64 protein-coding genes, 1 tRNA gene and 1 pseudogene (2 of these 66 cut by a window edge) are annotated in these 57671 nt (G+C 37.4%); 17 read left to right on the plus strand and 49 right to left on the minus strand.

Going from position 1 to position 57671, the window contains the following annotated elements; all coding sequences use genetic code 11:
• Positions 1 to 1236 carry the 3' portion of a glycosyltransferase family 39 protein gene (locus tag LKF16_RS03190; RefSeq protein ID WP_291472670.1) on the plus strand. 186 nt of this gene lie to the left of the window's left edge, so 1236 of the gene's 1422 nt are visible here — the last part of the coding sequence; the start codon falls outside the window, past its left edge; the stop codon is at positions 1234 to 1236.
• Between the two features lie 630 nt (positions 1237 to 1866).
• On the opposite strand, the gene LKF16_RS03195 is transcribed toward LKF16_RS03190, so the two are convergent.
• Both LKF16_RS03195 and LKF16_RS03200 read right to left on the minus strand, forming a co-directional pair.
• Positions 1867 to 2163 (minus strand): hypothetical protein, encoded by a 297-nt coding sequence (locus tag LKF16_RS03195; RefSeq protein WP_291468574.1) that lies wholly within the window; start codon positions 2161 to 2163, stop codon positions 1867 to 1869.
• Between the two features lie 142 nt (positions 2164 to 2305).
• Positions 2306 to 3421: a serine hydrolase domain-containing protein gene (locus tag LKF16_RS03200; RefSeq protein WP_291468576.1), complete on the minus strand. Its 1116-nt coding sequence runs from the start codon at positions 3419 to 3421 to the stop codon at positions 2306 to 2308.
• A 168-nt stretch (positions 3422 to 3589) separates the two neighbouring features.
• Here LKF16_RS03200 and LKF16_RS03205 point away from each other — a divergent pair, with 168 nt between their 5' ends.
• Entirely contained in the window at positions 3590 to 4138 is a 549-nt protein-coding gene (locus tag LKF16_RS03205; RefSeq protein ID WP_291468578.1) for a LemA family protein, read from the plus strand.
• Between the two features lie 16 nt (positions 4139 to 4154).
• Positions 4155 to 5066, plus strand: a complete 912-nt coding sequence (gene htpX, locus LKF16_RS03210; protein ID WP_291468580.1) for a zinc metalloprotease HtpX — start codon at positions 4155 to 4157, stop codon at positions 5064 to 5066.
• A gap of 45 nt (positions 5067 to 5111) precedes the next feature.
• On the opposite strand, the gene LKF16_RS03215 is transcribed toward htpX, so the two are convergent.
• On the minus strand, positions 5112 to 5879 hold the full coding sequence (locus tag LKF16_RS03215; protein ID WP_291468582.1) for an NEAT domain-containing protein: 768 nt from the start codon (positions 5877 to 5879) through the stop codon (positions 5112 to 5114).
• A gap of 573 nt (positions 5880 to 6452) precedes the next feature.
• Between LKF16_RS03215 and LKF16_RS03220 the strand changes: the two genes are divergently transcribed.
• The gene (locus tag LKF16_RS03220) at positions 6453 to 7253 is read left to right on the plus strand and encodes a DNA/RNA non-specific endonuclease (RefSeq protein WP_291468583.1); all 801 of its coding nucleotides are present in this window, start codon (positions 6453 to 6455) and stop codon (positions 7251 to 7253) included.
• 11 nt (positions 7254 to 7264) lie between these two features.
• Entirely contained in the window at positions 7265 to 8494 is a 1230-nt protein-coding gene (gene glyA / locus LKF16_RS03225; protein WP_291468584.1) for a serine hydroxymethyltransferase, read from the plus strand.
• 53 nt (positions 8495 to 8547) lie between these two features.
• On the opposite strand, the gene yjeM is transcribed toward glyA, so the two are convergent.
• From yjeM to LKF16_RS03240, 3 genes are read right to left on the minus strand one after another with little or no spacing between them, the layout of a single operon-like run.
• Positions 8548 to 10062, minus strand: a complete 1515-nt coding sequence (yjeM, locus tag LKF16_RS03230) for a glutamate/gamma-aminobutyrate family transporter YjeM (RefSeq protein WP_291468585.1) — start codon at positions 10060 to 10062, stop codon at positions 8548 to 8550.
• Between the two features lie 30 nt (positions 10063 to 10092).
• The gene (locus LKF16_RS03235) at positions 10093 to 11523 is read right to left on the minus strand and encodes a C69 family dipeptidase (RefSeq protein ID WP_291468586.1); all 1431 of its coding nucleotides are present in this window, start codon (positions 11521 to 11523) and stop codon (positions 10093 to 10095) included.
• A gap of 9 nt (positions 11524 to 11532) precedes the next feature.
• Positions 11533 to 11859 (minus strand): heavy metal-binding domain-containing protein, encoded by a 327-nt coding sequence (locus LKF16_RS03240; protein WP_291468587.1) that lies wholly within the window; start codon positions 11857 to 11859, stop codon positions 11533 to 11535.
• Positions 11860 to 11995: 136 nt separating this feature from the next.
• Here LKF16_RS03240 and LKF16_RS03245 point away from each other — a divergent pair.
• Positions 11996 to 12067: transfer RNA gene (locus tag LKF16_RS03245), tRNA-Gln, on the plus strand.
• 154 nt (positions 12068 to 12221) lie between these two features.
• Here the strand turns inward: LKF16_RS03245 and LKF16_RS03250 are convergent.
• Entirely contained in the window at positions 12222 to 13109 is an 888-nt protein-coding gene (locus LKF16_RS03250; RefSeq protein WP_291468589.1) for a TM2 domain-containing protein, read from the minus strand.
• A 196-nt stretch (positions 13110 to 13305) separates the two neighbouring features.
• Here LKF16_RS03250 and LKF16_RS03255 point away from each other — a divergent pair, with 196 nt between their 5' ends.
• The 4 genes from LKF16_RS03255 (at position 13306) to LKF16_RS03270 (ending at position 16351) form a co-directional block, all read left to right on the plus strand.
• Entirely contained in the window at positions 13306 to 13611 is a 306-nt protein-coding gene (locus LKF16_RS03255; RefSeq protein WP_291468591.1) for a hypothetical protein, read from the plus strand.
• Positions 13612 to 13691: 80 nt separating this feature from the next.
• Positions 13692 to 14294: a DJ-1/PfpI family protein gene (locus tag LKF16_RS03260; RefSeq protein ID WP_291468593.1), complete on the plus strand. Its 603-nt coding sequence runs from the start codon at positions 13692 to 13694 to the stop codon at positions 14292 to 14294.
• A 76-nt stretch (positions 14295 to 14370) separates the two neighbouring features.
• The gene (locus LKF16_RS03265) at positions 14371 to 15063 is read left to right on the plus strand and encodes a hypothetical protein (RefSeq protein ID WP_291468595.1); all 693 of its coding nucleotides are present in this window, start codon (positions 14371 to 14373) and stop codon (positions 15061 to 15063) included.
• A 475-nt stretch (positions 15064 to 15538) separates the two neighbouring features.
• Positions 15539 to 16351, plus strand: coding sequence for a Cof-type HAD-IIB family hydrolase (locus LKF16_RS03270; RefSeq protein WP_291468597.1), 813 nt, complete (start codon positions 15539 to 15541; stop codon positions 16349 to 16351).
• A gap of 42 nt (positions 16352 to 16393) precedes the next feature.
• Here LKF16_RS03270 and LKF16_RS03275 read toward each other — a convergent pair whose 3' ends face one another.
• The 9 genes from LKF16_RS03275 to nfsA form a co-directional block, all read right to left on the minus strand.
• Entirely contained in the window at positions 16394 to 17497 is a 1104-nt protein-coding gene (locus LKF16_RS03275) for a low temperature requirement protein A (protein WP_291468599.1), read from the minus strand.
• An 80-nt stretch (positions 17498 to 17577) separates the two neighbouring features.
• The gene (locus tag LKF16_RS03280) at positions 17578 to 18186 is read right to left on the minus strand and encodes a sugar O-acetyltransferase (protein WP_291468601.1); all 609 of its coding nucleotides are present in this window, start codon (positions 18184 to 18186) and stop codon (positions 17578 to 17580) included.
• Positions 18187 to 18626: 440 nt separating this feature from the next.
• Entirely contained in the window at positions 18627 to 18908 is a 282-nt protein-coding gene (locus tag LKF16_RS03285) for a hypothetical protein (protein ID WP_291468603.1), read from the minus strand.
• Positions 18909 to 18996: 88 nt separating this feature from the next.
• Complete coding sequence (locus LKF16_RS03290) at positions 18997 to 19419, minus strand: nucleoside 2-deoxyribosyltransferase (protein WP_291468605.1); 423 nt, start codon at positions 19417 to 19419, stop codon at positions 18997 to 18999.
• 73 nt (positions 19420 to 19492) lie between these two features.
• A complete protein-coding gene (locus LKF16_RS03295) occupies positions 19493 to 19951 on the minus strand; it encodes a hypothetical protein (RefSeq protein WP_291468607.1) in 459 nt (152 codons plus the stop codon).
• Between the two features lie 6 nt (positions 19952 to 19957).
• Positions 19958 to 21112, minus strand: coding sequence for an ABC transporter permease (locus tag LKF16_RS03300; protein WP_291468609.1), 1155 nt, complete (start codon positions 21110 to 21112; stop codon positions 19958 to 19960).
• Entirely contained in the window at positions 21112 to 21795 is a 684-nt protein-coding gene (locus LKF16_RS03305) for an ABC transporter ATP-binding protein (protein WP_291468610.1), read from the minus strand. Before LKF16_RS03305 ends, LKF16_RS03300 begins: the two co-directional genes overlap by 1 nt.
• An 18-nt stretch (positions 21796 to 21813) precedes the next feature.
• A complete protein-coding gene (locus tag LKF16_RS03310; RefSeq protein ID WP_291468611.1) occupies positions 21814 to 22788 on the minus strand; it encodes a hypothetical protein in 975 nt (324 codons plus the stop codon).
• Positions 22789 to 22948: 160 nt separating this feature from the next.
• The gene (gene nfsA / locus LKF16_RS03315) at positions 22949 to 23686 is read right to left on the minus strand and encodes an oxygen-insensitive NADPH nitroreductase (protein WP_291468613.1); all 738 of its coding nucleotides are present in this window, start codon (positions 23684 to 23686) and stop codon (positions 22949 to 22951) included.
• A gap of 76 nt (positions 23687 to 23762) precedes the next feature.
• Between nfsA and LKF16_RS03320 the strand changes: the two genes are divergently transcribed.
• Both LKF16_RS03320 and LKF16_RS03325 read left to right on the plus strand, forming a co-directional pair.
• Positions 23763 to 24107, plus strand: a complete 345-nt coding sequence (locus tag LKF16_RS03320) for an ArsR/SmtB family transcription factor (protein WP_291468615.1) — start codon at positions 23763 to 23765, stop codon at positions 24105 to 24107.
• Entirely contained in the window at positions 24097 to 24717 is a 621-nt protein-coding gene (locus LKF16_RS03325; RefSeq protein ID WP_291468617.1) for a cation transporter, read from the plus strand. Before LKF16_RS03320 ends, LKF16_RS03325 begins: the two co-directional genes overlap by 11 nt.
• A 39-nt stretch (positions 24718 to 24756) precedes the next feature.
• Here the strand turns inward: LKF16_RS03325 and LKF16_RS03330 are convergent, their stop codons facing one another.
• Positions 24757 to 25314: a sugar O-acetyltransferase gene (locus LKF16_RS03330; protein ID WP_291468619.1), complete on the minus strand. Its 558-nt coding sequence runs from the start codon at positions 25312 to 25314 to the stop codon at positions 24757 to 24759.
• Positions 25315 to 25431: 117 nt separating this feature from the next.
• Between LKF16_RS03330 and LKF16_RS03335 the strand changes: the two genes are divergently transcribed.
• A complete protein-coding gene (locus LKF16_RS03335; RefSeq protein ID WP_291468621.1) occupies positions 25432 to 25821 on the plus strand; it encodes a MerR family transcriptional regulator in 390 nt (129 codons plus the stop codon).
• A 79-nt stretch (positions 25822 to 25900) separates the two neighbouring features.
• Here LKF16_RS03335 and LKF16_RS03340 read toward each other — a convergent pair whose 3' ends face one another.
• From LKF16_RS03340 to LKF16_RS03390, 11 genes are all read right to left on the minus strand, one after another.
• On the minus strand, positions 25901 to 26854 hold the full coding sequence (locus LKF16_RS03340) for an aldo/keto reductase (RefSeq protein ID WP_291468623.1): 954 nt from the start codon (positions 26852 to 26854) through the stop codon (positions 25901 to 25903).
• Between the two features lie 134 nt (positions 26855 to 26988).
• Positions 26989 to 28986 carry a polyphosphate kinase 1 gene (ppk1, locus tag LKF16_RS03345; protein WP_291468625.1) on the minus strand — a complete coding sequence of 666 codons (1998 nt, stop codon included), beginning with the start codon at positions 28984 to 28986 and terminating at the stop codon, positions 26989 to 26991.
• A complete protein-coding gene (locus LKF16_RS03350) occupies positions 28976 to 30349 on the minus strand; it encodes a DUF2252 domain-containing protein (protein WP_291468627.1) in 1374 nt (457 codons plus the stop codon). The genes ppk1 and LKF16_RS03350 overlap by 11 nt, the downstream gene beginning before the upstream one ends.
• A gap of 589 nt (positions 30350 to 30938) precedes the next feature.
• Positions 30939 to 31652, minus strand: coding sequence for a B3/B4 domain-containing protein (locus tag LKF16_RS03355; protein WP_291468628.1), 714 nt, complete (start codon positions 31650 to 31652; stop codon positions 30939 to 30941).
• A 9-nt stretch (positions 31653 to 31661) separates the two neighbouring features.
• On the minus strand, positions 31662 to 32159 hold the full coding sequence (locus tag LKF16_RS03360) for a GNAT family N-acetyltransferase (protein ID WP_291468629.1): 498 nt from the start codon (positions 32157 to 32159) through the stop codon (positions 31662 to 31664).
• Between the two features lie 2 nt (positions 32160 to 32161).
• Entirely contained in the window at positions 32162 to 32614 is a 453-nt protein-coding gene (locus LKF16_RS03365; protein WP_291468630.1) for a MarR family winged helix-turn-helix transcriptional regulator, read from the minus strand.
• Positions 32615 to 32736: 122 nt separating this feature from the next.
• Positions 32737 to 33408 (minus strand): type 1 glutamine amidotransferase, encoded by a 672-nt coding sequence (locus LKF16_RS03370; RefSeq protein ID WP_291468632.1) that lies wholly within the window; start codon positions 33406 to 33408, stop codon positions 32737 to 32739.
• Between the two features lie 77 nt (positions 33409 to 33485).
• Positions 33486 to 33704: a hypothetical protein gene (locus LKF16_RS03375; RefSeq protein ID WP_434735156.1), complete on the minus strand. Its 219-nt coding sequence runs from the start codon at positions 33702 to 33704 to the stop codon at positions 33486 to 33488.
• A 61-nt stretch (positions 33705 to 33765) separates the two neighbouring features.
• Complete coding sequence (locus tag LKF16_RS03380; protein WP_291468634.1) at positions 33766 to 34962, minus strand: NADH-dependent flavin oxidoreductase; 1197 nt, start codon at positions 34960 to 34962, stop codon at positions 33766 to 33768.
• 126 nt (positions 34963 to 35088) lie between these two features.
• A complete protein-coding gene (locus tag LKF16_RS03385; RefSeq protein ID WP_291468636.1) occupies positions 35089 to 35877 on the minus strand; it encodes a hypothetical protein in 789 nt (262 codons plus the stop codon).
• Positions 35878 to 35894: 17 nt separating this feature from the next.
• The gene (locus tag LKF16_RS03390; RefSeq protein ID WP_291468638.1) at positions 35895 to 36359 is read right to left on the minus strand and encodes a GyrI-like domain-containing protein; all 465 of its coding nucleotides are present in this window, start codon (positions 36357 to 36359) and stop codon (positions 35895 to 35897) included.
• Between the two features lie 155 nt (positions 36360 to 36514).
• On the opposite strand from LKF16_RS03390, the gene LKF16_RS03395 reads away from it, so the two are divergent.
• Positions 36515 to 37273, plus strand: coding sequence for a hypothetical protein (locus tag LKF16_RS03395; RefSeq protein ID WP_291468640.1), 759 nt, complete (start codon positions 36515 to 36517; stop codon positions 37271 to 37273).
• 47 nt (positions 37274 to 37320) lie between these two features.
• On the opposite strand, the gene araA is transcribed toward LKF16_RS03395, so the two are convergent.
• The 7 genes from araA to LKF16_RS03430 form a co-directional block, all read right to left on the minus strand.
• Entirely contained in the window at positions 37321 to 38745 is a 1425-nt protein-coding gene (gene araA / locus LKF16_RS03400; RefSeq protein WP_291468642.1) for an L-arabinose isomerase, read from the minus strand.
• Positions 38746 to 38768: 23 nt separating this feature from the next.
• The gene (locus LKF16_RS03405) at positions 38769 to 39503 is read right to left on the minus strand and encodes an L-ribulose-5-phosphate 4-epimerase (RefSeq protein ID WP_291468644.1); all 735 of its coding nucleotides are present in this window, start codon (positions 39501 to 39503) and stop codon (positions 38769 to 38771) included.
• A gap of 12 nt (positions 39504 to 39515) precedes the next feature.
• Entirely contained in the window at positions 39516 to 41117 is a 1602-nt protein-coding gene (locus tag LKF16_RS03410; RefSeq protein WP_291468646.1) for a xylulokinase, read from the minus strand.
• A gap of 23 nt (positions 41118 to 41140) precedes the next feature.
• Entirely contained in the window at positions 41141 to 42559 is a 1419-nt protein-coding gene (locus tag LKF16_RS03415; protein WP_291468648.1) for a sugar porter family MFS transporter, read from the minus strand.
• A gap of 466 nt (positions 42560 to 43025) precedes the next feature.
• Positions 43026 to 44108, minus strand: coding sequence for a GntR family transcriptional regulator (locus tag LKF16_RS03420; RefSeq protein ID WP_291468650.1), 1083 nt, complete (start codon positions 44106 to 44108; stop codon positions 43026 to 43028).
• A gap of 180 nt (positions 44109 to 44288) precedes the next feature.
• Positions 44289 to 45233 carry a LacI family DNA-binding transcriptional regulator gene (locus LKF16_RS03425; RefSeq protein WP_291468652.1) on the minus strand — a complete coding sequence of 315 codons (945 nt, stop codon included), beginning with the start codon at positions 45231 to 45233 and terminating at the stop codon, positions 44289 to 44291.
• A 34-nt stretch (positions 45234 to 45267) separates the two neighbouring features.
• Positions 45268 to 45738: a PTS sugar transporter subunit IIA gene (locus LKF16_RS03430; protein WP_291468654.1), complete on the minus strand. Its 471-nt coding sequence runs from the start codon at positions 45736 to 45738 to the stop codon at positions 45268 to 45270.
• A gap of 133 nt (positions 45739 to 45871) precedes the next feature.
• Here LKF16_RS03430 and LKF16_RS03435 point away from each other — a divergent pair, with 133 nt between their 5' ends.
• Entirely contained in the window at positions 45872 to 46243 is a 372-nt protein-coding gene (locus LKF16_RS03435; RefSeq protein ID WP_291468656.1) for a VOC family protein, read from the plus strand.
• Between the two features lie 23 nt (positions 46244 to 46266).
• On the opposite strand, the gene LKF16_RS03440 is transcribed toward LKF16_RS03435, so the two are convergent.
• On the minus strand, positions 46267 to 46824 hold the full coding sequence (locus tag LKF16_RS03440; RefSeq protein ID WP_291468658.1) for a hypothetical protein: 558 nt from the start codon (positions 46822 to 46824) through the stop codon (positions 46267 to 46269).
• A gap of 172 nt (positions 46825 to 46996) precedes the next feature.
• Between LKF16_RS03440 and LKF16_RS03445 the strand changes: the two genes are divergently transcribed.
• Positions 46997 to 47719 (plus strand): VIT1/CCC1 transporter family protein, encoded by a 723-nt coding sequence (locus tag LKF16_RS03445; RefSeq protein ID WP_291468660.1) that lies wholly within the window; start codon positions 46997 to 46999, stop codon positions 47717 to 47719.
• Between the two features lie 49 nt (positions 47720 to 47768).
• Here LKF16_RS03445 and LKF16_RS03450 read toward each other — a convergent pair whose 3' ends face one another.
• The 5 genes from LKF16_RS03450 to LKF16_RS03470 form a co-directional block, all read right to left on the minus strand.
• Positions 47769 to 48170, minus strand: coding sequence for a hypothetical protein (locus LKF16_RS03450; RefSeq protein ID WP_291468662.1), 402 nt, complete (start codon positions 48168 to 48170; stop codon positions 47769 to 47771).
• Between the two features lie 180 nt (positions 48171 to 48350).
• Positions 48351 to 49118 (minus strand): CAP domain-containing protein, encoded by a 768-nt coding sequence (locus LKF16_RS03455; RefSeq protein ID WP_291468664.1) that lies wholly within the window; start codon positions 49116 to 49118, stop codon positions 48351 to 48353.
• Positions 49119 to 49187: 69 nt separating this feature from the next.
• Positions 49188 to 50231 carry a DUF916 and DUF3324 domain-containing protein gene (locus tag LKF16_RS03460; protein ID WP_291468666.1) on the minus strand — a complete coding sequence of 348 codons (1044 nt, stop codon included), beginning with the start codon at positions 50229 to 50231 and terminating at the stop codon, positions 49188 to 49190.
• Between the two features lie 105 nt (positions 50232 to 50336).
• A complete protein-coding gene (locus LKF16_RS03465; RefSeq protein WP_291468668.1) occupies positions 50337 to 50996 on the minus strand; it encodes a WxL domain-containing protein in 660 nt (219 codons plus the stop codon).
• Between the two features lie 404 nt (positions 50997 to 51400).
• Positions 51401 to 51769: an iron chaperone gene (locus LKF16_RS03470; RefSeq protein WP_291468670.1), complete on the minus strand. Its 369-nt coding sequence runs from the start codon at positions 51767 to 51769 to the stop codon at positions 51401 to 51403.
• A gap of 204 nt (positions 51770 to 51973) precedes the next feature.
• Between LKF16_RS03470 and LKF16_RS03475 the strand changes: the two genes are divergently transcribed.
• Entirely contained in the window at positions 51974 to 52252 is a 279-nt protein-coding gene (locus LKF16_RS03475) for a hypothetical protein (protein WP_291468672.1), read from the plus strand.
• A 188-nt stretch (positions 52253 to 52440) separates the two neighbouring features.
• Here LKF16_RS03475 and LKF16_RS03480 read toward each other — a convergent pair whose 3' ends face one another.
• The 8 genes and pseudogenes from LKF16_RS03480 to LKF16_RS03515 form a co-directional block, all read right to left on the minus strand.
• Positions 52441 to 53064 (minus strand): hypothetical protein, encoded by a 624-nt coding sequence (locus LKF16_RS03480; RefSeq protein ID WP_291469389.1) that lies wholly within the window; start codon positions 53062 to 53064, stop codon positions 52441 to 52443.
• Between the two features lie 133 nt (positions 53065 to 53197).
• The gene (locus LKF16_RS03485) at positions 53198 to 53797 is read right to left on the minus strand and encodes a TMEM175 family protein (protein WP_291468674.1); all 600 of its coding nucleotides are present in this window, start codon (positions 53795 to 53797) and stop codon (positions 53198 to 53200) included.
• Between the two features lie 74 nt (positions 53798 to 53871).
• Complete coding sequence (locus LKF16_RS03490) at positions 53872 to 54825, minus strand: zinc-binding alcohol dehydrogenase family protein (protein ID WP_291468676.1); 954 nt, start codon at positions 54823 to 54825, stop codon at positions 53872 to 53874.
• A gap of 10 nt (positions 54826 to 54835) precedes the next feature.
• Positions 54836 to 55696 carry an NmrA family NAD(P)-binding protein gene (locus LKF16_RS03495; RefSeq protein ID WP_291468678.1) on the minus strand — a complete coding sequence of 287 codons (861 nt, stop codon included), beginning with the start codon at positions 55694 to 55696 and terminating at the stop codon, positions 54836 to 54838.
• A 19-nt stretch (positions 55697 to 55715) separates the two neighbouring features.
• Positions 55716 to 56261 carry an O-acetyl-ADP-ribose deacetylase gene (locus LKF16_RS03500; protein WP_291468680.1) on the minus strand — a complete coding sequence of 182 codons (546 nt, stop codon included), beginning with the start codon at positions 56259 to 56261 and terminating at the stop codon, positions 55716 to 55718.
• Positions 56262 to 56385: 124 nt separating this feature from the next.
• Complete coding sequence (locus LKF16_RS03505) at positions 56386 to 56985, minus strand: DUF3324 domain-containing protein (RefSeq protein ID WP_291469391.1); 600 nt, start codon at positions 56983 to 56985, stop codon at positions 56386 to 56388.
• A pseudogene (locus tag LKF16_RS03510) lies at positions 56974 to 57312 on the minus strand (DUF916 domain-containing protein); the annotation flags it as partial. The pseudogene LKF16_RS03510 and the gene LKF16_RS03505, both read right to left, overlap by 12 nt.
• Before the next feature lie 163 nt (positions 57313 to 57475).
• On the minus strand, positions 57476 to 57671 hold the final stretch of the coding sequence (locus tag LKF16_RS03515; RefSeq protein WP_291468682.1) for a WxL domain-containing protein. Its footprint extends 500 nt past the window's final position; the window shows 196 of its 696 coding nt (coding positions 501-696); its start codon lies off the right edge, out of view; the stop codon is at positions 57476 to 57478.

Raw genomic sequence — 57671 nt, forward strand, 5'->3', positions numbered from 1 at the left:
TATTTAGCATATGCTAGAGCTTCGGGAATTCCTTGGACACGTAACATGCTAGGCGTTAATTCATCATGGCCACATGTATTGAATATCGCCTTTCTATACTCGATCCCATACTCATTAATTGGGACTAACTTCATCACTTCTCAAATTCTAAATATCGTGATCACATTCTTTGACGGACTACTATTTTACAAATTATGTGCATCGATCATAAATAAACAAGCTGGAATTTTCTCAGCATTAATTTTTTCACTAATTCCATCTTACTTTTTATACAGTATTTTAAATGGCGCCGAACCGATGTTTTTAACATTTGCCTTGGGGCTATTGATCACGTTTAATACTTTCTTTAGTCGGACTGAAAATAGTTCTAATTTAAGATGGTTCACTAGTGTACTCAGTATGACTGTCTTATCGATACTCGCCTACATGGTCAGACCGACAATCACGATTTGGTTAGTCGCCGGCCTCCTTTTCTTAATGTTTAAACGCGATACGAAAAAAATTCCGGCAATATTAAGATTAAAACGCTACCTTTACTACTTTGGATTTTTCGCAGTCTTTATGGTCTTTAGTTCATTATCGGCTAATATTTATTCAGCAGTTTACGGACTTCAGCTAGGTTCAAATCAGACTTTAAACAAATATAGTTTAGCAACTGGTACATCGCCAGAAACATCAGGTGCTTACGATAAAAGTATTTACGGCATCATGAATGACAACTATAAGAAATATTCCGATCAAACTGATATGGACAAGCATATTGATTCCGAGCTTAATCGTAGGATTCACGACAATGTAAATAATTTGAACACTCATGGAAAATGGGGAATCTTCCTCGATCAAAAATATACTCGGTTCGCTGCTGAAGACTACGGTTACGACTGGCTGCTATACAACACTTATAAGAACAATCGTCATGCTGCTACCTTCTATTCTATGAAAAAACCATTGGTTTCATTATCGGTCATTTTCTTTGAGTTTATCTTAGTGTCAGCAATTATCACGATGAGTTTTATCTTATTATTTGCACCAGTACTACCGCGTGGAGTTCTGATTCAAAACAAATTATTTTATTTTTCATTGTTGCTAGATGGCTTTATTCTAGGTTCAATGATCTTTGAAGTTCAGGGTCGTTACCATTCAATTCTCTATATCCCACTGATTTTAATACTTGGTTTGGGAGTGCAAATACTTACTGAACGGTCCCATAAATGGAATTTAACTTTGACGATATAAATAAAAAGAAGTCGAGATCAATGATCTCGGCTTCTTTTTTCCCAAATGTTTAACTAAATAATATGCTGGAAACAAAATTATGACATTAGTTTGATGATGTCAATCCACTGAACAATGATGAGAACAATGAACTGAAGGCTGAACCAATACTAGAATTAAATGTGGACAATGATGACCATAGATTTGATAATAGTGTCATAATATTTGCTCCTAACTTATTAAATTTGTTGTACAACGCATTTATATTAGCACTTTGCAAAAATCATATCAAATAAATTCCGGTTTTTCGCAATTAATCGCCATAATCATAATATATTCTTAAATCGAATTAAATCATCAAAAATACGAACATGATACTTAATTAATTTTGACTATAAACAAAAATCCCCCTACTCATAAAAATGAATAGGGGAATCTTTGTGTTGGTAAAAAGGTATTACATGTACTACCGAAAAACTATGAATCTTTGATAAATGAATCTCATTTATCTAATTACATTATCGCTATTTCGGAAATATATGTCTACATTTTTAACCTAAATTTAAATAAAATAATTCAAATATAATGGTGCTGTAACACAAATTACAACTATGTTAATAAATGTAATGATATAAGCAATGATAGCGCTTTTTATTTGGAAAATTGCACGTAATTTGACATTGCTTTCCCCGATCGTTCTCGTAGATAATATCCATCAAACGGAAGTTGTTTAGATGCTTCATTTAAAATTACATTCACTGAAGTTGTATTCATTGGTGAAATTGAGTAGATCCGTTTCATTTCATCTTCAGCGGGTTTATTTTGTTTAATAAATATTGATGATTGATCTAATAAATCGTTATTTACGACTTCTAGACTATTAAACGTGTCCTTGTTATATCCCTTTTTGAATTCGCTAATAAAATCGTCCAAAATTACTTTATTCATATAAACACCCCTAGCAAATATTATACGAACATACGTTTGCTTTGGCAACAAAAAATCGGAACATTTTTAATCGCTCCGATTTTGCACTTCCACAATAAACTCCATGATACTCGAGAATTATTCAAATGAAAGTCTTGTATTTTTAATATTGGACTGCTAAGGAATAGATCTGACTGGCCATCGGTTTGTTGTCATTAGCCAGTCTTTGGTAATTGCTCATCACTACAACAGCAGTCTGTCCATCGTCAGAAATATGAACAACTGATTGAAAACCATAACCCCATCCATTAGCTGAATGACTGGCGTGATTATTGTAAAATCCACCACCGTAAGTACTGATGCTGGCAGGCACAAATAAGATCTGACGTGATTCTTTGGTCAACATATTTCCAGAAACAATGTAATTTTCCAATTTAAACAAATCATGTGGACTCATAAATACTTGACCTGTACCCAATTCATCCCTAGTTTCAAATGGCTTCGTAATGTAAGGATTATGATAATTCAAATCAGGAGACAATGGGTTTCTATTCGTATATCCTTGAGCTTTATTGACGCCATGAGAAGATCCATATGCAAAAGTAGTCTGTTTTAAATGCAGCTTGTCGATATATTCTTTCGTAAAGACTTGTTTATAAGTTTTGTGAGTTACCTTCTCGACGATTCTTGCTAACAAAACGAAATTGATTGGCGAATATTGCCACTTGTTCAGCATAACTTTACTAAAGGTAATGCTGCCGATATCCGAATCAACAATCTTGTTGTCTGGCAATACTTTTTTCGGACCGTTTCCTGGCAACACTAATCCAGACTTCATGTCTAACATTTGACGTAAAGTGATTAAATTTCCTCCGGGAATATTAGGAAAATATTTGTTCAAGTGATCATTCAAATTAATCTTCCCTTGTTCAACTAGTTTCATAATTAATCCGGCCGTTAAATTTTTTTGAATCGAATCGATCTCATAAGTCATATTGCTGTTATTTTTTATCTTTTGAGATTTATTTGCGTAACCAACACTCTTAGTGTAGAGAGGCTTTCCATCTTCCATGACTAAAACTGAACCACAAAAATTATTCTTTTTTAATAAAGCATCCACTTTGCGATTAAAATCCGGATCGCCATTTTTTACAATTGGCGTCTGCTCAGTTTGGTCATCATATTCGTCCGCCAAAGCCACGGATGGCATGGTAACTACTGGTGATAATAGTGCAACGACGGCTGTTGTCATAGCCAAAACACGTACAAATTTTTTCATAACTATTCTTCCTAAGTCATAAAATCTTTTATCAACAACATTATAAAATTAGTTTCAAAAAATCACACGTTATAGGCTCGCCAATTTTAATTTACTTGCTAGTTTAGATTTAATACCTAATCTGCCTGATATGGTAAAATGTATCCAATAAACCCAAAGGAGAAAATAATGATCGCATTAATTATCATTGTTATTTTAGTATTACTAGTTGTAGCTTATGTTGCAATGTACAACGGTTTGGTTAAATATCGTAACCGTGCTCAAGAATTTAGTTCTCAAATTGACGTGCAATTAAAACGTCGGACAGACTTGATCCCAAACTTGGTCGAAACTGTTAAGGGATATGCTACCCACGAACAAGAAACTTTGACCAAGGTTGTCCAATCACGAAATCAATTGGTCGCAGCTGACTCAGCCTCTGACAAAGCTCAAGCCGATAACGCCTTAACGGGTGCCTTGAGACAAGTATTTGCTTTGTCAGAAAGTTATCCTAATTTAAAAGCTGATACTGAGTTCCAAAAATTAATGGAAGAACTTTCAAATACAGAAAACAAAGTTTCATATGCCCGTCAAGCTTACAATAGTCAAGTTCAACAATATGACACAGCTATTGAGACGTTCCCACGTAATATTATCGCTGGGATCCACCATTTCCAAAACATCGACTTTATTTCTATTCCTGAAGCCGATAAAGAAGTACCAAAGGTTAAATTTTAAACTTTAGGAGAAAATAATGCTCTACCAGCAAATTGATAGTAATAAAAGAAAAACTTACTTAATATTTGTAATTTTCTTCTTGATCTTGGCTGCATTAGGCAGTTTTATCGGCTATTTTTTCATTGACAATATTTGGTATGGAATTGCTTTTTCACTAATAATCGCACTGGTTTATGCATTGATCACGTATTTCCAATCGACCAGTATTGTTATGTCGATGAACAATGCCAAGAAGGTCAATTCTGAACAAGAGGCTCCGGAGCTGTGGCATATTATCGAAGATATGTCGATGGTGGCACAGATACCTTTTCCTGAGATCTACATCATTGAAGACCCTAGTCCTAACGCTTTTGCCACTGGACGAGATCCACAACACGCCGCAGTTGCAGTAACTAGAGGTCTTTATGACATGATGAATCGTGAAGAACTTGAAGGTGTCATGGCCCATGAGATATCCCATGTTAAAAATTTTGATATTCGAGTTTCCACAATATCGGTCGCCTTATCTTCTGCCATCATCTTGATTTGTAGTTTGATCGGTAATGCCTATCGTTTCGTTCTTCCATTTGGAGACGATGACGACGACCGCAATGGCAGCTGGATTGCTGTCAGAGCTGTGCTATGGCTGGTCGGTCTGGTGTTTATGATCCTTGGACCAATTATTGCCAACTTAGTTCAGATGGCAATTTCTCGAAATCGAGAATATTTGGCCGACGTTTCAGGAGCTAATCTAACTCAGAATCCACAAGGTTTGATTGACGCACTCAAAAAGTTGCAGAGTTACGATCAACCAATGAAAAATGTTGACGATGCCAGTGCTGCACTATACTTTTCTGATCCTAAGAAAAAACGTAGCTTTGCTGACTGGTTCGACACGCATCCACCTTTAGATAAAAGAATTGAAAGATTACAAAAAGCATTTATGTAAACAAAAACACGAGTGAGAAAATAAATTCTCACTCGTGTTTTTTGGTTAAAAAATACTCTTTCGATAATATACGACGACTCCGATCACTCCTGCTAATAAAACTACGCCAGAAGCAATTAAAACTGGGTGATTAGTGTCTTTTTTAGTTTTCTTATCCTTATCAGGATAAATCACTGAATCACCATCGTCAGATGATTTATCTTTTTTAGGTGAATTTTTAGAATTCAATTTAACAGGCTTTTTGATCGTCACCTTTTTTTCTGACTGATCAGTATTTTGGTCACCTGGATTGGCTGAATCATTGTTAGCCGCTTGTCCATCGGAACTATTAGCTGCATCCCCGTTGCCACCATCGGCACTCGCTTGATTAGCTCCCGAATTACCGCTGTTCAATGCCGGCACATTCAAAAATTTAAGATATACGATTGTATCCATATTTACATTGGCGACCTTGACATCCAAATGCATTGTCACTGGAATCAGCTTATTTAAGTCTGTGGTAGTAAATTTAAATGAAGCCCCATGAGCATTGTTGACGATTTGGCCATCGCCATTATTGATACTAGTATACGTCACAGGATGCGAACCAATCCAAGCTGGGACTGATGACGTCATTGACACGTAGTATTTACCATCTTGAATAATCACATTGGCAGGTTTATCCATGTACTGATCAGCATGACTTGTTTCCCCATTCGGCTGCAAAACCTGATATTGCAGTGAAACTGCATCAGCCTTATTCGACCATAACAAGATGCTGACTAAGAATAACGACAGGGCTAAGCCAATCGAAATCAGTCTATTCTTTCTCATAATAATCCCTCTTCACATAACTAATACAATTATTTTACTAGACAAACATTAATTGTGAAAGTGCTTAATCGCCTATTTGACCGCAAAAAAAGAAGTTAGTTTACACTAACTTCTCTGTACTTCCTATCAGTTATAGCATTTGTCATGATGAGATTCATTTATCATTTTTACAAATAATTATTTATTTTCGTTGTCAACTGCTTTTTGTGCGGCGACAACTACGTGATTGTCAGCATTCTAGGTCAACTTGAAGTATGCCTTAGCAGTTGCATACTACATGATAGAAAATTACCTTTTTCATACCATTGGATCTCAGTATCTGGGTTTTGTTTGAGAAGTCCTTCAACCGTCTCGTACCCACCATGAGATGAACCTACTACAATAACTTTCATATAGAAACCTCCTCTCATTTATAACTCAACCATAACTTTATAAATATCATTTTTCAAGCAGTTTCAATGCGAACGTATGGTCGTGTTATGATAAAATATTCATATCGATTACCAAGAAATCAAGCATATTTGCAGATATTATAAACTGCACTTGGTAAACTATTGGAGGGAGTACTACCTAATGTATATGTTATTAGTATTAGTTTTGGGGTTGGTCGTTTTGATTGCCACACTCATGACAAAACCAAAACGTCGCTTACGCAAAAAGTTATTCACACTCGGACTGTTATTATTGGCGATTGGAGGTTCTGGAGCCTACAAATCGTTCCAAACTAGTTCCAACAGTAATGGACAGCAACAAACTTCTGAAAACGTTAAGTCTAAATCTGAATTGGCAGGCTTAAATTACAATGGAACGCAAGAGATCCAAGTCAACAACAATCAACCTACTTTTTCACAGGCTGACCTGAATGTATCTAAAGGTGCTTGGCAAGAATTCGCCGACCTGGACAATTTGAACCGAGCCGTTCAAGCTGACGCGCTGCTCAATAAAAGCTTGATGCCGACAGCCAAAAGAGAACCGCTTTACGTTAATCCTACCGGTTGGCACAATAAAAAGATTAACGGTGGGTGGCTCTACAATCGTTCTCATTTGATTGGTTACCAACTTTCTGGACAGAACAATAATCCCAAGAACTTAATGACTGGGACGCGTTCTCTCAATGCTCCAGAAATGTTGAAACACGAAGACGATATTGCTTATTATCTGAAACAAAACCCCAATAATTACATTCGTTACCGTGTTCAACCTATCTACCGAGGAAACGAGCTATTAGCCCGTGGAGTACAGATGATGGCTGAATCTTTGGATACAAATGGGACGCTTGACAAACAAATTTATTTTAATGTATACATTTTCAATGTTGAGAAAGGCGTCAATATCAATTATGCTGATGGTACAAGCGTAGTTAATAATAATTAAGGAGTGATTCAATGAAATACAGTAATGGTGATAAAGAAGTTTTTGATCTAATCCAAAAGGAAGAAGATCGTCAAAACCGTAACATCGAACTTATTGCATCAGAGAACATTGTTTCTGACAATGTTAGAAAAGCTCAAGGTTCAGTCTTAACTAACAAGTATGCTGAAGGTTATCCTGGACATCGTTATTATGGTGGTTGCGAATATATCGACCAAATCGAACAAATTGCAATCGACCGTGCCAAGAAATTATTCAACGCTGAATACGTTAACGTTCAACCTCATTCTGGCTCACAAGCTAATGCTGCTGCCTATCAAGCAGTCTTAAAGCCTGGCGATACAGTTTTAGGTATGGATCTTAATGCTGGTGGTCACTTAACTCACGGTTCCCGTGTCAACTTCTCAGGTAAAATGTACAACTTCCATTCTTATGGAGTTAACGCCGATGGTTTGATCGACTATGACGATGTACAAAGAATCGCTGAAGAAGTTAAACCTAAATTGATTGTTGCTGGTGCTTCTGCATACAGCCGTATCATCGATTTTAAGAAGTTCCGTGAAATTGCTGACTCAGTCAATGCACTTTTGATGGTTGATATGGCTCATATTGCCGGACTAGTTGCTGTTGGTTTGCACCCTACTCCAGTTGGCGTGGCTGACATTGTTACTACAACTACTCACAAAACACTTCGTGGACCTCGTGGTGGAATGATCTTAGCTAAGGCTGAACTTGGCAAGAAATTAAATTCTGCTGTCTTCCCTGGTACACAAGGTGGACCTTTGGAACATGTAATTGCTGCTAAAGCTGTTGCATTTGGCGAAGATCTTCAACCTGAATTCAAGACTTATATGGAACAAGTTAAGAAGAATGCCGCAGCCATGGCAGAAGTTATCAACGATGCTGATGACCTTTCTGTTTTAACTGGTGGTACCGACAATCACTTGTTGAACGTAGTCTTAACAGAAACTGACTTAAACGGTATGGAAGTCCAAAACTTACTTGATTCGATCCATATCACAACTAACAAAGAAGCAATTCCTAACGACCCATTGCCACCTAAGTTCACATCTGGCCTTCGTTTAGGAACACCTGCTATTACTTCACGTGGATTTGATGAAGATGACTCACGTGAGGTTGCGCACATTATCGTTGATGCAATCAAGTATCACGATGATGCTGACAAGCTTAAAGAATTAGACGCCCGTACAAAGGCATTAACAGATAAACATCCAGTAAAATAATCACTCTTAATATTGAAAAAGCATTCAGACAATTGTCCGAATGCTTTTTTGATTTAATTTAGATTTTTATTCCGTTCATGACGTGCATATGCACCGTACAAGATCAAGGCGATAGCTCCGAATAGAACTGGTCCTAGAATTGTCCAGAATGCATCCATATATGCGTGTTCGATGATTGGTTCTAACAGTGTAAAGATAATTGCAAACAATACTACTAAGAAGACCAAAATCGAAGTTGCCCACATAAATTTCTTATTTTTAAAGAAACGATATGGCTTTTCGATATCATCATTCATGCTAAAGAATGGAAAGGCTCCAACCAAGAATAAGTATGGAACACTTGTCGCAACGTTAGCCATCAAAGTTAAGACGGCATATAAGTTTTTAGCATTACGGCCACCTAAGAAATCAACCGCTAAAATAACAACACAGACGAAAATTGCTTGCATCCACATTGCATATGCTGGCATCCCTTTGTCGTTTAACTTAGTAACTTTTTTAGGCCAGAAGTCTTTTGGAGTTCCTAAGATAAATGATTTTAGTGGCGAGTAGATCAACACGAAGAATGCTCCCATGTAAAGAACGAACATATCAAGAGCCGTAAATCGTGATAACCATGCACCTAACGTTGTAGCTGCAGCGGCACTCATTCCGATATGCGTACCGAATGTATATCCTAAATTACTCATCATGACATAAGTAATATTAGCCAAGTTAACGCCGTTCTTACCAATTACGTCATGCCAATTAGTACTGATACCCCAGAAGAAGATCGTCAATGAATACAATATGGCGATGATTCCGGCTGAGATCAAGATTCCACGTGGGAAATCTTTTTTAGGATTTTTCATACTGTCGGTAACTCCACCCATGGATTCCAAACCACCATAAGCAAAAATTGCATAAACAATAAATGACAGCATTCCGATTGGCGATGCGAATTCCGGATTTGGCGAGTTGATGAATGTGCTGATTCCGTGAACTGGTTCAGCCATATGGAATCCTGATAAAAAGATCATTGCAATACTGAGTACAAAGAAGATGACGTTTAAAATGATCATCATCGTTCCACCAAATGAAGTGAACTTAGAAATCTTATCGATTCCTCGTGAAGCTGTGAATGTAACAAAAATTATCCATAAAACAGCTAACAAACCGATAGTTTGCGTCGATGACAAACCACCTAAATGCCAACTTTGTGTGGTATCATGACCGGCAAAGAAAGTTGACATTGGGATCCAAACTTTTGAAGAAGTTGAAACTAGCCAAACTTCCCAAGAAGCTAACCAGATAAATGTTCCGGTAAAGGCTAATCGAGGTCCGATTGCCCCTTCGATCCAAGAATAAATTCCACCTTTTGCTTCGTTGTATGCTGAACCGTATTCGGCAAGCATGAATCCAACTGGCAGGAAGAAGAAAACTGCCGCAAATAAGTACCAAACAATACTAGCTAATCCCATTTGCTCGTAAGCAACGGTTGTATTAGCAAAACCATATACTGACGTAAAAATCATCATGATCAAACCAAACATCGTGATGGTTTTTTTCGTCGAATTACCTTCGTCCATTTTTCAAAAATCCCCTATTCCCTCATGTAATTATAAATTCATATCTGTCTTAAAATTGAGCGGTGAAAAGTCAGTCGAGTCTGTGATCAGCTTGGCTGTCAATTCCTTGTATGCATCTAAGGCAGTTTTTGACATCTTATAAGAAGCCGCAGTCAAAAATCGTGGTAGATCTTCGTCTTCTTGTGCTAATGCCTGGATATCGTAATCACGCAACATTTTTCTTAACGTGATATTGATCTCCTTTTGTTTTTCTTCAAACATAGCGCCAAATTGTTGATAATGACCGTCTAGTAGCACACCAGCTAGTTTATAAGTCCAATAAGCTGATTTACTATCATATGGCAAACCGCCAATTTGATACTCCTCAGGCGTATCCTCGATGCCCATATAAAATGGCACATAAACGCTTTGAGCAGAAACTCCCATTGATAGCCACTGAACGCAGGCAATCTCTGGTTTTAGATCCGGTCTGATCTGTAAGACATGCGACTCTTGCGTCTTTGCCAAACTGATTGGACGATAACGATGATTATTCTCACCCTTATTTAAAGGATCAAATTCAGTCCCCTGAAAATGAGAACTCAAATAGTTTTGCACATCGTCGACACTCAACAGACGATCAGCTTTTTTGATAAAGTCGAGGTCTTGGCTTTCAGGACTCTCATCTGTCTTACCAGAAAATTCTTGCTGTCCCCACCAGACACGTGGCGTACTGTAAATTGCATCCGACATGTCGTGAGTCCCAAAGATCTTACGGAAATTGAAGCTATTGGGATAAGGATTCAAGTTGTAGTCATTTACAAAACCTTGAATATCTTTTTTATATAAAAAGTTGTCTGGGTCGTTGAAGTCAATGTCTTGAATTGCCAACTGATTTGCGACTACCGCATAGCTGTCATCTGGTATCCGTTGTGCGACCCAATTGTGACCAGAGCCGTTTTCAAAATACCAGACCTCGTTTTGGTCAGAGAACAATACACCATTGGTTTCACTCGTTCCGTGTTTTTCAATGATCTGCCCCAATCGTTCGACACCTTGCCGAGCTGTTTTAACATAAGGCAGCACAACTGTGACCATTGCCTCTTCACCGATACCATTTTCAACCAATGGATCAACGCCTAAGACGCGTTGATTTGAATATGCACTTTCGGTCGCACTCATCGCCACGCCAAACTCATTGAAACCATCCTCTTCAAACAGACCCTCTTTATCAGTCCATTCAGGAGTAGCGGTATATTTGAATCGTTTCTTCGGCAGTTTCATCTCAAAACCATTTTCTTTAGAAACGTACTTTTGAGATTCTTCAAATTCCTCATATGGATGGACTACGAAATGTTTTGGCCAGGAAGTCTTAGCGTCCTCATTACGGCCGATCATCGTTGATCCACCAATAGAAGCTTTCTTACCGACTAATATACTGGTACAAGCCGATAATGAACCTTTATTGTATTCTAATGTCATATTATCACCTTACTTAAATTTAACTGCAGTACCATATGCAGCCACAGTTTCCATATCTTGGCTGATCGAATCGGAATCAAAACGCATCATTACTACAGCATCGGCGCCCATCTTCTCAGCATTGTCACGTAAACGGCTGATGGCAATATCACGGGCATCGCTCAATAATTCTGTGTAAGCCTTGATCTCGCCACCGATGATATTTTTAAACCCAGCACCAATATTTTTGACGACGTTTTTGGATTGTGTGGTCAATCCAAAGACTTCGCCAATAATCTCATATTCCTTTCCAGGAATGTTTTCTGTTGTTGATACTAATATTTTGTTATTATCCAAAACTTCACCTCATAAAGATATATAATTCCATTAAATAAGATACCACATAAAGTGGTGATATTATCGGAAATTAAAGCAACTTTAACTTGACACAATCCAATATTTTGAATACAATTTTTTAAGTATTCAACATTTCTGGGCAATCGCCAAACGGTAAGGCAGCGGACTCTGAATCCGCAATTTGTTGGTTCGAACCCAACTTGCCCAATAAACAAAATACATTTGATCGATTCGACCACAGGCAAAATTGCTTGTGGTCTTTTTTAATATATTTAGATCTTATTTTGAAAATATAAACAGTGTTGTTTAAATCAAAAAAACCACGTACGCAGTTGTACGTGGTCTAATTTATTAAATTGTTATTACTTTTCAGTATTTGAAGCTTGATCATATTCTTGGTCGGCTTCATTTTTTTGATCAACGTAATCATTCATGTTAACAGTGTTATTAGCTACCGTCTCATCTGTACTTGTTGCTTGAGTTGAATCTACGTTGTTATCGAAGTTTGCTTGATTATCTGTATCTGTATTGTCGAAATTACCATTTTCAACAGGTGTTGGATTACTATAACTAGTGTTGTCAACTGCTGATGAGTTGTCGTAATTATTATTGTCAACTTGATTGTTATTATATTGATTTTGGTCGTAAGCTGCGTTGTTTTGAACTTGACCATTATTGTTGTAGCTATTTTGGTCATACGCTACATTTTGATTCGCATCGTTATTGACGTATCCGTTTTGATCATAATTAACTTGGCCATTATTAGCATAGCCGTTTTGATTGTAGTTCATATTGTTGTTTGGATAATTATTTTGGTTTGGCGTATTGACGTAGTTATCACCATAATTACCATTTTGGGCAGGTGCAAAATTCATGTTAGCTTGCGCTGGCATTTGTCCACCGTTTTTACTGATCAATATTTGGTTGATTGCATCTCTTTCAACTATTGTTTTATTATCATTCAACCAATTATGAATAAAGAATACATCCACGAGTCCCCAAATTCCGGTAATAATTGGACCAACGACTCCTCCAAGGAAAAATAATGGAGCACCAATCCAGAACAGTAATGTCATTATGACCGCAGAACCTGTTTTCCCCATATAATAACGATGGCCACCCATCCAGCCGAAAAACCACCAAAGTAAATAGGCAGCAACTGCGGATTTCGCATTTCTTTCCACTGTTGAACTTACCATCATCAGTTCCTGTGCTGATAATTGACTTTTTAAATAAGCATTTTGATCCATAATATCCCCCCGAAAATAACTAAAAATAGTATACACTTTAGCAATTGATAAATAAATTTATTTTTCGCGAAATATAGTTTAATTTATCAAGAAAACGCAATCATTGATATTCATGAGTATATTACTTGAATTATTCTCAAAATCATTGCAAAATAATACTTCAAAGAAATCAACTTATTACCGAGGAGATTTTTACATGTCAAAGAAATTATTTAAAGAATTACAAGCTAGAATGCAACACGCACTCAAAGAATTGGATGGATCTGATGAAATTCCACTTGAAGATTTGTTCCCTGACGAATTCATTCGCGAACATACTAAATTCAGCACCGTTGATGACTTTTTAAATCGAGTTAACTTATCTAGAACTGATTACGTTGAAAACATCCCTGAAGATGAATTAGACAATATGATCGATCAAAATACTGACTTTAACGATTGGGAACAAATGAAATCGATTGCTGAACAAGAGTACGTAGCAAATAAACTTAAATTTGAATAGATTGCCAATTACAAACCTCACATTCATTTATGTGAGGTTTTTTTGTATGATGTTATTAACAATTTTATGTGGGGGAAATTATGTCAAAAACTTTATTATTGCTGGCAGACGGTTTTGAAGCCTATGAAGCCAGCGTATTTACTGACGTTTTGGGTTGGAATTTATTTGAAGGCGACAAATCAACTGAATTAGTCTCAGTCGGAATGCAGCCAACGCTTCGTTGTACATGGGGATATTCAGTCGTCCCCGATCAACAACTGGATAACATAGATTTAAATGATTTTGATGCCTTAGCCATCCCTGGTGGATTTGCCGAAGCAAACTTTTATGATAACGCGTTCAGTCAAACATTTGGTGATGTCATTCAATATTTTGACCAAGCAAACAAACCTATTGCCTCAATTTGTGTCGCTGCACTGGCATTAGGGCACTCGGGAATATTAAAAAATCGACCAGCTACAACCTACTCTTTTCCAGGCAACATCAGACAAGATCAATTAGCGCAAATGGGTGTAAAAGTTGATCGTTCAGCAGATACAGTTATTGATAAAAACGTGATCACTTCTTCTTCACCTGCGACTGCATTGACAGTAGCTTATTGGTTACTCGAACAACTTACCGATTCTAAAAACGTCAAAAATGTTAAACAACGTATGGGTTTTCGAAATCAAGAATCTAAATAACTTTAGTCCCAAAAAAGCTCTAGTAGTATGATATATGTAAGTAATAAATTAGGTTCAATGTTGATTGGAGAAAAATATGAATGCCACTGATAATGAGTTAGTCCATGCTTTTAAAACATACTGGGACGGACATAGCAATCCTCCAACTGGGCAATTGCAAAACTATATTTCTCAGTGGAGAATGTTCCATCTTCAAAAAGCAATTTTATTTCTAATTCTGACTGTGGCCTTGATTTGGGTCAGTTGGTTCATCTGGAAAAAATATTTTATTCGACGTAAGCCATTATCATCTAAGGGAAAAGCCTTCAGTATCCTAGAAATATTTACTAGTTTAGGAGCATTTCTGACCTGGATTATTGTGGTAGCAAATATTCAGGGCTTAATTAATCCCTATTCTTCTCTGATGACTAAGATCATCCCTGCAGCCGATTCAGCGACGAAATCAATTTTTAAAACGATGAAACCACAAATTCATACTGGAGATATGAATGGTAAAACTGCTTATCTATTGCATGATTTCACCACTTACCATTTGGATATTGCGATTCTAGGTTTGATCACCCTATTCATCTTGTTATGGATCGTAATTTACCTATTCAGATTTGTTCGTAACAACACGCTGCCAACGCTGCAGCAAATCGTAACATTGACGATGTTAGCGATTTTTACACTATTACTGTTAACCGACTTACTGATAACAATTGCAAACTTTGGGACATTTTTTGAACCAGACTACGCATTGATCGATGCTCTGTCTGGTAATTTCTAATCAAATAAAGAAGCTCAAGACCAATTAAGGTCTTGAGCTTTTGTCATTTTATAACATGTCCAAAGCTTGCCCGATGCGACAAAGTCTGGTTATTAATACATATTTTCAGCTTGTAGTTCAGCAAGCACGATTTTTTGTTTAACGTCAATTTCTTTGGGAGCGGGGGCAAAAATTTGTTTAATCATTTGGATTAGTTTCATGATCTCATATCCTTTCACATTGGGTATTTGCAAACCATAAACAACTATCTGGGAACAATTAAATAATAACTTTTTACGATAACAATTATTCGTCATATTACAAAAATTATATTTACAATTGATGCACTTTCAATAGTTAGAAGTTAATTATACATCATGAATATGGTCGTTTTCAAAGCCTTTTTCATGACAATTTGGTATCAATATAGTGACTATTTTGACCAAATACAAACGCTTTCGTACAATGATTACAACTACTACTTAAGGAGATTAAGATGGCCTACAAATTAATTGCATTGGATATGGATGACACTTTATTAACCAGTCAAAAGTCTGTTTCTGAAAAAAATAAATTGATGATTCAACGTGCTCTAGAAAAAGGTATCAAAGTCGTTCTCTGTTCAGGACGTACTCACAATGCCGTAATCAATTACGCTAAAGAACTTGGAATTAATGGTTCTGATCAATACATGATCACTAACGGCGGTGCGATGATCGAGAATATGGATGAGAAAATCATGTACCAAAATACCCTTCCCAATAGTTTCTATCGCCGTTTCGTCAGCTTTGTTAAAGAAAATAACCTTCATTATAATGTCGTGGATACTCAAGCCAAGACTTACACTAGTGCTGAAACTTGGTTCGATAAATACACCATCACCCAAGCATTTGAAAATGACGGTGGCTTATACGTTCGTGAGCCTGATGACCTTCCTGATGATTTTGAGATCGTCAAAGCAATTATCAACGGAAACGAACAAGAATTAGATGAGATCTCGCCGCTTGTTCATCAAACTTTCGATAAAGACTATTTTGTCGTCCGGACTGGCGTTGGCTTTCTTGAGATTTTTCCAAAAGATGTCAATAAAGGTGAAGCAGTTAAACATCTGGCAAAAATTTTAGATATCGACTTGTCCGAAGTGATTGCGATGGGCGATCGAGATAATGATATCCCAATGATTTCGATCGTGGGGCTTGGAGTTGCCATGGAAAACGCTCAACCAGAAGTTAAGAAAGTGGCCGATTACATTACGACTGACAATAATCATGATGGCGTTGGTAATGCCATTGAAAAATTTGCTCTATAGAAAAAGCTCTCGAATGCTGAATTACTAGCAAACGAGAGCTTTTTACATTTGTTTGATCATGCTATGGGATAACGTGAACGAATTTATTACCGTAACTAATGCAGTCACGACCACAACGATTGAAAAATCTTGAGAAACAACGCTGATAATCAAACCGATGACAGTCGCTATGGGAAAAATCAGTTTAACATGCAAAAGTTTATGCATATCTTCTAAATCGTAATAGTCAGCTAAAAATAATCCTAAATAAAATAAGATAATTCCGGTATATAACAAACTAATTGAAAAAAGCTGATTGATCTCTTCTTCGTGGATAAAGGATAACGAAACTGTAATCAAACTGATCCCAAATAAAATCGGGTAATGCAGATAAATCAGCCGGTTTCCAGTTTCGTGAGTTTTATTCTCATCTATGAAATGATCAAATTGAGTGATATAAGTCATGAACAAGGCACAGACAATCACAAATATCAAAATGGATAAGTAATTAAATTCTCGAAGGTCAAAGTATGGTGCAATATCAACGATAGTTTCACCGAACAAAATAATGATTAAAGCAGTTAATCGTTCCAATAAATGTGGAAAATTGATAGCACGTGGTTTCATCACTGGAGTGAATATTCCAGGAAGGACCCAACTGGCAAATACGCCAATCAGCGCTACGGTAATCCCAATTTTCAGCGGTAAAAAAGCACCAACGAACAAAAAGATAGCTCTGATGCCAACAATGATCATGAACAAACGAGCAATTTGCTTATCTGCCGGCTGTTCTGCGTTTACATAAACCATTAAATATTGCAGGACTAAAGTCAAAGTCAGTAACGATGCCGCAATGGCAAACGGTTTAAACCAGTCACTTAACGGACCAACAAAATTATTCGACATAAACAATAAAATTGCCATATCGACCATAAAAAACAAAATATTTGGGATCGAATTTTTACCATATCGATTAGTAAAGACTGTTTCGATCATCCAAGTGTTAATGAAGATGATCATAACGACTGTGAAGATGGTAAATTGCTGCCAAAACGTCGAATTGTCCGGTATATGATGAATCAACCCAGTTGTTTGAGAAATCGCATAGACAAAGACTAAATCGTAAAACAGTTCTGTCAGTTCAACCTTTTTCGGTAAAATTTTCAACTGACATCCCCCCTGTCAATTTATTATTTATAGTATAAATCAAAAAAATCATCACAACCATAAGGTCGCGATGATAGTAGTTAATTTTGATAATAGCTGCGTTTTTCTTGTTCCCAATATTGTTGATCTTGTTCAGTGATTTTTCTGATCACCCGACAAGGATTGCCAGCAGCGACAACATTGTCAGGAATGTCCTTAGTTACCACTGAACCGGAGCCAATTACAGTATTATTGCCAATCGTTACGCCAGGATTAACCACGGCATTGCCACCGATCCAAACATTGTTTCCTATACTAATAGGTTTACCAAACTCTAGTTGTTCATTTCTGATGTCGGATACGATCGGATGACCGGCAGTATACAAACTGACCCGAGGTCCGAACATACAATTGTCGCCAATCTTAATGGGTGCAACATCAATAAAAATATTATCGTAGTTGGCGTAAAAATTTTTCCCGATAGTCGTATTTATTCCATAATCAGTTCGAAATGGTGGCTCGATGTAACTTGGCGAACCAATTTTGTTGAAGAGGTCAAACAATATACCTTGTCGCAAACTAGCATCATCCTCAGTTGTTGCATTGTATTGACGAGTCAACTTCTTAGCATGACGAGTCTCCTTATCTAATTGACTGTCAGAAGCCTTATACAATTTACCAGCTAACATTTTTTCTTTATCAGGACTCATGGCTTTCCCTCCTATAAAAAAAATCGATCCTAATAAAAACAGAATCGATTCTCGTATTTTTGTATATAAATTACTGTTTCCCTAAAATTCTAAAAATAAATGAAATCAAGACGTAAGCACATGCGAAGCCGATGACAAATAATGAAACGAAGCTTAACAACCAAGTTCCTGAAATAGCCGCATAAATTAAGATTTGGCTATTGGCAATCAAAAAAATCATTGCAACCGTAATGCTTAGAAGGATTTTAACGATATTATTGTTAATAAAATTCTGGATTTCCTTTCGAATATCAAAGCATTTTGCATTCAATGACGACACCCCTTATCTATTACTCACTTTGTTATAAGTAGTGTAGCACTCTTTTTGATATAAGATTATTGATATTTATCAATTTCTCAATTATATTTTCAACAAAAAAATCGATGCTCAGCATCGATTTTTATTTGATCGTTTCTAAGAAATTTTCCTTTAAAAATTGTGACTCTCCGTAACCACTGTCCAAGAAAATGTAATGTTTCTGATCGTAGTCAAAACTGATCCGACTGCCGAAATCTTGATTCTCAGTTAAGTGTTCAACTTCACTGATTGGAATCTTGACACGAACAGTCCGTCTTAACCCTGTCATAAATGACAATGTCAGAATCCCATCAATAAATTCAAAAGCAGCGTATCCGTTAAAAGTCTTGTTATTTTCATCAATTATTTGTATGTATGCGAACATATCAATCACTATCCTTTGTCCTTTTTTCTTTACAAATTCAGTGTATGGTATGAAACGCGTTTTATAGCAAGGGTTTTATACAAAAAAATTAATATCTTTTACCTACTAGTTTTCGATCGAGGATTTGAATAGCCTCGTGATAATCGGAATACGAATTGATATCGAGAAAATAGTCTGTCCCAGTTATCATTGCTGATAATTGGCTCTTATCTTCGTTATGCAGGATTATTACTGGCTTCTTGATCATTTCAGCATATGCTAATTCGTAGCCCACACCTAAGCTTGGAACTGTCGTGTCAGCTATTACTAAATCTGCTTCCTCCAACCAAGCAATGTCACGATCACGTATCTCTTTGTCGCTGAGGTCGATTTCACCTTGATCATCTAGTTGAGTATCTCCAACGTGTTCAGTTAATACTTGATTATCTTTTTTTAAATACTTAACGATCTTCTTGTAGGTTTTGGATTCATCTCTTCCACCTCTGATCGAGGCTGCAAAATATATCTTCAAATGTCCTTACCTCTTTTCCTGTTACATTATACAAATAAAAACATCTCACAGAAGTATCTGCGAGATGTTTTTTTTAAAAGATCGCAATTACGAAAAGGATCAATGTCCAAATACTAATATTGATCTTAGCTTGACGACTAACTTCAAGTGAAGTCCAGTTAAGCCAACCTAATAAACCGTAAGTAATAACTCCAATTAAAACATTAGCTAAAGTGTTAGTTGAGGCTGAAGTTGAAATCATGACGATCGTTTGTAAAATTGCTCCGATAGTCAAGGTTGCGGCTAGGTTAACAATTAATACTTCTTTATACTCGACATCCTCTTTACGCAATATCAATTGGTAAATGTAATAAATGATAGCTAAGAATATAGCTGCTGCGATTAAAGCGATTGCTACCACAGCGTATTTATTGAACTTTTCAAATTGCGTTGACAACATAAAGTTGCAATAAACTGAAGTGAATTCAGTGATCAAAGCAATTAAGATCACACCGATGAGTGAGCTTCTTTTAACTTTATATAAAATTCCCATAATTGGTTACTCCTCTTTTAATAATCCGACTAGTGATTCCTTGGCAGCTTTGTTTGATGGAATAAATCCAAACAACAAACCAACTGCACTTGAGACCAACAGTGAAATTAATATTGAATAGATTGTGATCACAGCCTTGAACGGCAAGAACGAGTTGATCACAAGAACTACTAAGTAACCGATGATGATCCCCAAGATTCCACCAATTACACATAAAACAATACTCTCAGTTAAAAATTGATTCCGAATATTGGCACCCGTTGCACCAAAGGCACGTCTGATACCAATTTCGTTACGACGCTCTGAAACCGTAATATACATAACATTCATAACACCAATTCCGGCAATCAACAATGAGATGCCAGCAACTAATGCCACGAAGTAAGTAACGTTGTTCAAGACCTTTTGGAAGGACTTCATATCTTTGGTTGGATCAACGATCCCGTACTTACCTTCGTTCTTGTATTCACCATTTGCTTTGATTTTCTTCAAAGCAGCCTTGCCAACTGTCTTTTTATTCTTACCGTTTTCGATTGTCAATTTAGCTAGAGTTTTAGCATTCTTGGCATTAAAGATACGATTATATGTACCCTTTGACAAATAGACGTTAGGAGAATATTCATCAGCACTGAATGTACCTTTAACAACAAACATGTTATCGCCAATTTGGACTGGTTTATTCATTGCCGATTCAGAATTAAATAGCTTCTTTTTCATGCTATTTGATATCAAAATGTCAGATGAATTCTTGTCGCTGTTCAAAAGCTGTTTATTGCTTTTAGATACATCAGCAGATTTCTTGATAGCGGCAATTTCAGTTGAAGCACTATTCTGACGATAACTTAACTTACTAGTTACTGAATTATCGTAGCTACTCAAATTAACGCTATTAACGCCAGGAACATCTTCAAGGACTGCCACGTCCCCTTGTGTAAATCCATCTGTACTGTTCATATCAGAAGACTTACTTGAATATGACAAGGTAACTTTATTCGATGCATTGTCCCTGCCTAAACTCTTGGTTACCGACTGAGTGAATCCATCACCAACAGCCAAGATACTAATAACACTAGCGATACCAATGATGATACCTAGCATCGTTAGTAAATTTCTATTTTTATTTTTTAAGATTGAACGTAATGCAATAGTCAAGTTTTCCATTAGCTACGCACCACACTTTTCTCATCATTATACAAACGGCCATCACGAATATAGACGGTTCTCATTGCAAAATCAGCAACTTCTTTATCGTGAGTAACCATAATGATCGTAGTATCAAAGGTTTCGTTTAGATGCGTGAAGATATTCATGATCTCTAAACTAGTCTTTGAATCTAAGGCACCAGTTGGCTCATCGGCGATGATGATGTCCGGATTGTTGACGATAGCACGAGCAATCGCTACACGTTGTTGTTGTCCACCAGATAATTCTTTTGGCAAACTGTTTTCTTTTCCGGATAGTCCAACTTGTTCAATCACTTCATTAATCACGCTCTTACGATCTGTGATCGTTTTAGTTTTACTATATATCAATGGAATTTCAATATTTTCGTAAACTGTGTATGAATTCAAAAGTTTGAAGTTTTGAAAAACAAAGCCGATCTCATCGCCACGTACAGCTGACAATGTAGCATCGTCGCTATGTTTATAGTTTTCGTTTGATAGGAAGTAATCACCTGTGTAATCATTGTCCAAAAGTCCCAAGATATTGATCAGAGTCGACTTACCTGACCCAGATGGTCCCATGACTGCAAGAAATTCTCCATCAGCCACTTCGAGATTAATATCAGTTAGAGCTTTGAAATTATTACTGTAGGTTTTTCCAACATTCTTAATCCTCAGCATTAACTATTCACCCCACTCCTAATCCAAGACGAGTTTCTGTCCAGCTTTAAGACCGGAATGTGTATAGTAGAAGTCTCCACTCTTGTTAAGGTCGAGATAAACCTTCTTCTTTTGACCATCTTTGAGAACGTAGACGTAGTCGTCATCATGAACAGCATTAGCAGGAATCTTGTAACCCTTTGACTTAGCCTTGATTTGAACGTGCATACCAAAGGTCAAGTTTTGATCAGCAGTGATTTGGAAATGATAGTAAGAAACTGATGATGAAGAATTGTAAGGTGCTTTGTCAATTTCAGTGATCGTACCGTACATCTTGGTACCGTTGTTCTTGTAAACAATGACATCTTGATTATTCTTGATATTGCTTAATTCAAATTCATTTACATTTCCCAAAATAACTGGTTTGCCATAAACAGCAAATGATCCAGAAGCATCTTTGATCAAGGTACCGGCAATTGGAGATGTGACGGTTCTATTAGCTTCTTCGTTCAATTCAGCTAATTTACTTTGATCGCTAGTGATTTGAGAATTATTTTGAGCGATTTGCATACTATTATCTACAGATGTAGTAGGTGTAGATGCAAGACTATCAGTTGAATCTGTTGAAGTGCTTGCTGCAGCAGTAGCTGATGATTGTTGTGCTTGCAATGTAGAATTCATCGATTGCAATTGTTGAATCTCAGCATTAACAGAACTGATCTGTGCTGTCATATCCTTACTAAATGTAAAAATAGTTTGACCCTTAGTAACTTTTTCACCATTTTTCATTGGTTGCGAAGTTAAAGTTTCTTTGTCTAATGGTTTGGCGCTAACAGATTGTTTATCTTCCGGTGCGACAACACCACTGTAGTATGTTTCTTCACGGGCTTGTACTGTATAAGTTTGGTATTCTTCTTTACCGTTCTTACCGTTAAAGGTAGCAACGACAACAACTGCCAAAACGAGAAATAGCGCACAAACGCCCCAAATTGCGTAATCAATTTTTTTACTCATAATTTTCCCCATATCTAAAATCTTCAGAATATAAATCCATTATATATGTAATTGGTAATAATGTACCAGCGATTTAGGATAACTGTCCAAAGTTTCAAAGAAATTTAAAATATTTTTATTTAATTTTTTGAATTTCTTAAATCTAACTCATATTTTGCGATTATCGGAGTGAAAATCCTTGCTCCTTCAAAAATTTTCCAACGTCTGGACGACGAACTTCCTTGAAAAAGTCGAGATTCTTTTGAGTCCAGTTTGTGTTTGCTGGATGACTCTCACGGTTGGCATAGTATTGACTAACAGTCTGATCATATTCATCCAAATCAGTAGATTTGTTAGCATCATAAGTATTGGTGGAAACTTGGATCTTTTGTGGCAGTCGTGGTTTGACCTGATTCTTGCTGGCGGGAATCCCAACAGTCAACCCAAATAATGGGAAAGTATATTTAGGTAGGTTCAATAATTTTGCAATTTTAGAAATATCATTGCGAATTCCACCGATATAGCAAATTCCTAATCCCATTGCTTCGGCAGCTATTGCCATATCTTCGGCTGCGATTGTAGTATCAACCGTTGCCACTAGCAACTGTTCCATATGTTTGATTCCATCAAGCGATTCTCCTGCTTCATTTAACATTTGCGACTGACGATATAAGTCAGCGACAAAAACATAAAACGTACCTGTTTGATTAACGTAAGAAGCGCTGTTAGAAATTTGAGCGATCTGGTCACGCAATTTTAAATCAGTAATTTCGATGATCGAGAATGCTTGAACAAAATTAGATGACGAGCCGCTTTGAGCAGCAATCAATAATTGACGTTTCGTATCATCGCTTAATGGTTCATTTTTAAAATCTCTAACTGAGACATGCTTTTGCATATTTTCAATAACTGGGTTCATTGTTTACACTCTTTTCTAAAAAAATCTGGACAACAAAATTAAATATGATATTATTTTCATATGAAATTCATATCATATGTTTTTGAAGGACATCTTGAAAGACATTAAACTAATCGATGCAAATTTACTAACTGAGGCCCAAAAAATTATGAAGGTTCTCAGCAATCCGACTCGGATTCAAATGTTAAATGTACTAGAACAACAGGAACTCAATGTCAGTGACCTGGTAAATCTATTAGATATGGAGCAGTCTGCCGTGTCGCATCAATTGGCATTACTTCGTGAATATCAATTAGTTAGTACGCATCGGATAGGAAAATCGAATTATTATCAATTAAATGATCCTCATATTTTAGATGTTATCAATGAGACACTAGAACATGCCGATCACGTTATGAGGGGCAAAAAACATGGTGAATAATCCTAGTTTAATTAATCGAAGTTTGAAAATCGAATATTTTTCTACAGCCTGGATGGCATTTGAATTTGCAGTTGGATTTTATTCCGGAATCACCGCCGGATCAATTCTTTTAATTGCTTTTGGTTTAGACAGTTTTTTGGAAATAATTTCTGGTTCAACTCTGATCTGGCGGCTTAAAAAAGAAGCTAATCACGCCAGCAGTGAAGAAATTCAAAAGGCTGAGAAAAGGTCATCATTGATTGTTGGAACTATCCTGTTGCTACTGTCAGTTTACGTTATTTTTGTCTCCGTCTTTAATTTAATCACACATAACACCGCCGATACTAGTCTGAGCGGTATGATGATCGCAATTGCGTCAGTGATCTTGATGCCAATCCTAACAGTCAAAAAGCGTCGACTCGGCAAAGAGATCCATTCAGACGCCTTGATCGAAGATGGCATGTGCAACATTACTTGTGCCTATATGGCAGCTACTGTTTTGATTGGTGTCGTCTTGACTGCACTCTTTAATCTTTGGTGGATCGATTCAGTCGCAGCTTTAGTACTAGTTTACTTCATCGCTAGCGAGGGAATAGAATCATTGCAAAATGGATTACATGCCGAAAAATAAAAATATGGGAACCTGATTTTTTGATCAGGTTCCCATATTTTATTCTGTCAGTTGTTTTATGATTTTAGCTGGTACCCCACCGACTAAACTGTTGTCAGGAACATCTTTGGTGAGTACTGCACCGGCAGCAATAACCACATTGTTTCCAATTGTTACGCCGGGAGTGATCGTAACCTTTCCGGCAATCCAAACATCATTGCCGATGTTGACTGGTTTAGCTTTAGCTAAATAGTCTCGTCGGCCCTTAGCTGTCATTGGATGATTTACGGTATAAATATCAACATTAGGACCGATCATCACATTGTTTCCTATATTAACTGGTGCAATATCCAAGATGGTTAGATTGTAATTGCTCAAAAAATCATTGCCAACGTGAATATTTTTTCCATTATCACAATTAAAAGTTGCTTGAACAGAAATATTCTCGCCGTAAGATCCTAATATTTCTTTGATCTTGTCGGTTTGTTGTTCTGGTGATGTTGCTGGTATTTCATTAAATTCTTGGCATAGCTTAGCAGCTCTGGCTTTTCTAGCAGCTACCTCATCATCCAAAAAATAATACCACTCGCCCTTATCTAATTTTTCAATTTCAGACAATTTGAAAACCCCCTAATTTTTTCAAAATATGTGTCATTTATTAGTATTATTATACTCAATTGTTATATTATAGAGCCATAGAACGTTATTAATATCACATGAATAGAGAGAAGAAATATGGTTTATACAATTAGTGATGTCGCAAAAAGAACTGGTTTAAGTTCATATACATTAAGATATTATGATAAAAAAGGCTTGTTGCCTTTCGTTGACCGCGATGAAAATGGTCGTCGTAAATTCAAGGATCACGACTTCGAATTTTTACAAGTTATCAACTGTTTAAAAAATACTGGCATGAGTCTCAAGGAGATCAAGCAATTTATCGAATGGACGCAACAAGGTGATTGTACCTTAGAAGAGCGTCGTGACTTCTTCATTGAACATCGTAAAGATGTCGAAAAGCAACTGGCTGAGGTTCAAAGCTACTTGGATACAGTCGACCATAAGATCGATTATTATTCACGTTGCGTAGAAGCCGGCACAGAAGATTCAGTTTCATGCGACTAATCAAAAAGATTGACCCGTCTTGGTGGAAACGGGCCGATCTTTTTTAGTGTTTTAGATTTTTACATATAGGTCAATCATTTTATGGCAATGTGTTGCCAGCTGCAAAGTAGACATCGTACCATTCTTGTTTTGTTAGTTCAACGTCGGCACCCTTGGCACTGTCAACAATGTAATCAGGATTCATGGTACCAATAATAACTTGCATGTTTGCTGGATGTCTTAAAATCCAAGCTGTGGCAATACCATTCTTGCTGACGCCATATTTCTTGGCTAATTCCTCAAGCTTTTGGTTTAATTCTGGGAACTTGTCGTTATTGATAAAGGTTCCTTCAAACATACCGTATTGGAATGGAGACCAAGTTTGGATGGTTGTCCCTTTACGTCTTGAGAACTCAAGTAGTCCCCCATCATGATCGATTGAACGATCATCAGTCATGTTAGTATGCATCCCGAAATCAACCATTCCAGTATGCATGATGCTAAATTGCAACTGATTGATCAATAATTTCTGATCAACGTTTTCTTGAACGAATTCAAATTGTTGCGGATTAAAGTTTGAAACACCGAAGTGGCGAACTTTACCAGCCGTTTGTAATTCATCAAAGGCTGCTGATACTTCAGCAGGATCCATGAGTGGATCTGGACGGTGCAATAAGAATGCATCCAAGTAGTCGATTTGCATTCTTTCCAAGATTCCATCAACTGCTTCGATCAAATGCTTTTTAGCGAAGTCGTAACGTTTTCCGAAGACAAAGCTTCCATGACTTCTTTCAGGATCAAATACGATTCCACCCTTTGATTGAATGTAGAGTTGATCACGATTTACGTGTGATTGTTTAAGTGCTTCACCAAAAACTTTTTCAGAATTGCCCATGCCATAAATATCGGCAGAGTCAATGTAGTCGATACCAGTATCGTAAGCAGCGTCTAGTGCCTTGGCTGCATCAGCAGGTGACAAAGCTTCCATACGCATGATTCCTAAAGCAACAGCGGAAGTTTTCCAGTTTGTGTTTCCAATATTAACTTGTTTCATTTTTTGAACTCCTTTGCTTTAATGACTCAAGAATAATTCCTAGACCATAGTCTAAGTCAAGGAAACTGTTCAAAAAATTTTTCACGAAAAAAGAGAAAACCAAATCACGTCTGGTTTTCTCTTAATTTTTATATTTATTTAACGTATTTACGCCATTTGAGACGTTTTAACCAAGTTTGTTGAGCAGAAATGCCAAATGTCTTGCGTTTCTTGAAATATTCACCATTTGTATTTAAGAAATAGGAATTCTCAGTATCACGAATATACATATTAACTATCTTGTTCAACTTTCTCTTTGGTCCATCTTCGACAACTGGCACGGCAACTTCGACACGACGTTCAAGGTTTCTGGTCATCATATCCGCAGATGAGATCCAAATTTGTTCATCAGAATCACCGTATTGGAATCTGAAAATACGACTATGTTCCAATAATTCGCCAACGATACTTTTAACGACAATATCTTCTTTTTCGCCACAAAGACCGAGTTTCAATGAACAAGGACCTCTGACAATCAATCTAAATGGCAAGCCTAAACGAGCAGCACGATAAATGGCATTGATGATGTCGATGTCGGTCAATCCATTGACCTTCAAAAATACTCCACCCTTGCCGACTCTTAAATACTCTTTAGTTGCTCGTTTAATATTTTCGATGATCATTGCTTTTAAATTCTTAGGAGAAGTTACGAATAAATCGTAATCGACCTTCTTGCGGTCGGTCAATCTCTCGAAGAACTTAGCTGCATCGTTAACGTAGGTCTTGTTGCTAGTAAAGTAACTGATATCAGAAAAAACATTTGAGGTAACAGCATTATAATTACCCGTTCCAATTTGAACATAGCCTTGATCTTTAGCACCTTGCAAGACTAAGCAAACTTTTGAGTGAACTTTGTTAACGCGGTCACCATAAATGACTTTGACACCACTAGATTTCAGAACTTCTGAAACTAGCAAATTGTGTTCTTCATCAAATCGAGCTCGCAATTCAACTAAAGCAGTAACCTTGATACCTTTAGCAGCAGCTTTTTGCAAGAGCTTAACTAGTTGCGAATTCTTCTCTGTCCGATAAATGGTGATACAAATATCGGTCGTACGTGGATCATTAACAGCTGTTTCCAAATAAGTTAAAAAGACACTGAATGAATCATAAGGATATTCTAGCAACATTGGAGTCTTATCCAAATAATGCAAGATATTCTTCGAATCTTTCCACTTGCGAGCGTTAAATTTAGGGAATACTAAATTACTGCGATGCTTGTACAGCTTGAAAAATCCGTCCAGCAACTTGAGGTCAACTGGTCCAGGAATCTTATAGACGCTCTTTTTGCTGATCTGGAATAGTTGTGAAAAATAGCTCCGACCACGTGGTCCATCGCACCAAAATTCCACTCTGGTGATCTTTCTAGGATCACGGCTATTCAAATACTGAGTCATCTTTTTCAAGTATTCATCGTCGGTTAATTTTTCATCCAAGAAATCGTACTTTTTATTCTTATCGTATGTGACTCTAAAAACGTAGCACTTCAAGGCATCGTACTTATGATAAATTTCATCAGCGCAATTTAAGATCACGTCTTCGATCAAGATGTAATGATCATCCACCCCAGTTGGAACGATTCGATCAAATTCGTCTGGAATTGGGAATGTATAAGTGTGACCTTGCGATTGCATTAAAATGTTCAAGTTATGACGGAATCTGTGTTCATTGGAAAAATTTTCCACCAACAATTCATCTGCAAGTTCATTTTGATAATAATCTTGAATATGTTGCTTCTCAAAATCGTTTAATTCATCATATTTCAACAACTGGAAGATGCCTTTATCGCGACATTTTTCCATCAATAATGAATAAGCTTCATATTGCTTCGTCAGATTGCGACGATTGAATTCATGCACTAGATCAAGCACTTCACTACCAGTCAGTCCAGTACGTTTTTCAATTTTAGGACTACCGATCATGCTATGAATATTGTGCATTCGTACTTTGAAAAATTCATCCAAGTTGTTAGATGCGATTGCTAAAAAGCGTAATTTCTCTAACACTGGAACGTTGGGATTGTATGCCTGATCGATCACTCGATTGTCAAACAACAGCCAACTTAGATCCCTATTATAATATTTACTCTTCATCTCTTAGTTCCTTTTCGAAAGACTCAAAATCATATTCAACTTGTTTTACATAACTATTGGTAAAATTCATCAACGAGTTTGCGATATCCGCATACTCTTCCCCAAAACCAATAATTAATGGGTAGTTTGGTGAATGTGAATGTGCTCTGGCTAACAAGATCACACACACTTTGACATAGTCTTTAAAGGATTCAAAATCAAGCTTATCTAAATTGATCGACGACTTCATATCCTTAAATTGACGCATGTAGAAACTATATTTTTTCGTATCGAATGCGCCTAAGAATGGATCAGAAGAACTTTGCAAGATCAATTGGCTATCAACGATATTTTGACCCTGGCTAGTATTCTTTTCTGAATACAATTCGTCATTATTATAGATAGGTAAAGCTTGTTTAGCTTGTAGTACCAAGTAGTTTGAATCCAAGTCTTGAAGCAGAATAAGATAACAGAGTGTCCCGACACTTCCTACACCTACGCTGTGACGAACGACATCAATGATGTCAAAATCTTCTAGAAATAGTCTAACGTCGCTGCGTTGGTTCTTTTTATATCTCTTATATCCGTCAACTAAATTCTTGTAATCCTTCTCGCTAATGTGTTGAGTAACTGGCTTGTTTTCAACGAATCGACGTTGGCCATCGCTATTGATCTCGGTATATTTTTCGATCACTAGCTTAGAGTTGCTCTTTTGTGCCTTTTTAATACTCTTGGCAATAACTTTGTTGAAGGACTCTTGAAAATACTCCTCATTATCTTTTAATTTACCAAAGATCTCAGTAATATTTTGGAGCGTATTTGGTAAAATAAAACGTTTCATTTCGGAAATTTTTGTCATATGTTTTAGTGTATCGAAATACGTATCAACCACCGATAGCAAAAATTCCTGAATGTCTGATTCCTCAAATCCATGATCACGTGCAACTAACAATGCGCTGACCAAAAGACGCTTTAAATCATATTCCCAATGACCTAAATGAGCTTCATCAAAGTCATTCATATCAAACAATAATTGACCTTCAGAAGATCCGTAGAAACCGAAGTTTCCGATATGGGCATCCCCACCCACTAAAACTTTGATCCCACTATTTTCATGACGTGAAAGATCGTAGTGCATCACATCGACGGTTCCTCTTAAAAATGCAAACAGTGATCCCGACATTCTTTCACGTTTAACGGCTAGTAGTTCAGGAACTAATAGCTTATTTTTGATGTTAAGAATTTTGTGGATATTACGTTTTTTGGGTTCGAATTGATTAAAGGAGTCTGAGACTGTGGTAGCAAAAAATCTCCCCTTAATAATTAATTGTTCTGTACTTTTGAATGCGTCAGTATCCTGAAATGTATATGGTGTCTGGCTCATGCCCTCATCTCCTTATTTTTCATTATACAATAGCTTAGGAAGATAACTATTAGCTTTAGTCACTTTTTTTAATTAAAGTTTGTTATATTCAAATATCTTTTTTAGGTATGGTTAATTTTGTTGAGATTTATATTGATTTATTTGCGGTATGGGACCCGGTTCCAGACGGAAAGCGATTGCCTTTTGGCCGGCATCCTTGGTTGTTCGTTGGCGTAGCCAACATTTTAAACAGTAGCGCACGCGCCAAAGGCGACGTACGTTCCATTATTTATGTCACTACTGAGGCCGAGCGCTCCACCACCCCGAAGCCTAAACAGAGTTACTTCAAAATCTCTTCTGCTTGTTTGTCGGGGGTATGCTAATTTTTCTTGCAAAGAATTTGGGTTGGTCGGTTCACTGTGGTTTTGTATTCGTTCGTTGGGCTTTGCCCAACTCAATCTCACTTGTTCCTCGTGAGATTATTCAATTCTTCAAAATCAAAACCTTTTTGAAACCACTCAAAAAGTCCCTCCTCACATTCGCTTTGCTCATGCTCGTTGGGACTTCTTCTTTTACATCTCAGTAAATCGATATTATCAAATATTTTTTTCTATTCTATTTCTGCTGTCGGTTTTTCTTTTGTTAATTTTGCGGTTTTCCCTGTTACTTTGAAATAATCTTCGCAGAGTTGTTTCAACTCGATTATTGCGTCATCGCTTCTTTTGGCTTGTTCATCGTTGATTGCTTCGATTACCATGACGGCGTTTGTCGTGTCTTCTGTCAACATGGTTCTCTGCGCTTCTCGCCAATTCATGCAGCGACAAATTGCACCTGTCTGATCATAGTAAATAATCTCACCTTCTAATGCTGGTGAATCTTCATCGTCTCCTAATGGTCTAAAGCCTTCTCCACCTTTTGCCATTCCTAAGTGCAAATCGCCATCCATCTTGTCGACATTTTCGCCTCCACATGGTGTTCCATATTTTAACGAGATGCTGTTGTATATATCAACTAGTGGATTGATTGGTGAAAAGCTTTTACCTTGCGAGACTCGTTTTAATAGTGCTTCGATCGATGAGCGTGCGCCCTTTTTTGTTTTGAATTTTCTCAGGGCTTCTCGCCATTGGTCTACTACTGGATTTAATCTGAAGGTATCGTCAGTCAAATACTTCTTTGATTCTTCTGTGGCATCGTCTAGTAACTTTTGGAAGTATGGGTCGTCTTTTTCGTCTACCTTATTGTCGATTCCTTGTAGTGTCAAAATGCTAATTTGTCCTTCTGGGAATAAGTTCCAGAACTCTGGGTCGATTACGATATTTTTCATGTATTGCTCCTAGTTTAATTTTTTCTGGTAAATGTAGTCTGTTTGGTCGTCTTGTCCTAATTTGAAAACGTGCTGACCGATTCTTTTAAAGCCCATCTTCTGGTAAAAAGCTAAGGCGTTCTCGTTGTGTTCCCAAACTCCCAAATTGATGTGGTCGCAATGTAATAGCTTGGCCGAACTGATGGCGTGATCTAGTAATAGTTTGCCTAAGCCGCTTTTTTGATAAGCTTGCAAAACATAGATCCGTTCTAGTTCGAATTCGTTGTCCTTAAAGTTGATCTTGGTGTAGCCGGCGATGTCCCCATCAATTTTTACAATATAAAATTGTGAATTAACATCATTTAATTCCTGTAAAAGTTGCTCGTCGCTGTATGCATTATCAAGAAACTCGTTCATATTCTCAGCAGTGTTGTATTCATCGAACGTATCGCTGAATGTTTGGCGCGAAATTCTTTGAATTGCATGTAGATCATCTTTATCGCACGCTACTATTTCAATTTTATTCATAATTAATAATCCCTCTTATAACCTGATTTAACTAAATTCCAATCATCGTCAACGTTTAGTGAGACGCGGTCTAAATATTCAAAAAGCTGTGCTTGTTCTTCATCGCTAAAGCCTTTTAATGCCACGGAATTTGAATAATTCTCTTCACGTTTTAAAAGTGGATAAAGCGATTCACCTTTGTCAGTTGGAAAAATCTTTTTGATCTTCAAGTTGTCCGATTGGGTTTGTCTTTTTATTAAGCCTTTTTTCTCAAGCTTTTGAATCGCCCGTGCTGCCGTAGTCTTATCAACTTTTAACAAGTTGGCCATCCGTTCCAAGATGATACCTGGTTCTTCGCAGATCCTAGCTAAATATAGGTACTGTCCTCTGGTCAGGTCGACTTCTTTAAGCTCGATGTTTGCAATTGAATCCAATGCCCTAGAAATAACCCCTATTGGTCTCAATATTTTTTTCAACTTTCCACCTCTTTTGACGTTGTGAGAATATAATAAGTCTAGGTTGTTGCAATTGCAACAATAATTTAAAAAAATATTTATACGCGTAAACTGAAAAATCGCCATCATAATCGATGGCGATTTTATTTCTCATTAATATAATCTAAGATTTCAAACATGGCTTTTTCATTCTCTTCAGAAATTTCAGTCTTGAGAATTTCTTCAGCCGATTCGTTCAAGACTGATCCCTTTAGATATGGAAAATCATTCACGACCATCTCGCGAACGTTATCTAATTTAGGTTCCAAATGAAACTGCAAGCCGACGACCTTGTGATGAAATTCGAAGCCTTGATTCTTCAAGCCCTTGCTTGAGAACAATAGGTTTGCGCCGTCGGGGATTTCGAACATCTCTTCATGCCAGTGCAAAACATTAAGCTTTTTTGGTAATCCAGATATAACTGAACTTTGTAATGTGACTGGCGCCCAGCCGACTTCTTTGACTGGCGATTTTCCGACGGGATAGCCCAGTGTTTTCGTGATCTGTTGAGCACCAAAACATGCCCCAAACATTGGTTTATTTTGGTCAAGCATTTGCTGGATCAGCTTACGTTCATTACCAATAAATTTGTCTGAATCGTTGGGACTGATCGGACCACCAAGCAAAACTAGCATGTCTGTCTCATCCGCAGTTGGTAATACACCATTAAAAAATCCTGGATAATAGGTATACACTTCATGTCCGCGTGACTTTGCCCAGTCCAGAATTGAGCCTGCGCCCTCGTCAGGCGTGTGCTGTAAAATATTTATCCGCATAATAAACCTCCATTTTTGTTAATGATACAACAAATTGTATACAAAAAAAATCTAGGAGTTTATCCTAGACTTTACTCTTATGCACCTTCATGTGGTGCTAATTTATTAGCAAACAATTTTGGATTGTAATCAGGCTTATTGGATACATGCATTGCAGCCTTTAGACGGATCATCAAGAAATCCCACATTGATGGTGTAATCTTCAATTCATCAAGATCGGACTCTGATATTGTATACCGTATACTGTCTTCATCGTTGTTTTCAACTTTTTGAACCCAGTTAGGTTCACGCAACATTTCACTCAGTTGAAGGACAAGAAAAAAGTCTAGGAATTTCTTCCTAGACTTTTTTGTGATTTTAAACGCCTGTTTCACCACCACCAAAGATGTCATCTAAGGCATTATTGAATAGTGACCTGTCAGTCGTTTTATCTACACTCACTTGCATGCCTGGTCTGAAGGCGGACATTAAGAAGTCCCAATATGTTCCTGATAATCCCAGAGCATCGTGGTCGTCCATTGACAATGTATATCTAATTGCTTTTTCATCATTGTGTTCAACTTTTTCAACCCACTCTGGCTCACGAATACTCTCACGACCAAGTGCAGCAAATTCGATACCTTTATCTAAGACTTTTTCAGCTTCAGCAGGTGTTTGAATATCACCGACACCAATCAGTGGAATATCGTTGCCTAAATGTTCCTTGATAGTAATGTTTAGAGGTGTATCAATTGATTTATCGTTCAATGATTTTCTCCAAACATTACCCATGGAAATGTGTAAATAATCAATTGGTTTGTTCTTGATCTCGTCGACAAATTTCAAAGTATCGTCAAAGGTAATACCTGGTTTCTCAACTTCTTCTGGTGAAAGACGATAACCCAAAATGAATGGTTTATCTGCATATTTGTCGATGGCTTTTTGAGCCTCATCGATCACTGCAAATGGGAATCTCATTCTATTTTCTAATGATCCGCCCCACTTGTCAGTCCGACGATTTGAATGTGGTGAGAAGAATTGTTGAATCAAATATGTATTAGCACCGTGGATCTCGACACCATCAAACCCTGCCAAGATTGCTCGTTTAGTAGCTTGACCAAAGTCCTTGATGGTTTGTTCAACCTCTTCTTCACTCAATGCACGCGGTTCTTCAGAATTTTTACGTAAAGCAGTAACTGCACTGGCACTGACTGGTTGCTTGCCACGAAGAACTGATTTAAAAGTCATTCGACCAGCACTAAAAATTTGGAGAATAGCCTTAGTGCCGTTCTTATGAATAACATCTGCTAAACTAGCTAAACTTGGAATGAAACGGTCATCGGAAGCGCTCAACTCACCTTCAAAGCCTTTTCCTTCATCATTAACATAAGCAACAGCGGTAATGAACATACCTGCGCCGCCCGTATGGATACGATAATAACGCAATTCATCACGTGTTACCTCACCATTGGAAAAACTCATCATTTCAGTCATTGGTGGGATAACTATCCGATTTTTTACTGTAATACCCTTCTTTGCAAATGTATAAGGTTCCAAAAACTTATAGTCTGCCATATGAATCTCCACCATTTCCACCTATGCGATTATGATACCGCTATCATTATTAATTGTGAAATATTTAATAAGTAAAGAAATAGAGTTGATTCTGACGAACCAACTCTAAGTTAGAAGATTTGAAATCTAAAATATACTAATAATTCTGATGAAAAAGATTGAAACCAAGATATACAGCAACGATTGAATCAAGAACAACAGTGAAAATATTGTCACGATCATCAATAGTCCGACTAATTGGTTGGTCAAATTAAATATTACTGCCAAGGTTGCAATCACAAATAGGACGACTAGCCATGGGATTATTCCTTGATTGACGGTTTGAAAATCCTCTTTGCTCAAGTCATAACCAGTGCTGGAAATCATGACCGATAAAATCAAATAGACTATGATCATCGGTATTGAGGCTTGGGAGAACATCTCTGCAAAATTATCAAATACTGACGTGATCAAACTTGAAATAGTATTTGAATCCAAGGTCTTAGTTGATAATGCCTGCGTAAAATTCAAATTGTAATGAAGTAAAACTTTTTGCAAAAAATACAGTGCTATTGACGAGACGTAATAAGGTGCTAAGCCGATAAAAAAGTTTCCTAGCTGTTGATAGAGATTTTTATCATTCCACGAATGGTTGACTGAACCTAACGTCCCCGTTTCGGCATAGTGAAAATTCAATAGTTGAACGTGAGTGACTTTGTGACCAAACAAATAAGCCATAGCGGCATGACCGAATTCATGGATCGAGACTCCTAGACCTCCGACCAACAATTGACTGTTTGGTCCGAGTCCTTCGACCAATGACTTTTTCGATACGTGACCGAGAGCTGACGCAATTCTAGCGGTGACGTATGGAACGGCCATCATGGCAATCATGGTAGCAACGACCCACTTTAAATAATCATTCCAAAAATCCAATGAGATTCTCCTATCTATTAGTGCTTGATAATAATTTTTGACTGCGGGATCAAGATATTAAATTTTGAAAAATCCGGAGTCATATCATAATATTCCTCGATATTGATCGCAACATCGCGCTGTTCTGAACTTGCAGCGATTTCTTGGCCATGTTCCTGCCAAATTTTTTCCTGCAGCTCTTGAATAGCATCTGGTAACTTTCCAGAACCAGAAAACTTGAACCAAGTGGCGCTTGCAATCTTAAACGAGTCAAAAATTTCAGACTGTTCACTAGAATCCACGCCGATAATATATTGCAAATTATCCGGCTCCATAATACTGATGCCGAAAAAATGTGGATCATTTAAATCTGAAGATTGATACATTTGTTCTAATTGACCACTAGTAGTCACGCTTTTCCAAAAATCAGCAATCTCTGAGCGTCCATTTTTCAGCGTTTTGGCAGTGCCGATGATTTGAATTGATCTCACTTCTGTTTTCATATCCACCTCATAATTAATCATTAGTATAACAAAAATGGTTATTTAATCTTATATTAAGCATTTAATTAGAAAAATTTGTCACAAACTGATAAAATATACTTAACTAATAAATTAGGCCCAACTAAATTAAATATAGAAAGAAGTCGACCCCGTTAATGAAGAAATTTTTCCCAATAATTGCAATACTTATAATAGTCTTAGGTTTCAGTGCCTGTACGAATAAGTCAGGTACCGAAAATGCTGCCTCGGATTCACAATCATCAATCGTAGATAAACCGAAGCAATCGATCTCCCACCGTGAGATCGAACAAAATAAGACTACTTGGGAAAAGAAAACTTCAGATCTCAAAGTCGTCAATAACAAAACTACTATCTCTGACTTGGCAACATTTCCAGAAGATTTAGACGGACTCAAGAAGAAAAACGACTACGTCATCAGTGGTACAGTTGTGAATCTACAACAAATGACTGACCTCAATTCTAACGCTATGACAAAGGTTACAATCTTAGTCAATCGAGTGATCTCAGGCGACGACAAATTGACTGATCATAAGATCACCGTCGTTTGGCATGGTGGAATCACCAAGAATGCTAAATCTAAGAAGGTTTTCATTCAGTCTAAAGAAACGCCACTTCCGGAAATTGGTTCAAAGATCATTACTGGTATCAATAATAGTACTAAAACAGATTTAGATAAGAAATATGTGGAATATCTCAAAGATAATCACATCAAGACTTCATCGCTTTTCAAAGTCTCAGTTCCAGAATATAATGTTTGGATCAAGAATTCTGACGACAAGAAATATAAGCTAAACAATCCAACCTTAACTAAGAAGTCATCATCGATCGATGACAAAGACTTGAAGGCATTAAATAAGTTAACCACTCAATTGAACAATAATTATAACAATTAAAAAAGCAGCCGATTGGCTGCTTTTTGCGTATTCTAAAAGATTTGAGATTATTGAATGTTTACGTATGTTAAGCCAAACATCTTGCTTAAGTCAGTAATTTGTTCTGAATCAACGGCAAATGATAGTACTGTATGGTGACCGCCACCAGCAGTGATCCAAGCTTCGGCACCTTTCTTCCAACCCATCTTTGGAGTCCAAAGTTGTTTTGCGATTGGTAGATGTGGTGTTTCTTTTTCTGGCTTGTTACCTTCAACGTCATATGAAATGAGTTTGAACTCATCACCAAAGTCAGCCATAGTTACGTCGATTGCATCGCCTTCTGAACCTGTAAATACAAGACGTGCTGGATCATCTTTTCCACCGATATCTAATGGGTGAACTTCAACACGAGGTTTTGTTGAAGCGATTGTTGGATCAACTTCAAGCATGTGTGAACCAAGGATTGCTTCGTGGCCTTTTCTTAGATCCAATGTGTAATCTTCCATGAATCCTGTTTCTTTGTTGTGTGAAATGATCTTCATCAAACGGTCTAAAGCGGCTGTCTTCCAGTCACCTTCACCAGCAAATCCATATCCTTCAGCGTTAAACATTTGTACGGCAAGACCTGGCAATTGTTCCAATCCTTCAAGGTCTTCAAAGTTAGTTGTGAAGGCTGTGTATCCACGGTCATCCATGAATTTCTTGATTGCAAAGTATTCACGAATTTGATATTTAGTATTCTTCTCGAATTTTTCATCCCCATTGTCGCCAGGAACAAAGTCATATTCTTTTTGCAATTCAGCATATTTAGCATCGATATCTGATTCTGAAACAGCATTAACTTCTTTAACTAAGTCAGCAACGCCCCAGTAGTCAACTGTCCAGCCAAGTTTGATTTGAGCTTCGATCTTGTCGCCATCAGTAACAGCAACGTTTCTCATCTTACCAGCAAATGTAACTACCTTGATGTCGAATGATTCGTTGTAACCTACGGCTACGTCCATCCACTTAGCGATTTGTGTTTGGATATCTTCGTCGCCCCAGTAACCTGAAATAACCTTGTTGTTCTTACGTAAACGAGCGTTGATAAATCCGTATTCACGGTCACCGTGAGCTGATTGGTTCAAGTTCATATAGTCAAAGTCAATTGTGTCATAAGGAATGTAGTTTAATTTTTGTGTTGCTAAGTGTAGCAATGGTTTTTGCAATAATTTAGTACCACGGATCCAGTTTTTAGCTGGTGAGAATGTATGCATCCATGTGATAACACCAGCAACCTTGTCGTTGTAGTTAACTTCTTTCATTACTTTAGTAATGTTCTCAGCTGTTGTAGCAACTAGCTTAAATTTGATTGGGTATGGCAACTTCTTTGAAGCATTCAATTGGTCGACAATTTCTTTAGCATCTTTTTCTACTGATTTGAGTGTTTCTGGACCATATAAAAATTGACTTCCTGTGATGAACCAAAATTCGTAATCTTGCATTTTTTTCATGATAATTCTCCTCGGATTTTTAATTATTCTTCAACGTGTTGTGCATGTTCTTTTGACTTAGCATTATCTTGACCATAGTAAGCATTCTTACCGTGTTTTCTGTAGTAATGCTTGTCGAGCAAGTATTGTGGAACGCGGATATTGTCGCGTGTCAATTGCAAAGCGTGGTAACTGATCTCGGCAGCAACTTCCAACACCTTGGCATTGTAAACAGCTTTGTCAGGAGTAGCTCCCCAAGCAAATGGTCCGTGTTGGCTGACCAAAACAGCTGGGACAGCGTCGTGATCGATATTTCTTTCGTTAAATGTTTTAACGATGACTTTACCGGTGTTGCCTTCGTAGTCTTCTTCAATTTCTTGTTTTGTCAATGGGTCAGATACTGGAACGTCACCGTAAAAAGTATCAGCATGAGTTGTACTTGCAGCTGGGACGTCCATATTAGCTGAGGCAAATGAGACTGCCCAAGGTGAATGCGTATGAACGATTCCACCGATGTCTTTAAATTCGTTGTATAAAACAGTATGTGTTGGCGTATCGCTTGATGGATTCATGTTTCCTTCAACGACTTCGCCATCAAGGTTAACGACGACCATGTCCTCAGGCTTTAATGAACCATATTCAACACCTGAAGGTTTGATAACGAACAATCCTTTATCGCGGTCGATTCCAGAAACGTTACCCCAAGTAAAAGTTACTAGGTCAAGTTCTGGTAGACGCATGTTGGCGTCATATACTTCTTGTTTAAGTTTTTCTAACATAGAACTACCTTCCTAATCTTTAATTGCATTACCTGCTGTAGCTTCGATTGGAAGTCCAGCGACATATTTTTCAGTAAATTCTTCGTATCCCTTAACGCCTTCTGGTTCTGGACTCAAAGTCATACTTTCCGGACTTGTAAAGACGTTGTGGTCCAAATAGTCATCCAACGTTTGACCATTGTTATCTTTGGCATACATTGCTAAAACTGCCATGCCCCAAGGACCACCTTCACCAGCATTACCCATGACTGTGATCGGCAAGTTAAGCGCATTTGCTAAAACTTGTTGAGCCATAACTTGTGTTTTGAACAAACCACCTTGAGCAATCATGACATCCGTGTTGATATTTTCTTCATTACTCAAAATATTCATACCAATCTTCAGTGGTGCAAAAGCAGCATATAGTTGAGTCAAAATGAAGTTTGGGAGGTTAAATTTGCTGTTTGGCGTCCGAACGAATAATGGACGACCTGCTTTGATGTCGGTGATGTTTTCACCAGATTGATAACTGTAGTTAACTAATCCACCGGCATTAGGATCTGATTTTGTAGCTTCTAGGAACAGAGCTTCATACAATTTGTCCGGAGTTAAGTTAACGCCTAATCTAGCAGCGAATTCATTGAACAAGCTTGCCCAAGCATTAATGTCAGATGAACAGTTATTAACGTGAACCATCGCAACTGGCGAACCATCTGGCGTCATTACGATATCAATATCTTTGTGAACGCTCTTTAGAGGTTTTTCCAAAACTACCATTGAAAAAGCTGATGTTCCGACTGAGATGTTTCCGGTCCGTTTTCTAACACTGTTAGTTCCGACCATTCCAGTTCCAGCATCGCCTTCAGGAGGTGCCATGATGCTACCGGCTTCAAGATTGCCATTAACATCGAGTAACTTAGCTCCTTCTGCGGTCAACTTACCGGCAACTACGCCAGCTTTTTCAACCTTAGGCAAAATCGATTTGATATCCCAATCGTATTGTTTAACGTTATCTAGGTTGGCGAACTTATCGAGCATTTTTTGCGAGTAGTCACCTGTTTGTTGATCGATTGGGAAAGCTCCAGAAGCATCACCGATACCAAGAACTTTTTCTCCAGACAATTTCCAAGTTACGTATCCAGCTAAAGTCGTGATAAAGTCGATGTCTTTGACGTGTTCTTCTTTATTCAAGATTGCTTGATAGAGATGAGCCACGCACCAACGTTGCGGAATATTGAAGTTAAATTCCTTCGTCAATTGTTCAGCAGCGTCGGCTGTGATGTTATTGCGCCAAGTTCTAAATGGTACTAATAATTCTGATTTTTTATTAAATGCGAGATAACCGTGCATCATGGCACTGATACCGATTGATCCAATATTTTTTAAAGGTTGATGATATTTACTTTGCACTTCAGCAGCCATTTGGGAATAGCTGGTTTGAATTCCTTGCCAAACCAAATCGATTGGATAAGTCCAAATATCGTTTTCGTATTGGTTTTCCCAAGTGAAACTACCTGAGGCAATAGTATTAAAATCTTCAGTTACTAAAACTGACTTGATCCGTGTCGATCCAAGTTCGATTCCGAGTGAAACCTTACCTTGTTCGATTGCTTTAGATATTTCGACTAAATTCATTGAAATCTCTCCATTTCAATTGATTAATTATTTACTGAACTTTCTTCAACTTCTTCAGTTTTTTCAGCGTGGTGATGTTTGATACCTTGTTCTTCGATTTCTTCTAGTGTGTGACCTTTTGTTTCAGGGACACGAGTTCTGATGAATAGAACGCCGAGAAGACAAATGATACCGAAGATTGCAAATACGGCTTCTTGTGACATATTGGCTGTCATGATTGGGAACATCAATCCAACTAAGAACGAACCGATCCAGTTGAATGAAGAAGCGATACCTGAAGCACGTCCACGAATCGCTAATGGGAAGATCTCACCAACGATAACCCATGTAAGTGGTGCCCAAGTGAATGAGTAAAATGCGACGTAGATCGATAAGAACACAACGATCATCATTGGATTCATGTTTGGCATCATCAAGTTAAGAATTGCAGGAAGAATAAATGATAGTCCCATGACTGTTCCACCGAGCGTTAACAAAGTACGGCGATTGAACTTGTCGGCGATAACTAGGAACAAGAGTGAACCAAGTACTAATAAGATACCTTGAATAATTGGCCATAATAGTGCTGAACTTGCTGCGTTACCTGTAGCTTTTTCAACGATCAAAGGAATGTAGTAAAAAATCGCGTTAGCACCTTGGAATTGTTGGAAAGCTGCTACACCAACACCAGCAATAACTAAGTAACGATATTTACCAGTGAATAATGTACTGATTGAAGTATTCTTGGCTGCTTGATTTTCGTCGGTGGCTGTTTCTTGAATATTTTTCAATTCAGCTTCGACTTGATCAGCTGGTCTGATAAATGATAAAACTTGTTTTGCTTCATCAACTTTGTTGCTCTTAACTAAGAATCTTGGAGATTCAGGTAATTTCAAAACACCTAAGAAAAGAATAACTGCAGGAACAGCTGCTAATCCAAGCATCAATCTCCAAGCAAGTTGTTCAGGTAAACCTTTCAACAAGTAATCAACGATGTATGAAAGCAACATACCTGAAACGATCATTGTTTGGTTCAAGCCTGAGAGACGACCTCTCATTTTTGCAGGGGCCATTTCTGACATATAAGCCGGAACTAAGGCTGAAGCTGCACCAACGGCCAAACCTAAGAACATTCTGACGATGATCAAGTAGTATTGACCATCATGTGGTGAGATTCCTGAAAGAATTGAACCTACCGCAAAAACTAATGATGATATCAGGATCATCTTCCGACGACCTAACTTATCTGATAAGCTTCCGGCCAATGCTCCACCAAAAATGGCACCGAACATAACAGCTGAAGTTATCCACCCAACGATACCAGCGCTATTTTGAAGGGCCCAATCATGTTGCAAGAATGGTAAAGCCCCCGTCATAACACCGATGTCATAACCAAATAAAATTCCACCAAATGATCCGAAGAAATAAATAAAACCACTTGGGATTTTCTTTTTCGTATCCATCGATTTTCTCCTCAAAAAGCAATTATTATTTGAAAGCACTTTCATAAGCTCAAAAACATCATAAGACATTTGTACGTATAAATCAAGATACATTTTTCACTAGTTTAACGATTTGTACGTATCAATTGTCTGCCAAACATCTGGTATTAAAACGTTTTCAAACAAAAAAGCCATCAGAAAAAAATTTCTGATGGCTTTATATTTGATTGGTATTTTACTGTTGTTGTGGTGTTGTTGATTTTTTTGCTATTTAAATAATGGATAAAAAAGTAAGTTATTAATTGGGGCGGACAAGTTGGTTGTTACTTTGGTTGATCGCGTTCTATCCATATAGCGGAAACGCGCAAAAAGAAAATGAGGCAGGACACATAAGCTCGCCAAAGACTGCGGGGCGTGACGCGCCCACTCCGTCTCTGTCGATCTTATGCTCTTGCCTCAAATCTTTTCTTTTTACGCTCTGCTCTTTTTACGCTCTATTCTTTGTTGATTCTCTAAGTATCATCTCTGGTTCATACATGATGTATTTTTCAATGGTTTTATTTTCCATTTGATCGAACATCATCTTGGCGGCGTCTCGGCCCATTTGTTCCTTTGGATGTTCGACTGTGCTTAGTTTTGGCGAGATGTATTTGGATAATTGATAGTTATCAAATGCTATTACTGACACGTCTTTAGGCACGTTCAACTTCAATGAACGGATCAAATTTATTACTTGAATCGCCAATTGGTCGTTGTAACAAACAATTGCTGTTGGTCGGTCTTCTCTTCTCAAGATAGCTTCAATTCGACTGAAAACTGAGTGCATATTGTCCGATGATTGATACATCACAATTTCACTCAAATAAGAAAATTGATTATGTCCTTGATAAGACTTAATGTAGCCATTCATCCGATGAACACCCTGACCATCATCAATTTTGAAAATACCCAAAATCCGTTCATGTCCCATGTTAAATAATGCATCTGTCACTTGTTTGCCGGCAGCAATATCATTCATTTCAACATATGGAAAATCAAGGTCTTGGTAATGCGAGTTGATAAAAACCGTTGGTAATCCTGACTCTTTAATCTTCTGATACAAGTCTTTATTAGGATCGCCCAATGCACTCTGCGTTGGTTCAATGATCAAACCAGATAAATTACTGTCGATCATTTTTTTCAAACTTGTACGTTCTTTTTGCGGATCATTTTGCGTGTTGCTGATCAAGACTGAATAGCCTTTGCTTGAAACATATCGGTCGATCCCGGTAATGATGTTGGGAAAAATATAGTCGGCAATATGAGTAGTAATCACGCCAATTTGCTTACTCTCAAGCGGAGTTTGTTCAACTTGCTTTTGCCAGTCGTCAACGAACATCCCCCCACCTTGAATGGTATACAAGTAATGTTCAGATTCCAGATCACTGATGGCTCGGCGAATGGTATAGCGACTAACCTGATAAGTTTTCATCATTTCAGATTCTGTCGGCAATTTGTCATTGATTGCAAAAGAACCTGAAAGAATCTTTTCTTTAAGGTCGTTTTCGACCATTTCGTATTTAGTTTCCACCAGATCACTTCCTAACTAATTCATTTCAAAATTTATTCTAGCATGAATTATCGGGAAATTGGGCTATTTCGGAAAATTTGTACGGATAAATTTTAGAAAAAGACAAATTTTGTCTTTATAAACAATTTGTCCGCATCAAAAAAGCCGAATCGCAAAATGATTCGACTTAACTATAAATACTTATTTACAGCGATTGATGAAGATCGATGGTATTCTAATGGTTTGCTGTTCGTCACTAGATGCCACCTTGAATGCTGCTGCTCCAACCTTGGTCAGTTGATGATCAATCGTCGAAAAGCCCAAGATTTGACTCGGCAACTGCCCTTCTTGTCCCATAAAAGCAGGAATTTCCAATTGGTTGTCGATATAGAACTGTCTAAATCCAGTCGCAATGTCATCACTGTTAGCAAAGACAAAATCTGGGTTCAATCCACTATCGTGATAATACTTGCCGGCTTCATAACCGTTGTCATAGGTCGTGATATTATTGACAATCAATTTAGGATCCGGCATTACTCCAAAGACGTTCTGAAATGCCGCAATCGTTTTTTCGCTGGTGGCGCTTTTGCGATAATCGCGGTTTTGCATGATAGCAATTTTGGAATATCCGTGCTCTTTGACCCAGGTGAAAGCTTCAACATAAGTATGATAACGTTCAGTGTATGCTGCTGGCATCTTGACGTCTCCAGGATTTTGGCAACAAACTATCTGGCCGTACTTTAAATACTTGGCAATCTCTTCTAAAGGTAGTCCATGAGATGTAAAAATCAACGCATCAAAAGCTTTGCGTCGCAGTTGTTCCAAAAACTCGCGTTCCTTTTTTTGATCATAATTGGATAACAAGACCAAAACTCGATAGCCTAATTTGTATGCTTCTGACATGATTCCATCGAGGATCTGTCCAAAATATGCGTGTTTAGTATATGGCAACACGACACCAATGTTATAAGTTTTTCCACGGCTGAGGTCTCGAGCTACATCGTTTGGGACATAATCCATTTGATCAATGACTTGTTGGATCTTTACTCGAGCATCGTCCGAGACATAATTTTTTTGATTCAGAACTCTGGAAACTGTTGAGACTGAATAACCTGATAATTTGGCAATATCATGAATATTTGTCATATACTACACTCCTGTCGCTTCTTACTACAATGTATCACGCCAGAGCCGGGTGTAGCAAAAACGTGTTCAGATTGTCATCCAATTCAGCATTAGTAGTTGAATCGATCCGTACGTCAGTGAAGGTTTCACCCGTTTCAATTTTTAACCGGACGTTGTCGCGAACTGATTGCACAAAGTTATGGTCTTGAAAAGAAACTGGCAAAACAATCGCGATGATGGTGTCGACCTGGGTAACATCTGGATAATTCCAACCAATTTCATGGTCAAAGCTGACAACAAATAAAACTGGTTCCTTCACGTCACTAGAATAGGCATGATTGATAACTACGCCCTCGCCAACATCCGTATCGCTAACTGCCTCTCTGGCAAAAAGTCCACTGACTATTTCTTGATAAGATGCACCTAAATCAATCGCTAGTAACTCGGCAGTTTTTTTAACGGCCTCAATTTGGTTATTATTAGTTAATTCAACATTTTCAAAATTATTTCTCAATGATATTTTCATGATCTATCACCTTTCAGTCGTTATATTTCCTGCTACAACTGAACCATATCGTCTGAAACGGGTTTTAGGTCAAGTGATTTGTTAATAATTTTGAACATGATATTATTAAGAGAAAATAAATGAGGACAGATTCATGACAATTAAAAAATTTGAATTAATGCTCTACGTCAAAAATGTCGAAACAATTGCCGACTTTCTGGAAAACGCATTGGGTGCTAAACGTTTGGATAAGACTGATTTACCAGACAATAGCTCAACTATCAAACTTGCGATACTTGACCAAGTCAATGTTAACTTGTTCAACATCGACTTCATCACCAAATATTCGCCATCAGTTTCGATCGAATTTCCATCGATCATGTTGATGACGGATGACATTGAAGCTTTATATCAACAAGTTCAAAAGTACACTGACAAGATCAGTCCAATCACTTCTCGTGGCGAAGAAAAAACCTTTAACTTTGCTGACCCTGAAGACAATTACTATGCAATTGGGAATATGTAAAAAGCAGCCGGATGGCTGCTTTTTTAGTATTTAAGCCAAATATTATATTCCTGTTGCAACGATTCATTCATAAACGAATTGATACTTTGGTCAACGCCATTCTTAAGTGACCACTTCAAGAACGACATCACATTGGCTGAATATAGTTTTTGGATAAATTCAATTGGCAAATTACTCATTGGATTTGCGTTCACCAATTGAGCAATCGATTCGCTGATAATTTTTTCAAAACGGTCTTCTAGATCTGACCCATTTGTATGAACCTCTAATAACAACAAGATCTCCGTGGCATCCGGCTCCAAATAGTCGATCAAATTCTGCAGTGAATTATCATCTTGAAACGTGTCGACACGATCAGCCATTCCATCCGCAAACTTTTGAGCGTATAGCTCGGTCTCTTTGTCCAATAAGTCATATTTATCAACATAATGCTGGTAAAAAGTCGACCGACCAATCAAACTTTTTTGGCAAATTTGTTTAACATTTATCTTGTCAAAATCCTCTTCAGATAGCAGATCGTAAAATGAGTTTTTGATTAAATTTGTCGTTTTAACTACACGCAGATCCTTTGGATTAGCCATAATGTATCCCCGTTTTCTAATAATTTATTTAATAATTCAATGAAATGGATAGATAACCTCTATGGATTATCAAAAATAATTGCGAAATCGTTTGTTTTTTCACAACTACGTCTTGTAAACATTATAGCCAAAGTTATACTTTCAGTAAAACTTACTTACGGGGGGTTAGATCATGAAGTCAATTTCTTCATCTAGTGACGAATCATTTTCACAGAGACTGATTCAAAAATTTCATCTTTCAGAACAATTAAATATCATTCGTGCTGGCGTGTTGGGCGCTAACGATGGTATTGTTTCTGTTGCTGGTATCGTCATCGGGGTAGCCGGTGCCCAACAGAGCCAAGCAGCTTTATTCATTGCTGGAATTTCAGGAATGTTTGCCGGCGCCTTGTCCATGGGGGGTGGAGAATACATCTCTGTAAGTACGCAACGCGATACGCAAAAAACAATGACTCACATCCAAAATAAAAATATTCAAGCTAACTATGATGGCGAACTTGCTGACTTGACTCAACATTATGAAGATGAAGGATTAACGCCTGATCTTGCTGAAAAAGTAGCAACGCAATTAATGGAAAATGATGCCTTAAACGTGACTTTGAAGTCAAAATGCAACATTGAATTACAGCATTACTTCAATCCTTGGCACGCAGCCATTTCATCATTTTTCTCATTCATCTTAGGCTCGCTTTTACCGCTACTTTCTATCACATTTATTCCTAACCCTTATAAGGTTGTCGGAACAATCGCAGCCGTGATCCTGGCAATGAGCTTTACTGGATATGCCAGTGCATCGCTAGGAAATTCCGACCGAATACGTGGCGTTCTTAGAAACGTTTTAGTCGGTTTAGGAACCATGACTATCACCTACTTGATTGGTGGTTCATTAGGATAAACAAATACCGTACAGAAAATTCTGTACGGTATTTTTGTGCCGATTTAAATTACATCAGATCATGTCTGTGACGAGATATGTACAAGCTATTATTGATGATCAAGAACAGCAATACGATCATGTTTATCGCCGTGAACACCAGCATCACTATTTTTGAATAATTCATTGCTCCTGCAGCAAAAATGCTATTCAGCAACAATGGCAACATAACCGCAATTTCCATGAATGCACTGAACGCCAACACTGCGATACTAGTCCTACGTCCCACAAAAATCGATGAGATCACAAATGGCAAGTAGAGCATCATCAATACAAATGTAAAAATGATCAGCAAGACTAGACTTCCTGTCACCTGCAAACCACCTTTTGCCTGATCGATACTGGAGATGAACATCCCCACGATCAATAACAAATACGAGATACATAAACTAAGAATATTTTTTAAGCGCATATTAATTCTCCTTACTTGTATTATACCTGTTATTGTGTGGACAAAAAAAGACTAATTTCGATTAGGAAATCAGTCTTAATTTACATTACGAATTTTTGCATTGTTGATCATAGCCCACTCAGATGTTGATACGCGATACCAATGATTGCCAGATTGATCCACGTACACTTGGTCGGTATACTAATCAGTCTTTGGTGCTAAAGCTCGGTTAGATTTAATACCATTAACTGGGGCGCTGTACAGTGACGTCAATTGACTGGTCGTCACGGCAGAACTAATTTTAGTTGCTCCAGAAAACAATTCAGAAACTGAACTAATTTTTTCATTAGGTTGATAAGTCGATGGATATTGCGCACTCAATCCAACTTGATTGGAATAATTTGCATAAGCTTTCATCGCATCATAGTTATTCCCTACTTCAGCTGTGGTGGATCCAAAATCTTGTGCATAATAGATATATCCATTCGAAGGATTTATCGAAACGCCGATCCCAACATGTTTAAAAAACGGATTCAGCATATTCTTACGATGTCCAAAAGTTGCCACACCATCATCGTCGTATAAATTCGAAATAATTTGTTGTGCAATCTCTTTAGGATCAGTGATCGAAGAATTGTACCAATAACCAATATTTTCACCTGCAACCGCTGTAAATGGTGCACCGGATAAATAATTATATCCTGAATGTTCATCCAAACGATTGATATTAGCCAAATGGTTAGCTCGGTTTTGAGACATATTAGTTAGGACAGAAACGCCGCTCGCATTGCCGAGATCATTTTGTTTACGCAAGTCATTTAACTCGACCAAAATACTTTTGGCGATGGCCTCACTTTGACTGTTAGTCACAGCTTGAACATCTTGAGTTCGATCAAATTGAAGAAGCATTAATGGAACCATGAACAACATTGTAAAAAATACGATCAATGCTTTATTTTTTTGCTTCATTTACCTATCTCCCGAATATGTTTGATAGCTAAATTTTAACATTACAGTGATTCATTTAAAAACTTTGAATTAACGACGGTTGCGTCTTTGAAGTTTGAAGTTCCAAATAAGGAGTCCGATGATAAGCAAAGCAATCAAAATTGCAGCTAAGATAAATAGTGTGTAGTTAGGTTTCTTTGCGGTAGCTACCTTATTCAATCCTTTAGCATTCTTTCTTGTAACCGTGAAGTTCTTAGTGAAGTTCCAAGTTTTAATACCGTTGTCACCACTGACATTGACACGCATTGTGTATTTGCCTGGTTTCAATGATTGATTAGGATAATTTACCGGAAATTCGAAGTTGCTGTTAGGTGCAAATTGTAAATTCTTCTTCGACAATTGTAGAACTTTCTTTGTGCTACCTTGAGGTGTTACATACGAATTAATTGATGCTTGATTGATCAATGTAGGAGAAGTATTTTCTAGGTCAGCAGCAACATCAGGACCATTGTTATAAGTTGATAGACCGGCCTTAATTTGTTTCATAGTTGGGTTAACTGCATTGGTATTTTGTTGAATCTGAACAGCCAATACATATGAATAAATATTCTTGATACTGAATTTCTTACCAGGAGTATTTTTAGGTGCTTTAGTATCCTCTTGGACAATTCTAATACCACCTAAAATCATTCCTTTAAAGTCCTTTTTGGGAGCATTCAATGGCAATGTTATGGTTTCAGTAGAATTAGCCTGAACTGTATATTTCTGTGGTTCTGGAAACATTGACTCAATATCGTATTTAGTGGATGGATCCTTCTTCAAACCGTGTTTGCTGTAGTCGACGATACCATTAGCATTTGTGGTTGCTTTATTGACTTCAACCAAAAATGTATGTTCCTTGGAGTCAGAATTTTTGATATCGAACTTGATATCTTGCGTACTTCCTGGTGTGACTTTCAAATCATAAAAGTTAACATTTTTATTGATTTGATTATCTGGAATCTGTGGAGTCACGCTAAATTTAACTTGTGATTGATTAGTATTTGTCGCAGCATTGGCTGTTGCGGGACTAAAAGCACAAATGCCAAGAATCAGCATCAAAATCGTGGTAACAATTGTCCAAAGTCTTCTCATAATAAAATCTCCTTATTCCAAACTTATTGAATATTTAAAAAAAGAGGCGCGTACCGAATAACTTCGATAACGCCCCTCAATTATTTAATTATTAATTGTTAAAGTTTAAGCTGCTGGAGTTGTACTTGCTGTAGTACCAGTTGATGCAATAGGAGTTGCATTTAAAGTCCATGTAACATCAGATGTGTAGGTACCAGCCAAAATTGTTTGTGGTTCTACAGTCAACGTTGCGGCATTTGTACCATAAGTATACTTATAAGTACCGATACCAATTGGATCTGCATCAGTAGGTGTGTTTGCAGTAATGATTGGTGCTGCAGTATCCGTGATTTCAGTTGAATTTGCAGTTGGATCACTAGTACCACCAGTTGCTGAACTGAAAGCACCACCAGTTGTTGACAAATTAAATGACGTTGAATGTAATGCAAGTTTGCCGTTTGCAAATGGTGTTGCTGATGCAGTAACTGTATATCCGCCTTGATAACCAGGATCATCAACAGTTAATGGACTAGCGTCAGCGGTTGTTGATGTGAATGTCATTGATGAAAGATCATTAATTTCTCCACTACCTAGATCAAGTGTTGGAACAGTCTGCAATGCTAATGGACCTGCCGTAGCATCCAAAGTAGATGTTGTTGATGTTGGTGAACCAGTGGTGGTTTCAGTTGCAGCACTTGCTGTGCCGATCCCAGCGGTTCCGAAGGCTGCCAATAATGCAGCTCCGCAAAGGGTGACTTTAAGTAATGTTTTTCTCATAATTGTCATATAAATATCCTCTTGAATCTTTTATTCACGTTTCCTCGGGATAAAAGACTTTCATTTTATTGCCCAAAAATGAAATGAGCAGAAGACTTGTTTTGCTTACCTATGGGCTTAGGTCATGGGTGTTGATCTCAATGGTGTTTTAAGAAACTGCTGTTAAATCATTTCTTGGGACCATTTCAAATCTTCATAAAATCTAATTGTGTGATCAGTACGATCTATCTATCTAAATCCCTCATACCTTTCACAACTCTGTTATAAAATTTTTCTAAGTGATATACAAAAAATTGGCTCGAAAAACCGGTATTTATTTTTTGATTTTTAAACATTAATATTTTAAAATGATTTTGCGAATTATATATTAAAAAGCCCATTTGGATTTCATTTCCAAACGGGCTTTATTTTTGTTAACGCCAAAATTTTTGATTATCGGCCTTATCCTTTGTGTTAAACTCAATCACCTTTTTTAACACCGAGTAGTCGACTTCTTGATCAAAGCCAATTCTGAATAATTGCTTAGTATAAGAGTATCCAACTTGATCGAGTAATTCTTTAAAGTGCTCGATTCCCGCCTGTTCAGGAGCAACTGAGATATGATTTTTTGCCATGCTGAACGCAATGATAAATGTACCATGATCGGTAAACATCGGTTGATTCCAAGCTACTTTTCGACCCAACTCAGGAAATTCTTGATGGATCTTATCCAGTATTTCAATCATGCGTAACTTGTGATCACCATCGTCTAAAGTGTTTAAATATTCATCAAATACAGCCATAGCTTACCTCCGAATTTTCAAAAATTGTACCATACATTGAAGTGTTATTAATAGTAATTTTATAACCAAATATAAGCCGTTTTGGTTGAAACCTCATGGCATTTTCGGTATTCTAAAAATGAAAATGTACAAAGAAATTTTGGACATTTTGCACTATTTTTTGCCAATACAGATATTAGATATATCCTGTCGGAGGTGTAAACTTTGAGAAAAAAGAACAGACTTGAACTGGTAAATCTGATTGACGATGTAATTTCAGATACTGAAGGAACATCTCTGGTCCCTGTACTAGAATCATTTCGATCAAACTTATTAGATGGACATGATAATGGTTCGTTGTTAGATAAGATGTACTATAATATCCGACACATCTCATTGAGCGATCGTAATGTCAATTCAGACCGCATTTATGATTTATTACAATTTATTGATAAGAGTAACGTTTGGCACGATTTAGGAAAACACTTAGTAAAATCTAGATAATAATTAATAACTCTCAATTATAATGATTGAGAGTTTTTTCATACAAAAAATGCAGCTGTGACATAACTGCTATTCTCAATAAATATGCGGCATAAACGTGCGACAAAACATAGCTCACTCCGCCTAACTACAAAGAGGAACTAATTCAAAGTACGAATTAGTTCCTCTTTTACGTTAATGCTCGAGAGCTAACCATGTTTTGTCGCACTCTCATTTTGAATTTTTCCTTTAAAATTATGTTTTAGGGCTGGCCAGATGTACTTGTCTGACGTGGCGATAAAGACACCGTTGAACAAGATAGATACGACGGTCGCAATATTGATTGAATAAATATGATGCGTGAAGATAAATGATAGGATCACGATAATTGTCGGCGGGATAAAGTCGATTATCTGCGACAACGTTGCATTGCCCTTCAAGTAATAGAAACGCAGAATATTTGTCGTGTCGTCATTTGGATGCATGATAATATTGGCACGCTGATACAACGAAATGGCAATACAGAAACAAACGATACCTAAGATTGCAAAGAAGGTTCTAGCCAGCATCGGGTAATGCGGCATCCCTAATTTATCAAAAATGAAAGTGAAGATATCAATAAAATAACCATAAAATACTACGAAAATTATCTGACCTATAAAACGTCTGACATCAATTTTATGCAACAAAATCTGGTTGGTGATAGCATTTACTGTCCCAATAATATTCAACAAGATACCTGTATCGATACCGAGCCATTTATTCATATTGACCGCGGATGCTGTCCAAATACCACTTCCCATGTTAGATGAAATACAGAGCCCATTCCCCATGGCGTTGAGCGTCAGTCCTAAGACTAACCCAATAAAACGTTGCCTAACTGTATTTTTGATAATCGTCACTCCTTACTGCAACTATCTTACACGCAAAAAAAGTCCGAATACAAATTTTTCGGACTTTTTTATATTAATTGAATAATTTGTCACTATCTTTGTTGAAACGAGATCCAACAAATAGAATTTGAAGAATCACTAATAATAATTGCAAAGCTGGCATGTAGATCAAAACTACAACCAACACAATATAAAACAGCAACATATTTTTCCACGACATCATGTAACGATAGATTTTCATGCTCCGGATACTTTCGGCAACACTTTTATGTCCGGCTTTTTCATTATCATCTGCGATATAGTATGACAGCAACATATATGCTGCAGACCAGAGACCGTAAATAATCGCATAAAAAATCTGAGGTCCGCGGGAATTGATATGTTCACCAATCCAAGCAGTTGCGACTGGTAAAAACGATGTGGCAAACATCCAAGCCAAATTTGCCCAGAATACTCTTTGAGTGACCAATTTTGTTTTTGAAAACATGTAGTGGTGATTATACCAAGCAGTACCTATAAATAAATATCCAATCATATATGAAACCACATATGGCAATTGTGGCAAAATGGCTGACAGCTTTGTAGATTCAGGAACTTTAAATTCCAAGATCATGATCGTCAAAACGATAGCAATGATTGCATCAGTGAAAGCTTCGATTCTTCCCTTATTCATAACAAAATCCCCTTTGTTTGTTGAAATAATTATATCAAAAATAATTATTTTCGAATCAAAGAGGATTTAATTTTTTAAACTAACACAACTACCTTACCAATACTTTGCCCACTTTCCAGATATGCGTGAGCTGCATCTACTTGCGACAATGGATAAACCTTGGTTGGCGATACGTCAACGTGCTTGTCTTCGATGATATTTAACATATCTTGGATCCATGATAATTTAACGTCGCCTGATGAAAATGAGGTCAAGTAACGATTGTTAGGAATCATGGAAATTGGGTCGAACTTATCGATATCCCAAACTCCACCTAATTCGCCAGTCATACTGATAATTCCATTAACTGCTAACAAGTTCATGGAGTCTTTCAATGTGCTTGGTCCAATCAAATCTAAAATCTTATCGTATTGAAGCTTAGTTTGCAGACTACCATCTTGATCTAAAATAACGTCATCGTAACCTTTATCTTTCATCAGATCTGACTTAGCTAAGTCACGGGTTGAACCAGTCACGTGAATATCACGGTCGATAGCTTTGGCTAATTTGGTCGCAGCTACACCAACGCCACTAGTTCCACCACGGATCAACAATGAATCCCCTTGCGTCAATTTTAGACCAGTCAAGGCACCATATGCCGTGTAATAAGTTTCAGGAATTGCAGCAAGGTCTTCCCACTTCAAATTTGATTGAACCGGATAGATCTGCTCATTTGGTAGCAATGCGTATTCAGCATAGCCACCGTCAAAATCACGTCCCATTTCGCCCATCAATGAAATGACAGTTTGACCCTTAGGTAAATTCTTCGGATCAGTTGTGTCCTCAATAATTCCAACACATTCAATTCCTAAGATACGTGGAAATTTGACTGATGGCGAATATCCTTTGCGTGTAAAAATTTCTGAGTGGTTGACGCCAAATCCTTTGACCTTAACTAAACTCCAGCCAGGTTTCACCATTGGCGTTGGTACATCGGTATATTCGAGAACTTCTGGGCCCCCAGCTTTTTTAACAACTACAGCTTTCATAAACGTCCTCCTATTGTTGATAATTCTCTTTCAAAAATGTCGTTAGATCAGTCGCAGATTTGCCCATGATCGTTTGATAATCGGAGCTGATTTCATTGAGCAAACCTAGTTGACCAGCATGATACATCGAACTCAACATGTGACCTTCGCCACCTTGATCATAAGTCTGGCCAAATTCTACCAGCGTCATTGGTTGATAACCAATTTCGTGACCGGATACGTTCGACAATACTTGTGCCAATTCAGGCATCGTGTAATTTCTATCTTGAGTTAAAGTATAAATCTTTCCTGGGACTCGCAATTTTTCAGTAGTAGCTACCGTAGCAAAAGCTTTGGCAGAATCTTCCAACGAAATAAACGATAACTTTTCATCGCCCATTGGGTAAATGACATTTTTACGTTCAATCAATTCTGGTAAATAAGGAGCCAATGGATCAGCGTAGAGCGCATTTCTGATAATCGAATAGTTCAAATCAGTTTCAGCTAAACGCCTTGGCAAGTATCCGTAAAAAGCCGATAGGTCAAATGGATTGTTGACTTGATCAGAAATGAATCCCATGGCAATCATATGTCCTACTTCGGCCTTTTCAGCTGCCACGAGAACTTTTTCCAGCTCGCCGATTCGACTATAACTAGTGTGGCTCTTGCTTGGAACGTAAATAAAGACATCGGTTTCGGTCAGCAATTTGTCCAAGCTCTCTTCATCAAAAAAGTCGAATGGTTGAACGTCAAATCCTGAATCGATCAAATTTTGTGCCTTGTTGATCGAATGAACGCCCACGCGAACGTCCTTTGGATCGACGTACTGCTGCAGTTCATGAATGATCTTTGAACCTAGATGTCCAGTTCCACCTGTGATCGTATACTTCATGCGAATCCCTCCGTTTCAGTTAATACTTCAATTTTTTCAAATACTCGTTGTTGCCATGGTAATTTTCGATGTAGTCAGAATATGAATCGTACACCTTATTATCGTAACAAGTTAATAAGATATCCATTGGATAATCATCATTGTCGACCAAGAAATTGCTAGTCGTGTTCAAGGCCACGATTGCTGCTTCAGCTAATGGATATCCATAAACGCCAGTTGAGATTGCTGAAAAAGCTATTCGGTGCAAGTCATGCTCTTTAGCCAATAACAACGAATTACGATAACAATTTTCTAGTTGTTTCTTATCTTCCAAGCTACCTGAATAAACTGGTCCGACTGTATGGATAATGTATTTTGAAGGTAAGTTGTAACCCTTAGTCAACTTAGCTTGACCAGTTTCACAGCCATTTAACTTTTTACATTCTTCTAATAACTCTGGGCCGGCAGCCGCATGGATTGCTCCATCAACACCACCACCGCCTAACAAAGTTTTGTTGGCAGCATTAACGATGGCGTCATAGGCTACTTGGGTAATATCTCTGATTTCAAATTTTAAGGTACTCATATTCTCATCCCCATCTCGTTTAAGTTTATTTTAATACAATTATGATAAATTTATCGTTATTAATTAAGTTCTACGAAGTTTTTGATATAAAAATAGACCTAACAGCCGTCAGGTCTAAATTTGATTAATGTCTTCTGCGATTCTTTTGGTTCTTTTGATTCAAGTAGATAATAATTCCTAACAGGATCAAGACAATGATGATTGCCACGATGATCCAGACGAAATAATTAGGTCCTTGCTTAACGTCAACCGCAGATTTATTCAATTTGCTTGCTTGTTTATCTGTAATTACAAAGTCTTTTGTAAAGTGCCAGTGGTATCTGCCCTTTTCAGCCGTTGCTGTAAGATCCAACGTATATTTCCCAGCTTTTAGAGCTTTGCCATTTGCACTAATTGGAAAGTCGAAGTTACTGTTAGGAGCCATGCTCATGTCATTTTTCTTAACAGTCATGACCTTGTCTTTAGTGCCCTTGGTATTTACTTTTGCATTAACGTTTAGATTATGCATGATAGTTGGCTTTGTATTTTCCAAAGTCGCATTAACGTAGTTTCTAGCATTATATTGATTGGTCTTGACCTTCAATAATTTCATGTCAGGAGCTACGTAATCCTCATTAGAATGAAGTTGTAAACCAATTACATAAGCAAATTGGTTTTTGATAGAAACACCTTTGCTCTTGCTACTGTCGCTTTGAACCTTTTGAATTCTAACGCCACCTAAGATTACACCAGGAAATTCATTCTTGGGTACATTCAAGTGGAAAGTATATTCTTTGGTTGAATTTGCAGGAACTGAAACAGTGGTTGGTGCAGGTACGAGACTTTCAAGATTGTTTTGAGCGTCTAGTGATTTGTCAGGTTTGACTCCGTGGGTTGAATAATCGATCACACCATTACGGTTAGTCCCAGCACGGTTGATTGAAACCCGAAACTTGTTAGCCTTGGAATCACTATTTTGAATCTTAACTGTCAAATCTTGACCTTCGTTTGGTTTAACCAACAAATCAAAATAAGTGAGTTTCTTGTCCAATTGATTATCAGCTTGATTTGCTGAAACTGTGAAATTTAAACTTTCAGCTTAAACATTCTGTCCGCCAAAAAAAATTCCCAGTATTGCCACGATTGAAAAACTCAATACTAGCCATATCTTTTTCATACTATTTGTTCCCCTCTATCGAACTTATCAAATAACTCCATTTACATTATAAGAATAACTAACTTGGAGCATTGGTCAAGGACCAACTTAATGAACCGACATAATGATCCGCTACAGCATTAGCAGTATCGTTTAATACTAATTGCGTTGGAGAATTACTATCTTGGTTCAAACCTATCGTCCAAGTACTTAATCCTGTGTTCTGTGGAGCCACAACGATATTTTCGTAGGATCCAATTGGGATCCTGAGAGTC

The sequence above is a fragment of the Companilactobacillus sp. genome, from assembly GCF_022484265.1.
In the GTDB taxonomy this organism is placed as follows: domain Bacteria; phylum Bacillota; class Bacilli; order Lactobacillales; family Lactobacillaceae; genus Companilactobacillus.

Coding starts and splice junctions, on each gene's coding strand:
- LKF16_RS03195 (WP_291468574.1), bottom strand. CDS start 2,163: ATGAATAAAGTAATTTTGGACGATTTTATTAGCGAATTCAAAAAGGGA.
- LKF16_RS03200 (WP_291468576.1), bottom strand. CDS start 3,421: ATGAAAAAATTTGTACGTGTTTTGGCTATGACAACAGCCGTCGTTGCA.
- LKF16_RS03205 (WP_291468578.1), top strand. CDS start 3,590: ATGATCGCATTAATTATCATTGTTATTTTAGTATTACTAGTTGTAGCT.
- htpX (WP_291468580.1), top strand. CDS start 4,155: ATGCTCTACCAGCAAATTGATAGTAATAAAAGAAAAACTTACTTAATA.
- LKF16_RS03215 (WP_291468582.1), bottom strand. CDS start 5,879: ATGAGAAAGAATAGACTGATTTCGATTGGCTTAGCCCTGTCGTTATTC.
- LKF16_RS03220 (WP_291468583.1), top strand. CDS start 6,453: ATGTATATGTTATTAGTATTAGTTTTGGGGTTGGTCGTTTTGATTGCC.
- glyA (WP_291468584.1), top strand. CDS start 7,265: ATGAAATACAGTAATGGTGATAAAGAAGTTTTTGATCTAATCCAAAAG.
- yjeM (WP_291468585.1), bottom strand. CDS start 10,062: ATGGACGAAGGTAATTCGACGAAAAAAACCATCACGATGTTTGGTTTG.
- LKF16_RS03235 (WP_291468586.1), bottom strand. CDS start 11,523: ATGACATTAGAATACAATAAAGGTTCATTATCGGCTTGTACCAGTATA.
- LKF16_RS03250 (WP_291468589.1), bottom strand. CDS start 13,109: ATGGATCAAAATGCTTATTTAAAAAGTCAATTATCAGCACAGGAACTG.
- LKF16_RS03255 (WP_291468591.1), top strand. CDS start 13,306: ATGTCAAAGAAATTATTTAAAGAATTACAAGCTAGAATGCAACACGCA.
- LKF16_RS03260 (WP_291468593.1), top strand. CDS start 13,692: ATGTCAAAAACTTTATTATTGCTGGCAGACGGTTTTGAAGCCTATGAA.
- LKF16_RS03265 (WP_291468595.1), top strand. CDS start 14,371: ATGAATGCCACTGATAATGAGTTAGTCCATGCTTTTAAAACATACTGG.
- LKF16_RS03270 (WP_291468597.1), top strand. CDS start 15,539: ATGGCCTACAAATTAATTGCATTGGATATGGATGACACTTTATTAACC.
- LKF16_RS03280 (WP_291468601.1), bottom strand. CDS start 18,186: ATGAGTCCTGATAAAGAAAAAATGTTAGCTGGTAAATTGTATAAGGCT.
- LKF16_RS03285 (WP_291468603.1), bottom strand. CDS start 18,908: ATGTTCGCATACATACAAATAATTGATGAAAATAACAAGACTTTTAAC.
- LKF16_RS03295 (WP_291468607.1), bottom strand. CDS start 19,951: ATGGGAATTTTATATAAAGTTAAAAGAAGCTCACTCATCGGTGTGATC.
- LKF16_RS03300 (WP_291468609.1), bottom strand. CDS start 21,112: ATGGAAAACTTGACTATTGCATTACGTTCAATCTTAAAAAATAAAAAT.
- LKF16_RS03305 (WP_291468610.1), bottom strand. CDS start 21,795: ATGCTGAGGATTAAGAATGTTGGAAAAACCTACAGTAATAATTTCAAA.
- LKF16_RS03310 (WP_291468611.1), bottom strand. CDS start 22,788: ATGAGTAAAAAAATTGATTACGCAATTTGGGGCGTTTGTGCGCTATTT.
- nfsA (WP_291468613.1), bottom strand. CDS start 23,686: ATGAACCCAGTTATTGAAAATATGCAAAAGCATGTCTCAGTTAGAGAT.
- LKF16_RS03320 (WP_291468615.1), top strand. CDS start 23,763: ATGTTTTTGAAGGACATCTTGAAAGACATTAAACTAATCGATGCAAAT.
- LKF16_RS03325 (WP_291468617.1), top strand. CDS start 24,097: ATGGTGAATAATCCTAGTTTAATTAATCGAAGTTTGAAAATCGAATAT.
- LKF16_RS03335 (WP_291468621.1), top strand. CDS start 25,432: ATGGTTTATACAATTAGTGATGTCGCAAAAAGAACTGGTTTAAGTTCA.
- LKF16_RS03340 (WP_291468623.1), bottom strand. CDS start 26,854: ATGAAACAAGTTAATATTGGAAACACAAACTGGAAAACTTCCGCTGTT.
- ppk1 (WP_291468625.1), bottom strand. CDS start 28,986: ATGAAGAGTAAATATTATAATAGGGATCTAAGTTGGCTGTTGTTTGAC.
- LKF16_RS03350 (WP_291468627.1), bottom strand. CDS start 30,349: ATGAGCCAGACACCATATACATTTCAGGATACTGACGCATTCAAAAGT.
- LKF16_RS03355 (WP_291468628.1), bottom strand. CDS start 31,652: ATGAAAAATATCGTAATCGACCCAGAGTTCTGGAACTTATTCCCAGAA.
- LKF16_RS03360 (WP_291468629.1), bottom strand. CDS start 32,159: ATGAATAAAATTGAAATAGTAGCGTGCGATAAAGATGATCTACATGCA.
- LKF16_RS03370 (WP_291468632.1), bottom strand. CDS start 33,408: ATGCGGATAAATATTTTACAGCACACGCCTGACGAGGGCGCAGGCTCA.
- LKF16_RS03375 (WP_434735156.1), bottom strand. CDS start 33,704: ATGTTGCGTGAACCTAACTGGGTTCAAAAAGTTGAAAACAACGATGAA.
- LKF16_RS03380 (WP_291468634.1), bottom strand. CDS start 34,962: ATGGCAGACTATAAGTTTTTGGAACCTTATACATTTGCAAAGAAGGGT.
- LKF16_RS03390 (WP_291468638.1), bottom strand. CDS start 36,359: ATGAAAACAGAAGTGAGATCAATTCAAATCATCGGCACTGCCAAAACG.
- LKF16_RS03395 (WP_291468640.1), top strand. CDS start 36,515: ATGAAGAAATTTTTCCCAATAATTGCAATACTTATAATAGTCTTAGGT.
- araA (WP_291468642.1), bottom strand. CDS start 38,745: ATGAAAAAAATGCAAGATTACGAATTTTGGTTCATCACAGGAAGTCAA.
- LKF16_RS03405 (WP_291468644.1), bottom strand. CDS start 39,503: ATGTTAGAAAAACTTAAACAAGAAGTATATGACGCCAACATGCGTCTA.
- LKF16_RS03410 (WP_291468646.1), bottom strand. CDS start 41,117: ATGAATTTAGTCGAAATATCTAAAGCAATCGAACAAGGTAAGGTTTCA.
- LKF16_RS03415 (WP_291468648.1), bottom strand. CDS start 42,559: ATGGATACGAAAAAGAAAATCCCAAGTGGTTTTATTTATTTCTTCGGA.
- LKF16_RS03425 (WP_291468652.1), bottom strand. CDS start 45,233: ATGACAAATATTCATGATATTGCCAAATTATCAGGTTATTCAGTCTCA.
- LKF16_RS03430 (WP_291468654.1), bottom strand. CDS start 45,738: ATGAAAATATCATTGAGAAATAATTTTGAAAATGTTGAATTAACTAAT.
- LKF16_RS03435 (WP_291468656.1), top strand. CDS start 45,872: ATGACAATTAAAAAATTTGAATTAATGCTCTACGTCAAAAATGTCGAA.
- LKF16_RS03440 (WP_291468658.1), bottom strand. CDS start 46,824: ATGGCTAATCCAAAGGATCTGCGTGTAGTTAAAACGACAAATTTAATC.
- LKF16_RS03445 (WP_291468660.1), top strand. CDS start 46,997: ATGAAGTCAATTTCTTCATCTAGTGACGAATCATTTTCACAGAGACTG.
- LKF16_RS03450 (WP_291468662.1), bottom strand. CDS start 48,170: ATGCGCTTAAAAAATATTCTTAGTTTATGTATCTCGTATTTGTTATTG.
- LKF16_RS03455 (WP_291468664.1), bottom strand. CDS start 49,118: ATGAAGCAAAAAAATAAAGCATTGATCGTATTTTTTACAATGTTGTTC.
- LKF16_RS03460 (WP_291468666.1), bottom strand. CDS start 50,231: ATGAGAAGACTTTGGACAATTGTTACCACGATTTTGATGCTGATTCTT.
- LKF16_RS03465 (WP_291468668.1), bottom strand. CDS start 50,996: ATGACAATTATGAGAAAAACATTACTTAAAGTCACCCTTTGCGGAGCT.
- LKF16_RS03470 (WP_291468670.1), bottom strand. CDS start 51,769: ATGGCTGTATTTGATGAATATTTAAACACTTTAGACGATGGTGATCAC.
- LKF16_RS03480 (WP_291469389.1), bottom strand. CDS start 53,064: ATGGGGAATGGGCTCTGTATTTCATCTAACATGGGAAGTGGTATTTGG.
- LKF16_RS03485 (WP_291468674.1), bottom strand. CDS start 53,797: ATGAATAAGGGAAGAATCGAAGCTTTCACTGATGCAATCATTGCTATC.
- LKF16_RS03490 (WP_291468676.1), bottom strand. CDS start 54,825: ATGAAAGCTGTAGTTGTTAAAAAAGCTGGGGGCCCAGAAGTTCTCGAA.
- LKF16_RS03495 (WP_291468678.1), bottom strand. CDS start 55,696: ATGAAGTATACGATCACAGGTGGAACTGGACATCTAGGTTCAAAGATC.
- LKF16_RS03500 (WP_291468680.1), bottom strand. CDS start 56,261: ATGAGTACCTTAAAATTTGAAATCAGAGATATTACCCAAGTAGCCTAT.